56 protein-coding genes, 1 tRNA gene and 1 pseudogene (1 of these 58 cut by a window edge) are annotated in these 57,671 nt (G+C 44.8%); 26 read left to right on the top strand and 32 right to left on the bottom strand.

All coding sequences use genetic code 11. The features are described 5' to 3' along the window. From DESRU_RS12905 to DESRU_RS21320, 3 genes are all read right to left on the bottom strand, one after another. A protein-coding gene (locus DESRU_RS12905) for a glycosyltransferase family 2 protein (RefSeq protein ID WP_013842528.1) crosses the window boundary here: on the bottom strand, positions 1-445 show its 5' portion. 620 nt of this gene lie to the left of the window's left edge; only the first 445 of its 1,065 coding nucleotides appear in the window; it begins with the start codon at positions 443-445; its stop codon lies beyond the left edge, outside the window. A 78-nt stretch (positions 446-523) separates the two neighbouring features. After that, positions 524-1,234, bottom strand: coding sequence for an exosporium glycoprotein BclB-related protein (locus tag DESRU_RS12900; RefSeq protein WP_013842527.1), 711 nt, complete (start codon positions 1,232-1,234; stop codon positions 524-526). Between the two features lie 412 nt (positions 1,235-1,646). Further along, positions 1,647-2,222 (bottom strand): CBO0543 family protein, encoded by a 576-nt coding sequence (locus DESRU_RS21320; protein WP_049786799.1) that lies wholly within the window; start codon positions 2,220-2,222, stop codon positions 1,647-1,649. A gap of 217 nt (positions 2,223-2,439) precedes the next feature. Here DESRU_RS21320 and DESRU_RS12890 point away from each other — a divergent pair, with 217 nt between their 5' ends. Then, positions 2,440-3,603, top strand: a complete 1,164-nt coding sequence (locus DESRU_RS12890; protein ID WP_143758784.1) for an NAD(P)/FAD-dependent oxidoreductase — start codon at positions 2,440-2,442, stop codon at positions 3,601-3,603. A gap of 66 nt (positions 3,604-3,669) precedes the next feature. Here the strand turns inward: DESRU_RS12890 and DESRU_RS12885 are convergent, their stop codons facing one another. From DESRU_RS12885 to DESRU_RS12865, 5 genes are all read right to left on the bottom strand, one after another. Next, on the bottom strand, positions 3,670-4,524 hold the full coding sequence (locus tag DESRU_RS12885; RefSeq protein WP_013842524.1) for an alpha/beta fold hydrolase: 855 nt from the start codon (positions 4,522-4,524) through the stop codon (positions 3,670-3,672). A 238-nt stretch (positions 4,525-4,762) separates the two neighbouring features. After that, complete coding sequence (locus tag DESRU_RS21850; RefSeq protein ID WP_013842523.1) at positions 4,763-6,151, bottom strand: methyl-accepting chemotaxis protein; 1,389 nt, start codon at positions 6,149-6,151, stop codon at positions 4,763-4,765. 223 nt (positions 6,152-6,374) lie between these two features. After that, positions 6,375-7,217 (bottom strand): copper amine oxidase N-terminal domain-containing protein, encoded by an 843-nt coding sequence (locus DESRU_RS12875; RefSeq protein WP_013842522.1) that lies wholly within the window; start codon positions 7,215-7,217, stop codon positions 6,375-6,377. Between the two features lie 148 nt (positions 7,218-7,365). Further along, positions 7,366-7,779 carry a nucleoside diphosphate kinase regulator gene (gene rnk / locus DESRU_RS12870; RefSeq protein WP_013842521.1) on the bottom strand — a complete coding sequence of 138 codons (414 nt, stop codon included), beginning with the start codon at positions 7,777-7,779 and terminating at the stop codon, positions 7,366-7,368. A 388-nt stretch (positions 7,780-8,167) separates the two neighbouring features. Next, positions 8,168-9,139, bottom strand: coding sequence for a hypothetical protein (locus tag DESRU_RS12865; RefSeq protein ID WP_013842520.1), 972 nt, complete (start codon positions 9,137-9,139; stop codon positions 8,168-8,170). 352 nt (positions 9,140-9,491) lie between these two features. Between DESRU_RS12865 and DESRU_RS20895 the strand changes: the two genes are divergently transcribed. Together DESRU_RS20895 and DESRU_RS12855 are read left to right on the top strand one after the other, a co-directional pair. After that, the gene (locus tag DESRU_RS20895; protein WP_013842519.1) at positions 9,492-10,064 is read left to right on the top strand and encodes a collagen-like triple helix repeat-containing protein; all 573 of its coding nucleotides are present in this window, start codon (positions 9,492-9,494) and stop codon (positions 10,062-10,064) included. 198 nt (positions 10,065-10,262) lie between these two features. Beyond that, on the top strand, positions 10,263-11,366 hold the full coding sequence (locus DESRU_RS12855; RefSeq protein ID WP_013842518.1) for a mandelate racemase/muconate lactonizing enzyme family protein: 1,104 nt from the start codon (positions 10,263-10,265) through the stop codon (positions 11,364-11,366). A 229-nt stretch (positions 11,367-11,595) separates the two neighbouring features. Here DESRU_RS12855 and DESRU_RS12850 read toward each other — a convergent pair whose 3' ends face one another. The 4 genes from DESRU_RS12850 to DESRU_RS20305 all read right to left on the bottom strand — a co-directional run bounded on the left by DESRU_RS12850 (position 11,596) and on the right by DESRU_RS20305 (position 15,149). Further along, entirely contained in the window at positions 11,596-12,732 is a 1,137-nt protein-coding gene (locus DESRU_RS12850; RefSeq protein ID WP_013842517.1) for a 5-methyltetrahydropteroyltriglutamate--homocysteine S-methyltransferase, read from the bottom strand. Between the two features lie 119 nt (positions 12,733-12,851). Further along, complete coding sequence (locus DESRU_RS12845; RefSeq protein ID WP_013842516.1) at positions 12,852-13,754, bottom strand: LysR family transcriptional regulator; 903 nt, start codon at positions 13,752-13,754, stop codon at positions 12,852-12,854. Between the two features lie 395 nt (positions 13,755-14,149). Next, the gene (locus DESRU_RS12840) at positions 14,150-14,593 is read right to left on the bottom strand and encodes an Hsp20/alpha crystallin family protein (protein ID WP_013842515.1); all 444 of its coding nucleotides are present in this window, start codon (positions 14,591-14,593) and stop codon (positions 14,150-14,152) included. Positions 14,594-14,903: 310 nt separating this feature from the next. Then, positions 14,904-15,149 carry a L,D-transpeptidase gene (locus DESRU_RS20305; RefSeq protein ID WP_207635950.1) on the bottom strand — a complete coding sequence of 82 codons (246 nt, stop codon included), beginning with the start codon at positions 15,147-15,149 and terminating at the stop codon, positions 14,904-14,906. 386 nt (positions 15,150-15,535) lie between these two features. On the opposite strand from DESRU_RS20305, the gene DESRU_RS12835 reads away from it, so the two are divergent. After that, positions 15,536-15,997 (top strand): GNAT family N-acetyltransferase, encoded by a 462-nt coding sequence (locus DESRU_RS12835; RefSeq protein ID WP_013842513.1) that lies wholly within the window; start codon positions 15,536-15,538, stop codon positions 15,995-15,997. On the opposite strand, the gene DESRU_RS12830 is transcribed toward DESRU_RS12835, so the two are convergent. Continuing rightward, a complete protein-coding gene (locus DESRU_RS12830; protein ID WP_013842512.1) occupies positions 15,987-17,117 on the bottom strand; it encodes a zinc-dependent alcohol dehydrogenase in 1,131 nt (376 codons plus the stop codon). The genes DESRU_RS12835 and DESRU_RS12830 overlap by 11 nt on opposite strands. Before the next feature lie 361 nt (positions 17,118-17,478). Between DESRU_RS12830 and DESRU_RS12825 the strand changes: the two genes are divergently transcribed. The 7 genes from DESRU_RS12825 to DESRU_RS12795 all read left to right on the top strand — a co-directional run bounded on the left by DESRU_RS12825 (position 17,479) and on the right by DESRU_RS12795 (position 27,922). Continuing rightward, complete coding sequence (locus tag DESRU_RS12825; RefSeq protein ID WP_013842511.1) at positions 17,479-19,893, top strand: DNA topoisomerase 3; 2,415 nt, start codon at positions 17,479-17,481, stop codon at positions 19,891-19,893. A 445-nt stretch (positions 19,894-20,338) separates the two neighbouring features. Continuing rightward, positions 20,339-21,961: an ArnT family glycosyltransferase gene (locus tag DESRU_RS12820; RefSeq protein WP_013842510.1), complete on the top strand. Its 1,623-nt coding sequence runs from the start codon at positions 20,339-20,341 to the stop codon at positions 21,959-21,961. Next, positions 21,961-22,908, top strand: coding sequence for a glycosyltransferase family 2 protein (locus DESRU_RS12815; protein ID WP_013842509.1), 948 nt, complete (start codon positions 21,961-21,963; stop codon positions 22,906-22,908). The genes DESRU_RS12820 and DESRU_RS12815 overlap by 1 nt, the downstream gene beginning before the upstream one ends. Before the next feature lie 15 nt (positions 22,909-22,923). After that, complete coding sequence (locus DESRU_RS12810; protein ID WP_013842508.1) at positions 22,924-24,993, top strand: cyclic di-GMP-binding domain-containing protein, MshE-related; 2,070 nt, start codon at positions 22,924-22,926, stop codon at positions 24,991-24,993. Positions 24,994-25,067: 74 nt separating this feature from the next. Next, a complete protein-coding gene (locus DESRU_RS12805) occupies positions 25,068-26,444 on the top strand; it encodes a sugar phosphate nucleotidyltransferase (protein ID WP_013842507.1) in 1,377 nt (458 codons plus the stop codon). 310 nt (positions 26,445-26,754) lie between these two features. Next, positions 26,755-27,141, top strand: a complete 387-nt coding sequence (locus tag DESRU_RS12800; RefSeq protein WP_013842506.1) for a helix-turn-helix transcriptional regulator — start codon at positions 26,755-26,757, stop codon at positions 27,139-27,141. 391 nt (positions 27,142-27,532) lie between these two features. Further along, positions 27,533-27,922, top strand: a complete 390-nt coding sequence (locus DESRU_RS12795; protein ID WP_013842505.1) for a hypothetical protein — start codon at positions 27,533-27,535, stop codon at positions 27,920-27,922. Between the two features lie 657 nt (positions 27,923-28,579). Here the strand turns inward: DESRU_RS12795 and DESRU_RS21150 are convergent. The 3 genes from DESRU_RS21150 to DESRU_RS21500 all read right to left on the bottom strand — a co-directional run bounded on the left by DESRU_RS21150 (position 28,580) and on the right by DESRU_RS21500 (position 29,789). Continuing rightward, on the bottom strand, positions 28,580-29,245 hold the full coding sequence (locus DESRU_RS21150) for an IS110 family RNA-guided transposase (protein WP_207635949.1): 666 nt from the start codon (positions 29,243-29,245) through the stop codon (positions 28,580-28,582). 77 nt (positions 29,246-29,322) lie between these two features. Continuing rightward, a complete protein-coding gene (locus DESRU_RS21505) occupies positions 29,323-29,514 on the bottom strand; it encodes an IS110 family transposase (RefSeq protein ID WP_207635948.1) in 192 nt (63 codons plus the stop codon). Further along, positions 29,514-29,789, bottom strand: coding sequence for an IS110 family transposase (locus tag DESRU_RS21500; RefSeq protein ID WP_207635947.1), 276 nt, complete (start codon positions 29,787-29,789; stop codon positions 29,514-29,516). The genes DESRU_RS21505 and DESRU_RS21500 overlap by 1 nt, the downstream gene beginning before the upstream one ends. Before the next feature lie 353 nt (positions 29,790-30,142). Here DESRU_RS21500 and DESRU_RS12785 point away from each other — a divergent pair, with 353 nt between their 5' ends. Together DESRU_RS12785 and DESRU_RS12780 are read left to right on the top strand one after the other, a co-directional pair. Then, the gene (locus DESRU_RS12785) at positions 30,143-30,427 is read left to right on the top strand and encodes an HU family DNA-binding protein (protein WP_013842504.1); all 285 of its coding nucleotides are present in this window, start codon (positions 30,143-30,145) and stop codon (positions 30,425-30,427) included. A gap of 1,261 nt (positions 30,428-31,688) precedes the next feature. Continuing rightward, complete coding sequence (locus DESRU_RS12780; RefSeq protein ID WP_041275416.1) at positions 31,689-31,889, top strand: hypothetical protein; 201 nt, start codon at positions 31,689-31,691, stop codon at positions 31,887-31,889. Positions 31,890-32,073: 184 nt separating this feature from the next. Here DESRU_RS12780 and DESRU_RS12775 read toward each other — a convergent pair whose 3' ends face one another. Next, positions 32,074-32,886, bottom strand: coding sequence for a DUF2935 domain-containing protein (locus DESRU_RS12775; protein ID WP_013842503.1), 813 nt, complete (start codon positions 32,884-32,886; stop codon positions 32,074-32,076). A 77-nt stretch (positions 32,887-32,963) separates the two neighbouring features. Here DESRU_RS12775 and DESRU_RS21300 point away from each other — a divergent pair. Continuing rightward, a pseudogene (locus DESRU_RS21300) lies at positions 32,964-33,223 on the top strand (HU family DNA-binding protein). A 571-nt stretch (positions 33,224-33,794) separates the two neighbouring features. Here DESRU_RS21300 and DESRU_RS12770 read toward each other — a convergent pair. The 5 genes from DESRU_RS12770 to DESRU_RS12750 all read right to left on the bottom strand — a co-directional run bounded on the left by DESRU_RS12770 (position 33,795) and on the right by DESRU_RS12750 (position 36,135). Beyond that, positions 33,795-34,106 carry a spore coat protein gene (locus DESRU_RS12770; RefSeq protein WP_013842502.1) on the bottom strand — a complete coding sequence of 104 codons (312 nt, stop codon included), beginning with the start codon at positions 34,104-34,106 and terminating at the stop codon, positions 33,795-33,797. A gap of 1 nt (position 34,107) precedes the next feature. Next, positions 34,108-34,326 carry a hypothetical protein gene (locus tag DESRU_RS12765; RefSeq protein WP_013842501.1) on the bottom strand — a complete coding sequence of 73 codons (219 nt, stop codon included), beginning with the start codon at positions 34,324-34,326 and terminating at the stop codon, positions 34,108-34,110. A gap of 364 nt (positions 34,327-34,690) precedes the next feature. Next, on the bottom strand, positions 34,691-35,524 hold the full coding sequence (locus DESRU_RS12760; protein ID WP_013842500.1) for an MBL fold metallo-hydrolase: 834 nt from the start codon (positions 35,522-35,524) through the stop codon (positions 34,691-34,693). 172 nt (positions 35,525-35,696) lie between these two features. Beyond that, positions 35,697-35,969 carry a hypothetical protein gene (locus tag DESRU_RS12755; protein WP_041275415.1) on the bottom strand — a complete coding sequence of 91 codons (273 nt, stop codon included), beginning with the start codon at positions 35,967-35,969 and terminating at the stop codon, positions 35,697-35,699. Next, positions 35,956-36,135 carry a hypothetical protein gene (locus DESRU_RS12750; RefSeq protein WP_041275414.1) on the bottom strand — a complete coding sequence of 60 codons (180 nt, stop codon included), beginning with the start codon at positions 36,133-36,135 and terminating at the stop codon, positions 35,956-35,958. Before DESRU_RS12750 ends, DESRU_RS12755 begins: the two co-directional genes overlap by 14 nt. A 62-nt stretch (positions 36,136-36,197) precedes the next feature. Here DESRU_RS12750 and DESRU_RS21495 point away from each other — a divergent pair, with 62 nt between their 5' ends. After that, on the top strand, positions 36,198-36,326 hold the full coding sequence (locus DESRU_RS21495) for a hypothetical protein (protein WP_274376989.1): 129 nt from the start codon (positions 36,198-36,200) through the stop codon (positions 36,324-36,326). Here the strand turns inward: DESRU_RS21495 and DESRU_RS12745 are convergent. Beyond that, positions 36,305-36,389: transfer RNA gene (locus DESRU_RS12745), tRNA-Leu, on the bottom strand. The two genes, DESRU_RS21495 and DESRU_RS12745, sit on opposite strands and share 22 nt — an antisense overlap. A gap of 196 nt (positions 36,390-36,585) precedes the next feature. On the opposite strand from DESRU_RS12745, the gene DESRU_RS19915 reads away from it, so the two are divergent. Next, a complete protein-coding gene (locus DESRU_RS19915; protein WP_013842498.1) occupies positions 36,586-36,975 on the top strand; it encodes a hypothetical protein in 390 nt (129 codons plus the stop codon). 46 nt (positions 36,976-37,021) lie between these two features. On the opposite strand, the gene DESRU_RS12735 is transcribed toward DESRU_RS19915, so the two are convergent. Next, the gene (locus tag DESRU_RS12735) at positions 37,022-38,173 is read right to left on the bottom strand and encodes a SpoIIE family protein phosphatase (protein ID WP_013842497.1); all 1,152 of its coding nucleotides are present in this window, start codon (positions 38,171-38,173) and stop codon (positions 37,022-37,024) included. A gap of 23 nt (positions 38,174-38,196) precedes the next feature. After that, positions 38,197-39,909: a [Fe-Fe] hydrogenase large subunit C-terminal domain-containing protein gene (locus DESRU_RS12730; protein WP_013842496.1), complete on the bottom strand. Its 1,713-nt coding sequence runs from the start codon at positions 39,907-39,909 to the stop codon at positions 38,197-38,199. 215 nt (positions 39,910-40,124) lie between these two features. Between DESRU_RS12730 and DESRU_RS12725 the strand changes: the two genes are divergently transcribed. Genes DESRU_RS12725 through DESRU_RS12705 form a run of 5 tightly spaced genes read left to right on the top strand, consistent with a single transcriptional unit; the run spans position 40,125 to position 44,634 of the window. Then, positions 40,125-41,099, top strand: coding sequence for an HlyD family secretion protein (locus tag DESRU_RS12725; protein WP_013842495.1), 975 nt, complete (start codon positions 40,125-40,127; stop codon positions 41,097-41,099). Between the two features lie 11 nt (positions 41,100-41,110). Next, the gene (locus DESRU_RS12720) at positions 41,111-42,016 is read left to right on the top strand and encodes an ABC transporter ATP-binding protein (protein WP_013842494.1); all 906 of its coding nucleotides are present in this window, start codon (positions 41,111-41,113) and stop codon (positions 42,014-42,016) included. Next, positions 42,016-42,939: an ABC transporter ATP-binding protein gene (locus DESRU_RS12715; RefSeq protein WP_013842493.1), complete on the top strand. Its 924-nt coding sequence runs from the start codon at positions 42,016-42,018 to the stop codon at positions 42,937-42,939. Before DESRU_RS12720 ends, DESRU_RS12715 begins: the two co-directional genes overlap by 1 nt. Continuing rightward, positions 42,932-44,041 carry an ABC transporter permease gene (locus tag DESRU_RS12710; RefSeq protein ID WP_013842492.1) on the top strand — a complete coding sequence of 370 codons (1,110 nt, stop codon included), beginning with the start codon at positions 42,932-42,934 and terminating at the stop codon, positions 44,039-44,041. Before DESRU_RS12715 ends, DESRU_RS12710 begins: the two co-directional genes overlap by 8 nt. A 26-nt stretch (positions 44,042-44,067) precedes the next feature. Beyond that, entirely contained in the window at positions 44,068-44,634 is a 567-nt protein-coding gene (locus DESRU_RS12705; protein WP_013842491.1) for a TetR/AcrR family transcriptional regulator, read from the top strand. Between the two features lie 160 nt (positions 44,635-44,794). On the opposite strand, the gene DESRU_RS12700 is transcribed toward DESRU_RS12705, so the two are convergent. The 5 genes from DESRU_RS12700 to polA all read right to left on the bottom strand — a co-directional run bounded on the left by DESRU_RS12700 (position 44,795) and on the right by polA (position 50,304). Further along, positions 44,795-45,412, bottom strand: coding sequence for a lytic transglycosylase domain-containing protein (locus DESRU_RS12700; protein WP_013842490.1), 618 nt, complete (start codon positions 45,410-45,412; stop codon positions 44,795-44,797). 33 nt (positions 45,413-45,445) lie between these two features. Next, positions 45,446-46,072 carry a dephospho-CoA kinase gene (gene coaE, locus DESRU_RS12695; protein WP_013842489.1) on the bottom strand — a complete coding sequence of 209 codons (627 nt, stop codon included), beginning with the start codon at positions 46,070-46,072 and terminating at the stop codon, positions 45,446-45,448. 25 nt (positions 46,073-46,097) lie between these two features. After that, on the bottom strand, positions 46,098-46,736 hold the full coding sequence (gene ytaF, locus DESRU_RS12690) for a sporulation membrane protein YtaF (RefSeq protein ID WP_013842488.1): 639 nt from the start codon (positions 46,734-46,736) through the stop codon (positions 46,098-46,100). 69 nt (positions 46,737-46,805) lie between these two features. Next, positions 46,806-47,639, bottom strand: a complete 834-nt coding sequence (mutM, locus tag DESRU_RS12685) for a bifunctional DNA-formamidopyrimidine glycosylase/DNA-(apurinic or apyrimidinic site) lyase (protein ID WP_013842487.1) — start codon at positions 47,637-47,639, stop codon at positions 46,806-46,808. Positions 47,640-47,667: 28 nt separating this feature from the next. After that, a complete protein-coding gene (gene polA / locus DESRU_RS12680) occupies positions 47,668-50,304 on the bottom strand; it encodes a DNA polymerase I (RefSeq protein WP_013842486.1) in 2,637 nt (878 codons plus the stop codon). 176 nt (positions 50,305-50,480) lie between these two features. Between polA and DESRU_RS12675 the strand changes: the two genes are divergently transcribed. Together DESRU_RS12675 and DESRU_RS12670 are read left to right on the top strand one after the other, a co-directional pair. Next, entirely contained in the window at positions 50,481-51,902 is a 1,422-nt protein-coding gene (locus tag DESRU_RS12675; protein WP_238446439.1) for a S41 family peptidase, read from the top strand. Positions 51,903-52,052: 150 nt separating this feature from the next. Continuing rightward, positions 52,053-52,670, top strand: coding sequence for a DedA family protein (locus tag DESRU_RS12670; RefSeq protein ID WP_013842484.1), 618 nt, complete (start codon positions 52,053-52,055; stop codon positions 52,668-52,670). A 23-nt stretch (positions 52,671-52,693) separates the two neighbouring features. Here DESRU_RS12670 and DESRU_RS12665 read toward each other — a convergent pair whose 3' ends face one another. Further along, a complete protein-coding gene (locus DESRU_RS12665) occupies positions 52,694-53,392 on the bottom strand; it encodes a TVP38/TMEM64 family protein (protein WP_013842483.1) in 699 nt (232 codons plus the stop codon). Positions 53,393-53,663: 271 nt separating this feature from the next. On the opposite strand from DESRU_RS12665, the gene DESRU_RS12660 reads away from it, so the two are divergent. Further along, a complete protein-coding gene (locus tag DESRU_RS12660) occupies positions 53,664-54,896 on the top strand; it encodes an EAL domain-containing protein (protein ID WP_013842482.1) in 1,233 nt (410 codons plus the stop codon). A 74-nt stretch (positions 54,897-54,970) separates the two neighbouring features. Here the strand turns inward: DESRU_RS12660 and pdaB are convergent, their stop codons facing one another. Next, entirely contained in the window at positions 54,971-55,717 is a 747-nt protein-coding gene (gene pdaB / locus DESRU_RS12655; protein ID WP_013842481.1) for a polysaccharide deacetylase family sporulation protein PdaB, read from the bottom strand. Positions 55,718-55,861: 144 nt separating this feature from the next. On the opposite strand from pdaB, the gene DESRU_RS12650 reads away from it, so the two are divergent. Both DESRU_RS12650 and DESRU_RS12645 read left to right on the top strand, forming a co-directional pair. After that, positions 55,862-57,022 carry a D-alanyl-D-alanine carboxypeptidase family protein gene (locus tag DESRU_RS12650; RefSeq protein ID WP_013842480.1) on the top strand — a complete coding sequence of 387 codons (1,161 nt, stop codon included), beginning with the start codon at positions 55,862-55,864 and terminating at the stop codon, positions 57,020-57,022. Positions 57,023-57,453: 431 nt separating this feature from the next. Continuing rightward, entirely contained in the window at positions 57,454-57,666 is a 213-nt protein-coding gene (locus tag DESRU_RS12645) for a hypothetical protein (protein WP_013842479.1), read from the top strand. Positions 57,667-57,671: the final 5 nt, after the last annotated feature.

Genomic DNA, 57,671 nt, shown 5'->3' with positions numbered 1-57,671 from the left:
TGAATTCATGGACAGGATCCTGCCAGACGTAATTATTCTGCCGTTTGAGAATTCTTTCCCGGCAATAAGACAGGGTAACCCGCCCGCCTTCATCGAAGCCAACGTTGTATTTCATCATTACTACATCAGTGTCGGGAGAGAGAGTCCGCTTAAGCTCTTTCAGCTTTTCCAGCTCCGAAGGCAATAGAATATCGTCGGCATCCAGCCACATGATGTAATCCATGGTGGCCTTGGAGAAAGAATAATTTCTGGCCTTGGCAAAGTCGTCCACCCAGGGAAAGTCGTAGACTTTATCAGAAAACCCTTTGGCTATGGCCGCCGTTGAGTCGATGGAACCCGTATCCACAATGATAATCTCATCAAATAGATCTTCTACGGACTCAAGGCAGCGGGCTAAAACTTCCTGTTCATTTTTTACAATCATGCATAAGCTCAGGGAAATCAAGCTGTCACCTCCGAATTTAAGGAACGGGCAGACGAAGTACTCGTCTGCCCATGATGATTCGATGTCGATGTTATAATTTTAAGAGATTGCCACTCCGCCACTGGCATAACCTGCAGCGGTATTGATTAATGAAACACCTGCGGCGGTTGCCGAGAAGACCAAGAGCAGTCTGGTTCCGGCCGTAACCGGTATGGCTAAGCCGGTGGTCAGGCCGCTGCTGACATCTCCGATACTGATAATGCCGGTAAGGGGCGGAGCCAATGTTACAATGGCGCCCGGAACTGCTGTAAAGATATTGTCCGGCGTGGGGGAACTAAAAAGTTGTGCTGTAATGGTAATATCCGTTCCAACTAAAGTTAGTGCAGCGGTGGTGCTGAAGTATCCGGCGATGGCGGTGATGGTGCCGTCCCGGGGAACGGAAAAGGCAAAGTTCAGCAGTGTACCGGCCGCACCTGTAAGGTCAATGGTTGCTCCAAGAACCGTAAGCAGCGGGGCGGAGCTGCCAAATCCTATCAAAGCAGGAGTTCCGGCAAGCCCTCCGGCAATGGTCGTCAGTGCCACCGGCAGGCCCGAGGCAAAAGGTATAATCGCACTATCGCCTGCAGGTCCGGTAGGCCCGGTAGCGCCGGTAGGTCCGGTAGTCCCGGTGGGCCCGGTAGGTCCAGTAATGCTAGCCCCGGTGGCTCCGGTAGCCCCAGTAGCGCCGGTAGCGCCGGTGGGGCCGGTAGGCCCAGTGGGGCGGGGGCGGCAAAGGCGAGTATTTGCTACCAGCCTGTTTTTAATAGACAATCTAATCAGCCTCAATTAATTTGCTATAAACGGCTTTCTCTCTTAATTACATCCAGAAAGAAAGCCAATTTCATATCTTATATTTATGAAAAATTTTATTTAATGGTTACAAAGATGTGTTTAGAGTTTTTAGTAGTGGTTTTTATTGCACGGAAAAAATTCGGGAAAAGTGAAGATTCTACCATTATTAAAATCAGGATTGGCTGTAAAAAGATTTGAAGGGCGGGACGGCATAAAGAAAAGCACCGGAAATCACCGGTGCCTCAGCAGAAGGGATCTATATAAATACAAAGAAAGAGAGGATTAATTAAAGTATAGTTCTGTTATATTAAATTAACATTAAATTGGATTAAAATTTATTTAATGGGTTAGTATAATCGTTTTCAGGGTGAAAAACGCTTTATCAATGAACCTATTTCAAAACGAATCCTAAATAAACCCCGCCTAAAAAAATGGTTAAGATAACAATGAAATGAAATAAAATCCAGGCCCAATTCCCTAGTTTAAATGCATCAGCCGAAATGGGCTTTCTTAAATGCTCAGGAATGATTCGTCCCCCGATCCATTCAAAAAGCAAGAAAAAAATCCACCACCAAGTATAGGAATCCCAAAAATCCCATTTAAAATCATAGTTTATTAGTTTTGTTTGTGTAAGGACAAGGGTTTCCGCAAGCATTCCCATATGCACGATACACCAATAAAAAAAGATTTTGTAGTACCAGGATTTAGGACTGTATCGTACACTGATTAAAACAGCAAAAGGAAATACGGTTAGGACTACATCAAAGGGCATGGGTGAAAGGGAAGGAAATAGGCGGTAAGGAAAGGAATAGAAGCCCATGGTTACAAAGATATAGCATAGGATGTTTGCTAGGATACCGCTAATCAGAAAAAGTAAGCCATATCTTTTCCAATTCAGACGAATGATAAAGTAAGAGCCGATCAGACTGGATACGACAGCAAAAATTGTAATATAAGTTTCTATCATAGGGGGAGTGTTCATAGCAAGTCCCTTTGGTTCATAAGTTATATCATTTTTATTTTTTCAATTTTTGATATAAAATATTTATCCGTGAAGAATGAAATAATTTGTAAAAAATATACAGGTAAAGGATCCCTTAGATAATTTTTCTGTGTTCAAGAGGGCTAGAATATTTTAAACCTTTTTTAAACAAATTATAGATAAATCTTTTGGCTTACATTGAATGAAATATCATAGTGGAGATGATTTTTTGAAGGTTGCAATTATTGGAGCAGGTGTTTCCGGACTTGCTGCAGGGATAACGTTGGAAAAAAACGGAGTCAATCCGGATATTTACGAGCAAAACGCAATTATATCGGATCACTATTCACACGTTGGCGCAGCCTTGAGCATGGCTTACCGGAGTATCACCTCGGAGCCGCTGAAGTTTTTAAATCATTTACTGGGAATTGAGTTAGAGCCTTTGGAGTCTATAAAAAAATTAATCATTCACAGTAAAAATTCAAAGGCAGTGATTGATAATGAAAACATAGGATTTAGCTTTATCATGGGACAGGAATCAACCTCCGTTACCAATCAACTTTTAAAGCAGATTAAGAAATCCAATATATTGTATGAGAAGAGAGTCAGCATTGATTTATTAAAAGAAAAGTATGATTATATCATCGCAGCAAATGGAAGTCGGTCTGAGGATTATATTGCAGATAAGTATTTAAAAGGCTGGAGGCAGTATCTGGTTGCTTATACCAGAGTGGCCAAGCTGCATGGAAATTTTGAGACCAACACGGTTGTGGTATGGGGTAACAAAGAGGTTCTTAAAAACGGTTATGCCTTTTTAGCTCCCTTTAATTCCCGAACAGCGTCATTATATGTTACAATCCCCCATCTGAGTGATTGGGAGGAGTTAAATACTTGCTGGAAAGACTTTCTCCAGCAAACAAAAATATTAGATAAGACCACCCTTCTTGGAACTTATGATAGAACTCATGTAAGCGCCAATTCCATGAGTGTAAAGTGGGAAAATTGTTTTTTTGTGGGGGACCAGGGAGGTTTCTTAGATCCATTTTTAGGTTTGGGAGCTGCAACGGCAATTGCTTCCGGTGTTCTAGCAGCCAAAGCAATTACGGAGAATAAAGATTATGATCAATTAACGCGACAATACAAAAGGGTTATATCAACCATGAGTGAAGTTAGGAATTTCTATGACAGCATTGATGATGAAATGTTTGATACTATCGTTGCTGCTGAAGATAATCAATTGTTAAAAAAGCTGATTTATGGTACGAACATTGACTGGTTAAAATATGGAGCCATTGCCGTTAGCCCCTTTGTAAAATCCCAAAAATCCCCCAATTTTCATGAAACATCTTCTTCACCCACACATTAACAGTGCGATTTTTATAACATCGAAGTCAATGGATACTTACGGAGATATTATTCTAAAGAACAGCAATTAGCCATCTAAAAAATTTAAAACGACATGATTAAATTCCTTTGGTTTTTCTCTCTGTGACCAGTGAGCACATTCCGAGAGAATATGGATTTTAGCATGTTTTATCTGCTTCGTTGCGTTTTGAGCAGCGTCTGCAGTTACCAGATTATCTTCGGAACCGTTTATGATCAGGGTGGGTGCCGCGATCTTATGGATTTGATCGGTAAAATTGGTTTGTACGCCATTCCACTGAAATTCACTTCTTTGGAAAGAGGCAAAAGCTTTTCCGGCATCAGGATATTGCATCGCTTGGTACACCTCATCAATCAGTTCTTGAGATAGCCTTTGGGGATTGTGAAAGGCACCCGATAAGAGACTCTGTCGTACCCACTTGCGGCTGCGGCGTAAAAACCAGTAAGATAGTTCATTAATCGGGGTATGTACATAGAGATAAGACAGTTTATGATAAGGGTACTTCTCCATAATCCCATAGGGACTGACCAATACCAGTTTTTCTACCTTTTCGGGAAACCGCAGCGCAAAGCCAAGGGCAATCCCTCCGCCCAGGGATAGACCGATGATACGGACCTTTTCTAAATGCAGCACAGGAAGCAAATGGTGCAAAAAGTCTACATAGTAGTCCATGGTGTAGGCTACATCCGGTTTATCACTCTGTCCGTAACCGGGCAGATCCGGAGCAAAAACCTGATGAACTGCCGATAAAGGGCCGATACTTGCCCCCCAGGAAAGCTTAGCCGAATCAACCCCCCCACCATGCAGGAGAATAAGCGGCGGGCCGCTCCTGCCGGCGATCATACAGTGGATTCGCAGACCGGCTACAGTCAGACGAGTTTGTTTTAGGCTGTTGGGTAACATCGCAGACTCCCTTCGCGAACTGTAATTAAGATGATTTTATTATTTCATCTCTGCCCATCAACCATCAAAGTATTTTTTATTGAATGATATAAAGGGCAAAAAAAGACAGCACCGTCAACCGGTGCTGCTCAAGAAGGGGTTTCTATATAAATCGAAGCAAGAGAGGATTGATATAAATATATCAACCTTACCTTAAAAGAACATTAAATTTGGTAAAAATTTATTGGCTGGGGCTTGGTTAAATCTGGTTGACCAAATTTAATAAAGTTTCCGAAGTAGCGCCAATCTCTTCTGCAGAGGCATTCACTTCTTCTGTTGTAGCAGCTTGGGACTGGATTTTGGCACTCATATTATTAATATTCTCAAGAATGTTTTCAATGGATGTTTTAATGTTGTTCATACTGCTATCAATCTCATCCACTGCCTCGGAGCTATTAATCGCAAGCTTGCGAACTTCCTCCGCCACAACGGAAAACCCTCTTCCGTATTCACCGGCCCGGGCGGCCTCAATGGCGGCATTTAATCCTAATAAATTAATTTGATCCGCTATTTTTTTAATTAGTTCCGTTATTTGCGTGGTCTTTTCGGTGGTATTCTTGGTTTCTTGCGCAACTTTAATGGTTGTTTCATAGGTTTCCGCTAAATCCTGGGCATGTGCCGTTATATCGCTAATGCCACCCGTTATATAACGAATGGTTTCTGTAAACTGAGCCATAGTATCGGATAATTGTTCTTCCAGTTCTCTTTTTTCTTTGGCTTGGGTAATGTTTCTCAGGGTTCCGGCAACCCGCAGGGGGACGCCGTTTTCATCCCGCAAGGTTTCGCCACTGGCAAAAAACCAGGCGTATTCACCGCTTTTCATTTTTAGACGATATTCCACAGCATAGGGGGTTCTTCCCGTATGATCATTCAAATGATCTGCAAGGGCCTGGATTACTCTGTCATGATCATCTGGATGCAGCCTTTCGCTCCAACTGCTGAGAACATTGGGAAAATCAACTTCGTTATTATAGCCTAGCATTTTGCGGAATTGGGGAGACCACCAAAATTCGTTGTTGGAATTCACCGGGTCTCCTGCCACCACCGACATATCCCAGGGAGCATCGCTTTGGGATGAATTTGTGCTTAAAGCCTCGTTGATTAATTCAAATCTTGTCAAATGGGTCAGCAGTTTTTCCTGCTCTAATTTGCTGTCATGAATATCAAATAAAGCCCCAACCACCCGTAAGGGTACGCCCTTTTCATCCCGTAGTGTTGTGCCGGTTGCCTTAAACCACCGGTAATCCCCGTTTTTTAACTGTAACCGGTATTCAATATCATAGGGGGTTCGTCCTGAATAATCGGTTAAATGTTTGGCAAAAGCCTCTAAAGTCTGTTCCTTATCCTGGGGATGCAGTCTGGAGGACCAGCTTTCCAATAAATTGGGAAAGTCCTTTTCATCTTGAAAGCCCAGCATTTTTCTAAATTCATTTGACCACATAAAGGCGTTTTTAGGATTCACGGGATCCCCCGCAATGACCGTCATATCCCATAATCCAACATTGATTGATTTCTTTAATAGTTCAAATTGTACCTGCAGATTTTCTAATTCCTCTTGTAACACGCTACGTTTTCCAAATGTAAGCAAGAAACAGTCCCCCTATTATAAAAATTTAAAAGTAATTCCTAAACTCTAAAAATCGATTGTTGATCATTGCAGGCTTCAATTCACTATACTGTGCTTGAGGACTCCTGACAACCATTCTCACAGAGATTTGAGTATAATCTATAATGATGCAATCGTCAAAAAATTGGAAAAATCAGACCCTCTATTAAAAACACCCCTCATAAAAACGAGGGGTAGATAGAAGTTATAAGCTGTTTAAAGAGCGTAATGCGATCTCGCACTGTTTTTGAATATTGGCGTCTAATGAGGTCTCTGGGATGGCGCCGACAAAAGTAAAAATACCATTGTCCAATAACTTTATACAATGAAGTTGGATCAGTCCATCTTCAATAAATACAATACCGGCTATGACTCCTTCTATATCCTGGGATAACTTATTTTTGCCATCATAGTCCTTCAGCCATTCACCGGCGAAGAGGCTGAAGTTATCGGGTGTAATACCTTCACCTTTATCAGCAAAGGCAACCTGGCAATAACCTTCCCCCGGAACAATCACTCTAACTCCATCGGATACTTCCTCATCAATAATCCATTCAGGAGGGAGAATCATTTTAAAGTTCTGATCTTTATTTAAGTAGGTCATGATGGATATAAAAATTGTTTGTGTATTGGAGTTGAAATCAACCTTTGCACCGAGATTTTCACCGATAAATCTTAGAGGGACATAGGTACTTCCGGCAATTATTTGAGCCGGTACCTGGACCTCTGTTTCCACCCCGTTAATTACAGCATGATTTTTGCTGACGGGTACTTCAATTGCATGGTTCACCAGTTTCACAATAGCGGTTTGCGCGGTATTGTTCCATTGGACATCACAACCAAAGGCTTCACCTACAAACCTTAAAGGAACCAGTGTTCTTCCGTCAATAATTTGAGCCGGGGCTGCCATGGCAACGCTTTGTCCATTGATTTGTGCTTCATTATCGCCAATGATCAGGCTTACAGTCCCCTGGCTAGTTTCGGCGTAAGCAGAACCTGCCACGGATAAAATCAACAGGGTGGTTAGAAGCAGGATCATCCTTTTCATTCATAATACCCCTTTCAAATATTTTCCACCCTGGTTTATTCGACATGTTTATACAGTTTCCTCTTCATTAAAGAAAACTTAATATGTAGTTATCAGAGCAAAAGCGGCAAGGGCCTAACTCCCCCAAGAAGCAGTGGATTAATTTATACTACATTTCATAGTCGCCGGCAGCTTCCGGTTGATAAATAATTTTTTCTACTTTTAATCTTACAACCCCGTTGGGAACTTTCCAATCAAGGATAGCTCCAACCCAATATCCTAGAATTGCTGTACCTACAGGGGCTAAAACAGAAATTTTATCCTCTAGAAGATCGGCATCCGCCGGAAAGACCAGCGTATAAATCATCTCTTCACCCGTATCTAAATCCTTCAACAGAACTTTTGAATTCATGGTAATTACATCACCGGGAACCTCTTTGGGATCCACCACATGAGCCCGATTTAATTCATGTTCAAGGGTTTTTAAATAATCTTTATTGCCTTGATGAAATTCCTTTTCTTCATCAATTAATTTCAGCAGCCTTTTCTTATCAAATTCTGTAATATAAATGGATCTCGACATATTCACCAATCCTTTCTTAGTTTATTTATAGAAAATTTTAGTTTGTAGTTACTTGTAAAAATAATACTTGGCGACTATCCTGCCGCTCAGGATAGTCGCCGAAAAGAGAAGTAGCCCTTGGTATGCTGTTTAGCTCAAATATAACTGAAAAGGACCCGGATTGTATTAAGTAGCTAAAAACCCCTAAACTGTTCCCGCAGTCTAAGGGTTTATGAACGTCTCAATGGTGGAGCTATTAAATTGTTTTGAGTATTTGCATGCACAACTTTATTATCCGCTTTCCTGATCATGAAGTCAAGCTAAAAACCAAATACTTTTTATAATCGACAGAATGAAAGCTTTTTCCAATTTCTTTTGTTAACCAAAACCTTGCTTTATGACACCTTTATTAACTCTCTATATCGGTCAAGTTTTTTATAACGGGTTTGACATTAGTTTTATTTAATTCAGGCGGATTGGTAATAATCCTGGCAATTTGATTGACCGGAATAAAAATGGGAGTATTGCCATCCGCATCAGAAAGCACGATAACACCGTATTCATTTCTATAAATCTCACCGGAAGCCTGGGTAAGTGGTCCCACATAAATGATAACCTCTGTTGGTACGGGCAAATAATCGTGAATGGCTGTCATTAAGTTTGTATCACATCCCGGAGGAAGAGGAGCGGGTGCCGGAAGATAGGTTATCGACGGATTGTATACTGTGTCCGCACCGATATAAATGGCGGTTATAGCCATGAGGGGAATGGTTTCATATTGTCCAAGGCTGTTGATCAATATAAAGAGTCCCCCATCATTGGCTTCCGGCGAAGTATATACCTGATAAGGGGTGCCCGTTATGGTACCGGTATTGGTTGTGAAAACCGACATTACGCTGGTTGGGTAAAGTGCCAGCAGTTGTTTAATAATGTGGGTATACTGTGCAGTGATAAAACAGAGGGAGGTGTCTGCTAAACCCCCGTCAAGGGATACGAAAAGCATGGCTTTGCTTGGCGGCGCCGATGAATAAAGGATCGTTCCCGTGCTTGCATTTATTAAAGATAGAGAGACGGGAGCTACATTTACCTTAATCATGCCAAAGCCGGTAATCTGCCCGATTTTTGACGCTGAGCTTCCCTCAATAAAGTCTAATTGTGAAGATGAAAGGGCAAAGGCTGCTCCGCTCAGGGTCATAGCCCCTTGGGTTGCTACCCACCAATTGACGATGTATCTGCCGGATTCATTGAAAGTAATGATGCCGGTTAAGGGATCGTAACTTATATTACCGTCGGAAGAGATAATGGTGTCAAAAATAACAGCTTCTCCTGCTTCGACGTTACCGGAGGCCGACCGTTCTATTTGTAAGGAGATATTTCCCATCAGTATTCCCTCCTATATTTAGAGGATCTGCCAATAAGCAGCAGTTATTGCATACTATGTGCGGAGTTACCAAGGGGTGCTTAGATACCCTGTTAATGTTGCAATATTCTGATATAAAGTCATGCCTAGTTCAACTGAAAATTTTGTTTTGAAATCACGCAAACATAAAATAGGAGCAAGAAAGCGTAGGTAAGGTCCAGCCTATAACACACTTTAGTATTTTTTACGTATATTGTAGAAGTGCAAGTATATGTTTTGTAAGGATTTTTGCGCAGGTCTAAGATAGTGTTAGCAAAGAAACGTGCTTCTGGATTTCGGAAATATATATCAGATTTATTGAGAGGAGATAGCCATGACTTCTAACAGCGAGGATAGAGCCTTTTTAGGCCCGACCGGCCTCACTAGAACTACCGGGGCTACCGGCCCCACTGGCCCGACGGGTCCCACCGGTCCTGCCGGAGCCACCGGCCCCGCTGGAGCCACTGGGCCTACTGGACCCACCGGCCCTGCCGGAGTGCTTTCAGGACTTCAAGCGCAGTATATTACCGGTACATTTCAAACCATGGCCGATGGGGATGCGATTCCTTTTAATACGGTCATCAATAGTCCCAGTGCGGATCTGTCACTAAATGTGGTAAACGGAGAAATTACAATTGCCGCGCCAGGAAACTACTATGTTAGTTGGTGGATTGCGGTAGATGGTTCAACTGTTGCTCCAACCATTACTTTTTCCCTTGTACTTGACGGAAATCCCTTATCTTCCGCTTCGACACCGATTCTTAGCGACCAAATGTCAGGATCTGATTTAATCACTGTGGCTGCCGCCCCGGGCGTACTGACACTGATCAATGCCACTGGCAATGACGTATTTATAGGACCCACAACCGTACAGGCGAATATGGTAATCTTACAATTAGCCACCTAGCAATTGGTATATTGAATAAAATCCGTCCTCTGTCTAGATCTAGCGCACCCTGTCGGAAGTGTGTATCCGGCGGGGTGCCTTGTTTTTCTTTTTTAAAGACCGCAGAATGTATCTCTACCGTACAAAAGCAATTCCTAGTACGCTCAATCTTCGATATAATTAAGAATGTACAGTGAATAAAAGGAGGCTGCTAGAGTAATGAAGATCGGTACTTATCAGATATTTCCATTGAGCGTACCTTTGGATAAACCTATTGAAACATCCTTTGGCACCATGAAATATCGGAACGGTTGTCTTTTACGTTTAGAAACCGCTGAAGGAATGATTGGCTGGGGTGAATCCTGGATCAACTATCCCGGTTGGGGGCTTCAAGAGCGAATGGCCACCTTAACTGCGGTTTGTGAGGTGCTGCTGGAACTGGGGTCAACCGAACCCCGCAGGGTCTATCAACAACTGGTGCAGCGCTTTGCCCTTGTGGCCCGGCAGTGGGGAGCCATTGGTCCCATAGCCCAGTCCATCAGCGCGGTGGATCTGGCCCTATGGGATATTACGGCTAAAGCGGCGGGTCGGCCGGTCTATGGTCTTTTTAAGAAAAATCCCAAACCAATCTCCGTTTATGCCAGCGGTATTGGTCCCTATGATGTGGCCGGTTTTTTGAGCCGTGCGAAAGCTGCCGGTTTTACTGCCGCTAAAATTAAAGTGGGCTTTGGAGAAGAGATCGACCTAAATAATTTGCTTGATGCCAGACGGGTATGGGGAGAACAGACCTTAATGCTGGATGCCAACCAGGGTTGGAGTTTGGGGCAAGCCCTGGGTATGGTACAAAAATTAGAGTCCTTTCAACCCTATTGGCTGGAGGAACCTCTACCGGCCGATGACTTAACCGGTGTCATGAAATTGGCCCATAGCACCACCATTCCCTTAGCCTTAGGCGAAAATTTGTACGGCCAAGGATTTGTAGACTTTATTTCCACCGGTGCCATTCACTTTATTCAACCGGATCTGGCCAAGGCAGGTGGTTTGAGTGCGGCCCTGGAAGTAACAGATAAAGCCGTAGAACATAATGTAACGGCGTTGCCCCACATTTTTGGCACAGCCCTTTCCAATGTGGTAGGGGCCCACTATGCAGCCATTGTGGATGCGCCCTGGCTGGAGTTTGACGCCAATCCCAATCCCCTCAGGGAACATTTGCTGGAAGAACCGCTGGTTATACGCAATGGTAAGTTCCTTGTGCCGGAGTCTACAGGATGGGGGGTAACCATTAATCAACAGTTTCTGAAGGAATATGCTTTTAATGGCTAATCAAACAGTAAATTAAATCTAGAGTCTGTCCTTTATGGCTCAAAAATAAAAAGAGAATAGAACGCGGATGTTACGGATTTCCACGGATTTTTTAATTGTCAATTAAAATCCGCATCATCCGTTCAATCCGTGTTCTATTTCTTATTAGCCTGGTTGTTCGCTGAGTTATCTGCTGTTCTTCAGGCATTTGGCGACAGGCCCTTTAAATTTATCCCGTTCTGTACATAAATTATTTCCAAATTTCATTGGCAATTTCCCGGATGAAGGCAAGCTTACTCCACTGCTGCTCTTCTGTCAGCTTGTTTCCCTCTTCCGTGGAGGCGAATCCGCATTGAGGACTGAGACAAAGTTGGTTGATATTCACAATCTGGGCGGCTTCCTTAATACGGTTGATAACATCCTGCTTATTCTCTAATGTACCGATTTTGGAGGAAACCAGTCCCAGTACAACCTGTTGGTCTTTCAAAAATCTCAGTGGAGTAAAGTCCCCGGCGCGATGGGTATCAAATTCCAGGTAATACCCGCTAATATTTTCAATGCCAAAAAGAAATTGTGCAATAGGCTCATAGCCGCCCGAGGATGCCCAGGTGGATTGATAATTGCCCCGGCAGACATGGAGGGTAATGATCAGGTCGGAAGGGAGGCCGGTGATGGCTTCTTGGTTGACACGGGCGTATAGCTTGGCAATATCAGAAACTTTGATCCCTTCCTGTTGCCGTGCTTCCCAGTAATTCTTGTCGCAAAGCATCCCCCAGGTGCAGTCATCCAGTTGCAGACTGCGGCAGCCCGCTTCATAAAAGGCGCGGATGGCAGCTTGGTAGGCGCCTGCGATGTCGGCTACCAGTTCATCGCTGCTGCTGTAAAAAGCATCGGTGCGGGCTTTGTTCTCTGCACGCTGAAGCTCTGCTAGAAATTGGGCGGGAGCAGGTATGGTCTGACGGGCAATGGCCGCCTCGCCGGCAGCCTGCTTCAGGAATTTGAAGTGTTCGATGAAAGGGTGACTGGAAAAACCAATTTTTCCGGACAACCGCGCCGTTTCCGCTCGGGTTTCCACACCTTGAAATTGGTAACCCTTTTCCAGAAATACCTTTTCCACGCCATCAAGGCCCCACATAAAATCAAGATGCCACCAGGACCGTCTGAATTCCCCATCTGTAACCGCCTTAAGCCCTACAGATAGTTGTTTCTCCACCAGCCTGATAATCTCCTGATCCTCAATGGATTTCAATTGGTCGGCGGAAATCTCTTTGTTTTGGAATTTGCTTCTGGCTTCTTTGAGTCTTTGGGGACGCAGGAAACTGCCGACTATGTCATAACGAAAAGGGGATAAGGTTCTTTGGGTTGCACCTGCAAAGGAATTACTCATTCGGTTCTCTCCTTTAGCCTAGTAATTATATTGCTACCAGAAAGATACCACAAATGTTTGGTTATAGAGTAACTCCAATTTTCTATAGCTAGCTATAGCCTAATGCTATAACCATCCATCTATTCCGCAATTGCCTGCCGGAGTGCTTCAATATAAGCCGAGGCAAGCTTGGAAAGCGCAATATTTTTATGGCAAATCCACCCCACATTGATGGTTTCATCACAGGCTAAGGGAACCGGGATGATTTCATTGCCATTTAAATCGGCGCTAAGTACCCCTGTAGAAATGGTATATCCGTTTAAACCGATTAATAAATTGAAAAGTGTTGCCCGGTCATTGACCCGAATGCTTTTCTTATGCGATAAGGTGCTGAGAATTTCTTCGGAAAAATGAAAGGAATTATATTCCCCCTGTTCAAAGGAAAGGTAGGGATAGTGTTGAAGCTGGTCGATGGTAACGATGGATTGCCGGGCCAGCGGATTCTTAATGCTAATGAAAATGTGGGGTTTGGCCTTAAATAAGCTGTTGAATTGCAGATTTGCAGCTTTCAGCAGCTTGTTAATGACTTTGGCATTAAATTCATTAAGATACAATATCCCAATCTCGCTGCGCAGACTCTTTACATCCTCAATAATTTCATGGGTTTTGGTTTCTCGTAAAGCGAATTCATATTCATCCAGACCATATTCACGAACCAGATGGACAAAGGCATTGACCGCAAAGGCGTAATGCTGGGTGGAAACTGAAAAGTGCTGAGGAGAGGGTTTGGCGTCCAGATACCGGCTTTCCAGTAGTTCCGCCTGCTCCATGACCTGGCGTGCATAGCCGAGAAATTCTGCGCCTTCGGTGGTAAGGGAAATGCCTTTATTGGTGCGCTCAAAAATCGTAATCTGGAGTTCTTCCTCCAGGTCTCTGATGGCGTTTGAGAGGCTGGGCTGAGATATAAACAACCGTTTCGCCGCTTCATTCATTGAGCCGCGACTGGCTACCTCAATGACATACTTCAATTGCTGGAGCGTCAATGAATGATCCTCCTTCTTGATTTTAAATTCCTGTCAATTGCATTGGTCCGGCATAATTATTTATTCTCCAATTTTGCTCTAAACCTTCTTTATTTAATAAGGGCAGCCACTATTTCCGGCGATCTTTCAGAATGGCCAGTTTGGTCATTTCCCCATCATGAGCTATTTCTAAAAAATAATAGAACACGGGTTTTACAGATTTCCACTGATTTTTACGGATTTTTAAATCTTTAAAAAATCCGCGCCAATCCATACCATCCGTTAAATCCGTGTTCTATTCTAAATAGCCGGTTATTCGTTGTGTTATCTGCCTGTCTTTGGCACGCTATTAAAAAGTAGTTTTGCCATACGCCTTTTAATCTGGTATTGATTAAATCCACGCAAGGGCCATCTGCTTAATTAAAATCAACGTCAATTCTTTTTCTTGTATCCGATTGCAGCTTAGGCATCCGAATTTCCAGAACACCATTTTTGTAGGTTGCTTTTACATTTTCTGCCGAAACACGAGAGGGCAAGCTGATCGAGCGTTGAAAATGTCCGGAAAAACGCTCCTGCCGGTGCAGATGATGTTCCTTCATTTCGTTAACCCTGTTTACAGAACCGCTAATGGTTAGAAGATTATTATCAATATGGATATTGACATCATCCTTCTTTTCCAAACCCGGAAGATCGCAAGTTACTAAAACATCGTTTTCAGTCTCGTAAATATCAATATTGGGGTTACCAAAGTTTTGGGCCAAGCTCGTTCTGATCGCGGGGATTTCCGAAGTTAAAAAACGATCAAACTCCCGTCTAATATTATCTAAATGACGGAATGGTTCATGAGGAATTAAAGACATTATAGCTATGACCTCCTAAATGCTTGTTAGTTTTGTCTATTTATATTCTACAAATACATTCATATTTATTCAGTACAGCGTACTGCTGTAAAATCAAGCAAATAAGCTGCTGCCGATGAGTCTATCCATCATCACCATATTCCCGAGAAGATCTTCGGTAAAAGGGTTATTTGGTGTATAAAATATATAAAGGCCTGAAATCAGGCCTGCAGGATATTTTAGAGGATGGCTATTCGGAAATAATGAAAACTTGCGTACCGGTCTCAACCATCTGGAAAAGTTCCTCTATATCCTGATTATACATTCGGATTCAGCCGCCGGAGACGAGGTTACCGATTGAAACCGGATCGTCTGTTCCATGGATACATGTTTTGGTATTGGAGAGTCGTAAAAGTCGGGTTCCAAGTTCGGCCGAGAGGGGATTCATTGCTTTTTCACTTATAGCATAGGTGCCTGTTGGTGTTGGAGTGGAGGTCTTGCCGATCCCCACAGGGTACTCGTTTAAATGGCCATCCCCTTTATGGTAGGCAAGGCGGCGGGTGGAAAGATTAATCAATATATGTGGACAATTGGAATTCATAAGATTCACCTACTTTCTTTAGCTATTAATAATATCCTATGGCATCGCTTTGTTTTGGTTCATTGCAAACCAATTATATTTATGTAGTACCAAGTCAGGGGATAGAGTCCGACTGCTTGCAGCCCATTAAAGCGGCATGCCCTAGGATAGTGAGCATGCCTCTGTTAGAATGGTTTGTGGAGACAAAATACTGATGCAGGTTTTTATTTTAATCATTTTTAAAACTGGAGGATTCATTATGAAAGCAGGAAAAAATTATGGACCATCTCCTAATGCCAGATTTCTTAAAGAATAAAAGGCCATAATGCTATCAAGGTTATTTTCGCTTAAAACGACCTTATTATTCAAATGGAGATGAGAGAGTGATTATAAGACGTGCCTTGCAAAAGGAATCACTACAGCTTAGTGCCCTAGCATTACGATCTAAAAAATTTTGGGGTTATAACAATGACTTTATAGAACGATGTTGTCAGGAATTGGTTCTATCTCCTGAATATATAGCTACCTCCCAGGTATATGTCCTGAAAAATGAGCAAATTTGGGGTTTCTATGGTATGAGTGGAAAGGATTCTGAAGCATCTCTTGATTATCTATTTATAGAGCCATCTAAAATTAACCATGGATATGGCAGAAGTTTGTGGTTGCATGCAGTTAAAAAAGCAACAGAGCTTGGCTTTAATAGCATATTAATTGATTCTGATCCAAATGCAAAAGGATTTTATTTAGCTATGGGAGCCAAACAAATAGGAGAAGTTTCCTCAGGATCAATACCAGGGCGTCTTTTGCCTTTGTTTTGTTATACTATAGATAGATTTACGGTTTAAGCACAACTTTTATACAATTATCCTCTTTGCGATCAAAAACCTCATAAGCCCGTTCTCCCTGGTCCAGCCTCAATTTATGAGTAATGATATCCGTAGAGTCAATTTTCCCCTCTTTAATCCATTCCAACAAGTGTTCCACGTAGGCGGTAGCCGGACATTGCCCCATTTTTAATGTGATACCCCGACTCCAAAAGTCACCTAGAGGAAAGGCATTGTAGCGCATACCGTAGACTCCCACCAGCGCAACAGTACCACCTTTGCGAACGGCCTGTGCTGCCATATTAATGGCAGACATGGCCCCTCCCTGGAGCAATAAAGCTGTTTCTACCATTTCGGCCAAGGTCATTTTACCATCCATGCCCACACAGTCAATGACAACATCGGTTCCGCCTTTGGTTAACTCTTTGATATAAGATCCAGTGTTGTCATAATCCTCAAAATTTATTGTTTCTACCTTATTAAATTTTTTAGCATGTTCCAGGCGATAGCCGATGTAATCTACGGCAATAACCCGTTTAGCTCCTAAAAGCCATGCAAATTTCTGTGCCATCAAACCAATGGGACCGCAACCAAATACTGTAACAGTAGACCCTTTCTTTACCCCACCAATGAGATTACCCCAGTAAGATGTCGGCAGAACATCCGTTAAAAACAATACCTGTTCGTCTGTCAACTCATCGGGTACCTTCAAAGGACCTACGTTGGCATAGGGGACTCGCAAGTATTCTGCCTGTCCTCCGGCATAACCACCGTAGGTTTCGCTATATCCCAGAATCCCGCCCACTTCTCCGTGCGGATTGGAATTATCACATAGGCTGTATTGGTCATGCTCACAGTACCAGCAATGTCCACAGGCCACCGGAAAGGGCACAATGACCCGGTCCCCCTTCTTGATCTTGGTTACTTCTGGTCCCACTTCTTCCACGATTCCCATGGTTTCATGACCCAGAATAAAGTCTTTGGGCATGTTCGGAACCAAGCCATGAATCAGATGTAAATCCGATCCACAAATTGCCGTGGAAGTTACTTTAATAATGGCATCATCACGCTTTTCAATCTTGGGATCATGCACATTGCTTATCTTAATATCTTTTACACCCTGGTATGTAATGGCCTTCATATTAATTTCCTCCTTTTAAAATCCCTTTGCAGTTGACATTTATCAGCCGGTGTTTATTTTTATATATCCAATGCAGATAATCTAACATTAAACTACCCCAGGAAATTTAAAGTATTCATTCGGGCCTAGTGGTCTAAGAGAGGCATTTGGTTTTTACAAGAGATCAAATACTTGAATCTGTTATCGTTAAGATAGGCAGAGTTCTTTGATAAACCACGGAAAATTTTTGATTCCTGAAGGAGATATAAACAAATTGGAAGAATACAGGGTGTTCTGGACAAGTTGTTTTCAAGCCATACTTAATGTGCAGTTGGTTCATATAAAAAATGAAATGGTTTAGACATTGGAAGGGGAATTCCTAATGAAGACACTGATCGTCACTGAAAAACCATCGGTGGCTAAAGATATTGCAGCGGTACTGGGCCGCTTTGAACGAAAGGACGGCTATTTGGAAAATCGGGAGCACATCATCTCCTGGGCCTTTGGTCATCTGGTGGAACTGGCGGATCCGTCGGTTTATAATCCGGCCTTCAAAAAATGGCAGCTAGCCACCTTGCCCATCCTTCCGGATTCTTTTCAACTGGTTGAAATTGCCGGATCGGTCAAACAGCTCAGAATCCTGAAAAGACTCCTCCATTTGCCGGAGGTAAGCCAGGTGGTCAATGGCTGCGACGCCGGCCGGGAAGGAGAGTCCATTTTTCGTCGGATCTACCGGTACAGTGAATGCCGAAAGCCGATTAAAAGACTGTGGTTGTCGGAAACCACCCCGGCGGCGGTGAAAGCCGCCTTCAATCAACTGCGGGACGGTCGGGACTATGACAACCTGGCCGCAGCGGCTGAGGCCAGGGGACAAGCGGACTGGCTGGTAGGCATCAACGGCACCCGGGCTTTCACCCTCCGCCAGGGCACCGTTCTCTCCGTGGGCCGGGTGCAGACACCCACCCTCAATCTGATGGTGGTCCGGGAACGGGAAATTAAGAATTTCAAACCAAGCCCTTATTGGGAAATTTGGGCCATCTTTCAGGCGGATCAGGGAAGCTACAGAGGCAAATGGTTCCGGGGAAAAGAAGACCGGCTGGAGAATTCGGAGGTCGCCCAAGCCCTGATCCGCCAACTCACCGGCGAAGGGCTTCCGGTCCAAGGCCGGGTGACCTCCCTGGAACAAAAAGAAGTCAAAGAGCGGCCCCCCTTTTTATTCAACCTGAACGATCTGCAGAAAGAGGGCAACCGTAAGTATGGCTTCACCGCCCAGCAAATCCTGGACCTGGCCCAAGCTTTGTATGAAAAACACAAACTGCTGACCTATCCCCGGACCGACAGCCGTCATTTATCCAAGGCCATGTTGGGCACCTTACCGGAACGCCTAGCAGCACTGAAAAAGGCGCCCTCGTACGCGCCTTTTGTACCGGAGCCCCTGCCGGAACTCAGCAAGCGCTACGTGGATGACGGCAAGATTACCGATCACCACGCCATCATCCCCACGGCGGCAGACCCCACAAAGGCCTCCCTAAGGGAAGCGGAACAAAAAATTTACGATCTGGTGGCCCGGCGGTTCCTGAGCATCTTCTATCCTGAGGCCCGATATGCCGTCACCGAAGTGGTAACCGAGGCCGGAAGGGAAAAATTTAAAGCCCGGGGCCGGATGGAATTGGCTGCCGGATGGAAAATTCTGTGGCGGGATAATCGGAACCCGGAGAAAAATCATGACCCCAAAGGAGAAGAAAACGAAGACCAAAGCCTGCCTCCCTTGACCCGGGAAGAAGTCGTGGAAATGACCCATATAGAAAGCCAGGAGAAACAAACCAAACCACCCAAACGCTATACCGAAGCCACCCTTCTGACCGCCATGGAGAGTGCCGGTAAGCTGGTTGACAATAAAGATATGGCCGAAGTACTGAAACAGGCCGGAGGCATTGGCACTCCAGCCACCCGTGCGGCCATCATTGAGCGTTTGATCCAAGTGGGGTACATCCGCCGGGAGAAAAAGAACCTGCTGCCAACGGATAAAGGAGAAACCCTCATTGATCTGGCCCCGGAACAACTTAAATCCGTGGAACTCACGGCCGATTGGGAAGAAGGGCTGCGCCGGATGGAAGAAGGCCGGCAGGAACCGGAGGAGTGGATCAAAGGCATCAAAGAATATACCCGGCAACTGGTTCAATTTGCCCGGAACCAGGAAGACGCCGGCGTGGCTGAAGGAAAGAAATCCCTGGGTATCTGCCCGGTCTGTCGGCGGGACGTGACGGAAACACCAAGAAGTTATGGTTGCACCGGGTACAAAGAGGGCTGCAAATTTGCCATCTGGAAAGAAATCGCCGGGAAGAAAATCACCCTCAAACAAGCGGAGGACCTGCTGACAAAAGGAAAAACCGGCGTCCTCAAAGGATTTAAAGGGAAATCGGGAAAGCCCTTTGAAGCCGCCCTGGTGATTGGCGAAGGAGGGAGGGTGGAATTTGCTTTTCCTGATCGTGCCCAAAACAGATCGGGAACGAACCCTTCTATGGGTCCTGCCATTTTAGGCCCATGCCCGGTTTGCGGTAAAGGGGTTGTGGAAAGCAGCAAAGGTTTCGGCTGTACCGGGTACAAAGAGGGCTGCAAATTTGTAATCTGGAAAGAGATTGCCCAAAAGAAAATCGGGCTCACTCTGGCTAAAGAACTTCTGACCCAAGGCCGTACCGGGATGCTGGAAGGGTTTAAAAGCAAGTCCGGAAAAAATTTTGAGGCGGTATTGGTATTAAATCAAGGTAAAGTAGAATTTGAATTTACAAAAAGGTAAGAGACTGACGATTTTAACCTTTATCATAGACCTGAGTTTGTTTTAGCCGACTCCAAATAAACAAAAATATTTATTCAAATTACAGGGTAACTTACCACTGAGATGACTTCATATCATGTAAAAATTGTAATAAATTATTTTACTGATCGCTTTATGTAGGTCCTAAAGATATCTTTTTCTTATGAGAACGCAAGCAAATTCCAAACGTTTCTTCGGGATTTGTTTGCGTTTAGATTTTTGTGGTAAAAAAGGTTAAGAATTGTTCAGAAATTGTTCAGCATCATATTGTAAACTAGAAAGGATATTAAGTAAAAACCAAAGGTTTATTTTGTTTTTATTACCAAAATGTTAGTAAGATTATTCTTTTAGGTATGCGTTATAATGATCTATGTAACTATTTAAATTATTTAATAATGTATTTTAAACATTCGGAAAGGCTGGATGCATGACCAATCCTGAAGAAATTTTACAAAACCGCCGGCACCGAAAGCTTGTGTGGTTGGTAGGAATTCTGATATTTATTTTGGAATGCGCGGCCGGTTATTACTACAATGTCTATGTGGGCTATTATCATACTGACGGAATTAGCCGGGTTGCCAACGCTTTTTATGTTCTCTACAGCCGCGATCCCCATTTAGGGGCCATCGGCTTTGTCTGGAACCCTCTTCCCAGTATGGTGGATCTGCTCTTTTTGCTCCTTTATCCCTGGATTCCGGCAATGGCAACCAAAGGAATTGCCGGACTTCTCATGTGCGCCATCTTTGCCTCCTTAACGGCCGCTTTCGTGACCAAGGCTTTTCTACGCCGTGGTCTCCCGGGGTGGGTGGCCGTGGTTTTCCCACTGTTGTTTTCCCTGAATCCCATGATATTTATCTTCGGATTCAATGGCATGAGTGATGCGCCCTTTATGTTTTTTTTGATTGTCAGCATCGTTACTTTTTTAAACTGGCTGGATGGAAAACGGCTGGGAGATTTAGCCCTTTCAAGTTTTGCTTTGGCCCTCTCCTTTTGGTGCCGCTACGAGGCGGTTCCGCTGGGCGGGGGTTTGATCCTGGCTGGGCTGATCGGGGTGATGCTGGTGCAAAGGACCCATCATCCGCCCCATGAATCCCGTCTGAAATACCTATGGTCCAAAGCGGAAGGCGTTCTCTCCATCCTGGCGACCCCTTTGTTTTATTCCATTTTTCTTTGGCTCTTGCTGAATGCCATTATCATGGGCAACCCGTTTAATTTTTTAAATGGTAATTACACAAATTTAGCACAAATTGAAGGCCATTTGGAGGATGGCAGTATTTACGGGAGTTTGGTTGGCAATCCACTCCTTGCGCTCCTCTATGCTTTTAAAAAAGTGGCGGTGTTTTCCGTTCCTTTTATGTCCATTTTAATTTTAAAAGTATTAAACCATCGCTTATTTCAATGGGATACGCTAATTTTGATTCTTTTGTTCATTTCCATCCCCATGCTCCAGGTTGTCATGCTCTTGAAAGGTTCGACACTGGCCTGGCTGCGCTATTTCATTTATGTTCTGCCGGTTACCTTGGCCTGGTTGCCCTATGAGCTAAGTAAAATCAAGCGTCAATGGCATATTGCTATTCCTTTCCTTGCACTGGTTTTAAATTTTGGCATCCTTTCCTATGCGGTCACGCAGCCGTCCATTGCCCCCGATGAAAATACTTTTTTGCAAAATAGCTTCGGCCGTCACAGCGCGGTTTATGAGGAGTGGCGCAACAAGGAAGAGATTGCCCGCTATCTAGATAAATACTATTCTCAAAACGTGATTTTAACGGATTCCTTCTCCGCTTATTATATTATCTTGCAAAGCAAGTATCCTAAGCGCTTTTTCATTACCAGCGATTATGATTTTGCAAAGGCCATTTCCCATCCCACGGACTATGGTGTTGAATATTTCCTGATTCCAAAGCCCGGATCTCCTTCTATTCTCAGCGCCATCAACGACGCTTACCCGAACCTGTATGAACATGGCGCGGAGTGGGCGGAACTGGTGAAAGATTTCGGGTTGGACTGGCGCCTTTATAAAATTACGAACAGCACACGAGGAGGTTTCTGATGAACACTCCATTGATTGAAATTTCCGTAGTGATTCCCATGAAAAACGAGGCCCGGCATTTACATCATACGATAAAGACCATTGCCGGATTTATCGCACAGTCCACACCCTCCTACGAGCTGATTGTGATTGATGACGGATCCGAGGACGAAACCTGGAAGGAACTTTTAACCCTCCGTTTCGCAATTCCTCAGTTGGAAGGAATTCGCTTAAGCCGCAATTTTGGCAAAGAACGGGCCATTTGCTCGGGATTGGAGCATGCCCGGGGTCAAGCGGTGATTATTATGGATGGGGACCTTCAGCATCCGCCCGAACTGATTTCGCAAATGATTGATGCCTGGCGTTCCCGTTCCGTTAAAATTGTGGAATGCGTGAAACGGACCCGCACCAAGGAACCTTTCAGTTACAAACTAGGCACCCGGCTTTTTTATGGCATCCTGCATAAATTCACACGCTACGATCTGCACGGAGCCAGCGATTTTAAGCTTCTGGATCGTCAGGTGGTAGAGGCTTGGCTCACACTGCCGGAGCGCATCACTTTCTTTCGGGGTATGACCGCCTGGCTGGGTTTTTCCCGGCTTCAAATTGAGTTTGATGTGCCGCCGCGTATCGAAGGCAGGACGCAATGGCAGTCAGCTATGCTATTTAAACTGGCCTTAAGCGCCGTGGTTTCTTTTACCTCCTGGCCGCTGCGTTTTGTGACCTTCGTGGGGGTTTTCTCTTTCGTTGGGGCCATTATCCTGGGAATCCAGACTCTCTACATGAAATTGGCCGGAGTTGCTTCCACCGGTTTTACCACGGTAATTTTACTGCTACTGGGAATGAACAGCATTATTATGCTGAGTCTGGGCATTATCGGCGAATATATTGCCGCCATTTACGATGAGGTAAAATCCCGCCCGCGGTATTTAATCAGCGAAAACACCATGGTCGATCATAACAAATAATATAGGTGAAAAGGAATGAATGAAAAAAAACCACTCCGTTTAGGTGAACTGTTAATTGAAAAGGGTTGGCTTACAGAAAAAGATTTGCAGAAAGCCTTGGCTTACCAAAAAAACCAGGGCGGATTGCTGGGCAATATTTTGGTAGATTTGGGAATGGTTGAGGAAGCTAAAGTCATTGAAGCCACCAACTTAATCCCGCACCGGGGCAAAATTGGAGAGCTGCTGATAGAACTTGGGGTTCTGACGGAAGAGCAATTGCAAACGGCGCTGGAATTTCAAAAAAAGAGCGGCGGCGCTCTGGGCGAAATATTGTTGTCTTTGGACATGGTCAGTGAGCAGACCTTATACCGGGCCATTGCTTCTCAGCAAGGAATGGGCCGGCTTGGGGAACAGTTAGAGATCGATTCTTCCATAAAAATTCCGGAAAAGATGGCCATTCAGATGCAGGCCATTGTCGTGGGCAAAAGCCGGCGGCGAGTTGTTGTGGCTGTACTCAAAACCCTTTCTCCGGATCAAATCCACAGTTTGGAAAAAATTCTTCTGGCGGGCCGGGAGCAAAGTATCATTGAACAAATCCTGGTTACTCCGGCGGAAATGGAAACTCTTTGGAGCCTGGCTTATTCTCACGAACTAATGGAGATCAGCACGGAGCAGTTGGCTCAGGAGCGGCCGGACCAATCGGCCAGCATTATCTTTACCAAATCGCAAATGGCCGTGCTTTTTCTCGTTTTGGCCGTGATCGTGGTCGGGATGATTACGGCAACATTGGAAACAGTACTGATCATTAACATTGTGATTCAAGTGCTTTATTTTTTAGTGGCCTTGTTTAAATTTTTGATGATTTTTAAAGGGATCCGTGAAGGTGCACAGATCAGGATATCTGAAGAAGAAATTGCGGCCATTAATGAACGGGATCTTCCTATTTATACCATCTTAGTTCCCATGTATAAAGAAAGTTGCGTGATTCCTCAGCTTATGAGAAATTTGGAGCAGTTGGATTACCCCAAACATAAGCTGGATATTCGCTTACTGATTGAAGAAGACGATGTGGAAGCCCAGGAACTTCTTCGTACTATGAACTTAAAGCCTTATTACACCATGTTGGTGGTGCCGCATTCCATCCCCAAAACCAAACCCAAAGCCTGCAATTATGGTCTGATCAACGCCAGGGGAGAATATGTGGTAATTTACGATGCGGAGGATCGTCCAGATCCGGATCAGTTAAAAAAAGTTTATCTGGCTTTTCAAAAAAGTTCGGATTCCTGTTGTTGCATTCAGGCCAAACTCAATTATTACAACAGCGAACAAAACATTTTAACTAGGTGGTTTACCCAGGAATACAGCATGTGGTTTGATTTGCTGCTGCCTGGACTGATGCAATTTGATATTCCCATCCCTCTGGGCGGTACGTCCAATCATTTTAAAATAAAAATATTAAAAAGTTTAAATGCGTGGGATCCTTATAATGTGACGGAAGATGCGGATCTGGGCATCCGCTTGTATGCCCTGGGCTATACAACGGGCATTGTCAACTCCAGAACCTGGGAAGAGGCCAATAGTCAGGTGCCTAACTGGATCCGGCAAAGATCGCGCTGGATCAAAGGCTATATGCAAACCTGGCTGGTGCACATGCGGCACCCGGTGCGATTGTGGCGTCAAATCGGAACCAAGGGCATGCTGGGTCTGCAGGTGATTGTGTTGTCCACTCCGTTGCTGCCGCTGGTCAATCCGTTTTTATGGCTGTTGATGTTGCTGTGGTTTACCACTTACAAGGCCTGGATTCCCATGTTATTTCCCGGACCCATTTACTACATGGCAGCCATTGAGCTCGTTATCGGCAATTTTCTTTTTGTGTTCAGCAATGTGGTGGGCGCCTTCTGGGTTATTAGCGAGCTGCATGAGAAAGAAGATTATATGCTGTCGTTCCGTTTGGTAAAATACGCGCTGCTGACGCCCATTTACTGGGCGCTGATGAGTTTGGCTGCTTACAAAGCGGCCTGGCAATTGGCTACTAGGCCCTTTTACTGGGAGAAAACCAATCACGGTCTGACTAAAACCCCGCATCATATGGACGCCGGTGCTTGATCTTCCGGCCAAAATCCTTGAAGGCTGGAAATGGCCAACAGTCCCTAATTTCCGATATAGGATGGGATATAAGAATGAAAATTATTTTACTGTCAGGGGGATCGGGGCAAAGGTTATGGCCTTTGTCCAATGAAGCAAGGGCCAAACAGTTCCTGAAAGTATTGACCGATGCCCAGGGACAACCGGAGTCCATGATACAGCGGGTATGGAGACAACTGAAAACGGCCGGGCTTGCGGACGATACCGTGGTTGCCGTTGGCTGCCCGCAAGTGGCCATGATCCATAAACAGTTGGACGGAAACCCTAAAACCGTCGTCGAACCGGAACAGCGGGATACTTTTGCGGCCATCGTTCTGTCAGCCGCCTATCTCTATACGATGGAAAAGGTTCCTGTAGACGAAATCATTGCCGTATTGCCCATTGATGCTTTAACCCAAGGTGAATTCTTTACCCTGATCCGGGAAAAAGCGGAACCGGTACTCAGGAGCACCGGGGCCAATCTGCTTTTGATTGGCGCCGAACCGGATTCCCCGTCCGAAAAGTACGGCTATATTGTCCCTGAGGAAAATTCGGAGCCTAAAGACTATCGTTATGTAGCGCGGTTTAAGGAGAAACCGCAGCGGGCAGAGGCCTTGGCCCTGATAGAAAAGGGCGCCCTTTGGAACTGTGGTGTCTTTTGTTTTCAATTGAAGTTTCTGCTGTCAAAACTTAAAGAATTGGGGCTTCCTGCCGATTACTCCGCTTTATTGGCCGGCTACACGGCCTTGCCCAAACAAAGTTTTGATTATGCCGTCGTGGAAAAAACGGAACATCGGGTGGTGCTGCCTTATGCCGGAAAATGGAAAGACCTGGGGACCTGGAATACTTTGACCGAAGAAATGACGCAAGCGGTCTGGGGAAACGGCATGATGTCCGGGGACTGCCGCAATACCCACCTGATTAATGAGCTGGACACCCCGGTTCTTGTGCAAGGCATCAATAATGCGGTGGTTGCGGTCAGCCCTGACGGTGTACTAGTTACAGATAAACAAGCCAGTACTCAAATCAAAGGTCTAGTGGCCCGGGTCCAACAGCGGCCCATGTACGAAGAACGCTTCTGGGGCTGGTATAAAGTACTGGAGCACGCCCGCTATTCTGAACCGCAACCGTACGAAATACTGGTTAAACGGTTAAAAATTGAGGCGGGTAAAAATTTAAGCTACCAAAAACACCACCTGCGGGATGAGACGTGGATTATCATACGGGGAGAAGGAGAGTTCGCATTGGAGGGGAGGATTTCCAAAATTCAAACCGGAGATGTTCTCAAAGTACCCAGGGGAGTAGCCCACTCCATCCGGGCCATTACCGATCTGGAAATTGTGGAAAGCCAAAGCGGGTCTTTATTGGTCGAAGAAGATATTGAAAGGCTATTTTTGGATTGGTCGGATATCCAGGCGTTTTGCCGGGGGTAAGTCGGCTGAGTGCGGTGATTTCCCTTTATAAACCCATGCAGACTACTCTCCTAACAGAGAAAGCGCCGTAATCGAAGAGTCGAAGTAAATAGCCAGAATGGTATATACAGACCCATTCTGGCTATTTCTTTTCGCCATCTTTCTTATCGCTGGATTTTGAAAGAGACTCTGCAGCCTTTTTAACATCGTAATTTGAAGGCGAATAATCACCGTATGATCCGTGTGAAAGCATGTTTACATACACCTCCCATGGAATAGCATTTCTAAATTGGTGTGGTCATATACATCACACAAGGGAGGGATTTTTAAAATGGAAAAAGTGCTTGATCTGCCGTTAGAATTGATTCAACTCCTGAATGAAATCTATAAAAAATCAAAAGAACTGAATCCCAAGCTAACGGAGAAACAGTTTTTTATAAACCTCTTTAACGAGGGATTAGAACCGTATTTATCAATTAAACCAAGCCCGTACTTAAAAGATGAGGTAAAACTCTGTAATGATATTAAATTGGCGGTACGGTATAGTGGGAAAACCCAAACCCAGGTGGCTAAAGAAATTGGCATAGACCGGACTTACCTTCAGAAAATCATCTCGGGTAAAAATGAGCCTTCGGTAACCTTAGCGTTATTAATCGTTCGGGCCTGTGGATATCCAAAATTTGAAGACATTTTTTATCTGGAACCTATAAGGGATTGAATTTCCTTATAGGTTTTTTCAATTGTCAGGAATATGGACAATCAGTCAAATAGTATCAATAGAATAAGCGGATTTTATCTAAATGAAGTAATATATGACACACTGGGGGAGGTGGCGGAAAAGATAAGTCAAAAAAGTTCTGAAAGACGAATTGTCTCTAACTTCGCAGGAGTATGAAATTGATTTCATAAAAATAGATCGAAGCATTGTTGATATCCAAAAGAATGGATATGCTGGTTAGTGGTGGTTGGATCAAATAGATAGAATTTCAGGATCCTGGTGGTTACAATTAACATAAGACGTAAAGAAAAAATATGTATAGATTGCAAAGGAAAACGTGAATGCGTGAAATCTAAGGTCATAATTTTAAGTTAATAAAGGAGGGTTCGCTGTGATTATAACTGGTTTTTACGTGAAGGCCCATGAATCCAGGAAGATAAATAAGAGTAAGATTAAAGAACTAATTAGGTTTTTCGGGACTGTGCTAATAGCCATTCATATAGCAGCTACCGGTAGTCCGACTCAGGTTATGGCCAGTACAGGCAGCGACGTGATTGGCCGGATTGCTGTTATTACCTTTAGCCCTGGGAGGCCCGGAGCGCTAATTATCAGCTTGCTGCTGACAGCATTGGTTGGCTGGTTGTCCGGATATATCGCCCAGGCTTGCGGAAAAGGTCAAGTTGCCGGTATGATTCATATAACAACTCTTTTCTCATGTATTGCTTTGGTGGCAGAATCAGCATTAAGGGCATTTGAATTATTGGCAAAGTTTTTAGGATAGCCCTTCGGGGCTTTTCTTTTTATTTATAAGTTAGTAAACATTTTTTTAAAAGGTGTATATAGATGCTGTATTAAATCACATATAATATTTCTTATCTATAAGCTAGGAGGTACCACAGTTTGGGATGTAGATTACGCGAGGGAACAGGCAACCTATGGGCTATCGCTCTTTGGGAAACCGTCTGACACATCTTCTACCAGGGAGCATTACCGGGATTAAGAGAGATTGGCCAATACTTATGTGGAATCTCTTCTTTGAAATCGTCATTTAAAAATATGACCGGAGACCACCCTTTTCTTTGCTGGCCCGTCGTATTTTGAAATAACCGAGTATGTCACCACCTTCGAGGAAAGGAAATATTTGTTGTTGAATAGGCTAAAAGGAATCAAGGAGAAGTTTCATTGGACCATTAATAAATCATCCAAGGACAAGGGAGGGTTCATATGAAGCGGGTTGAAATAGGATACTCGGTTTCCCCCTAGAAGGCCAAGAAGAAATACCGAGAGCTGATCAATGCAAATTATTAGACCCGCGGTAAAATAGCAAGACCCTAAATTGAAAAAAATTTTAAGCGTTATGTAAAAAAGACAATAAAAATCCCTACCAGCAATCGTAAATGACTCCCAATTATGTAAGTTAAAGTAAAATGTAAAATATTTATGAATTCACCCTCCTTTGCCGGTAGATTTGGCCTTCACTCAGCAGCGTAAAGACCATGCGAACGAACTTGCGGGCCGTAAGGATTAAAGCACGTTTGTGATGATGATGTCTGGCCTCGGCATACTTTCTGCGGTAGAACGCAGCATACTCCGGCTCCTGCATCCGGACGGAGTTGGCTGCTTCGACAAAGTAATACCGCAGGTAGTAGTTGCCGGACCGGGTTAAGGGAATATCCTGGGCGTTAAACTTGCTAGATTGGTTCTGCCGCCAGGTTAAGCCCGCAAATTTGGCAAGGCGATTATGGTTGTGAAACCTTGAAATGTCGCCGATTTCGGCGACAATGCCGGCTGAGTAAACCGGACCGATACCCGGAATAGACTCCAATGTGTGTGGTATGGCTTTAATCTCTTTGGCGATGGCCTGATCGATTCTCTTTTGCTGATGCTCAAAAAACCGGAGGGTCTCAAGGGACATGGCCAGAGTAATATCCACCGTTTCTTGCATTTTGGGGTTTAAACGATAGGAATTACGGGCGGCCCGTTTTAGCGCCTTAGCCATCTCGGGAACATCCTTAAGGCGATGATTTCCGTGCTGCAGCATCCGGTCAACCAATTCTTCCACCGGCAGATTGGCTATTTCATCCGGAATTAGATTCCCTATCACTGCAGTGGAAGCTTGACCAAACAGATTTGAGAAGGGACACTCCTTCCGGTAAGTGGAGAACTTAAGGAAAATCAGATTCAAGGCCGGTTCTTTTCCCGGGTTAGGTTCGCGACCAGGTGATAGCGAGGTGCATACCTCATATCGGGAGGTGGTGTTGGACGGACCAGTCCAAACCGCAAGCAATCGGCAATCACCCGGGCGTCTAAGGCGTCCGTCTTGGCCATATCGGTGTAGATCTTTTTAAAGCCGTCCACGACCTTAGGGTTCATTACAAAGGTTTGGCCCCCATAGCGGAGAGTTGAGGATCGTCATGGAGAGCCAAGGACAGATGCCACCAGTAAAGGTTGGTGGCTTCCATGCCAATTTTAATACTATCGGCGGGGATAGTATTGGCGACATCAACCACTTTATCCACCAGTTTTTCGGCTCCGGGGAGGTCGTTGGAAACAGAGAAGCCACAGACATCATCCCCGGTATCATCAATGATTTTCACCACATTGGTGTCGGATCCGATGTCAATGCCGACAAACAGATTACGACCCATGTTATCAACACCTCCTTTCAGGTGAACTGAAAGAAACCAAAATGTTGGGGTATCCCTGGGAACCTGGCGTAACAGCAACCTTGCCGATGAGCACTCACCCAAAGAGATAGATGCGATGCTCCTTGCTGAAGGGAGAACCTCAATGGTCGTGCAGCCCGCGCGTAAGCGGTTGCCGCCAGGTCCGGGGAGCAGTCTAACAAAGCGCTTGAAAGTGCAGGAGGTGATGAACTGCCCCGTCATCGGTTCTACCGTGATTGTCCCAGGGGATAACCCAAAGGTCAATTACTTTTAATAAATTAAATTGACCAACTGGAATTTACCTGTTGGTCAATATCATACAAGGAGGTTATTCAATGAACAAGAAGGAATTGGTGAGCATGGTTGCTGAGAAAGCGAACTTAACCCAAAAGGATGCAGATAGAGCCGTATCGGCGGTGTTGAGTAGTGTTGAGAAAGCGCTGGCCAAGGGAGACAAGATTCAGTTGGTTGGTTTTGGAAGTTTTGAATCCAAAACCCGTAAGGCTCGAGAGGGCCGGAATCCCCAAACTGGGGAGACGATTTTCATTCCAGCCAACCGAGTTCCGGTCTTTAAGGCCGGGAAAACATTAAAAGAGGCTGTAGGACGGTTTTCTATATAAAATAGAATAAGAAGCTTATTGAGTCCTGCTTTTTAGTGGGACTTTTTATTTGTATAGATTTATGTGGAAGGGGATGGAGTAGTCTCTTTACTTATCCAGATCCCTGGAAACATTAAATTGCCAGGTATATCTAAGGGAAAGAGAAAGTAAAGGGGAGGAAGAAAAATATCAAATAACACCGAATTTGGAATTAAAAAAGTCACTGGGAAACGAATTTATCAACCCTCAGCCTATATAAAATTAGATTTATTGAACCGGAACATGGCTAAAAAGACGGATATTGCTATATAGGAACGTAGAGATCCCGCCAGAGGGATATTCCGGGAGAAATGATAGGGTTGTGTTACGAGAAAAATAGATACCGGTGGAGCTGAACTATGATCTTAAAACTATCCGTGCTATAGGTTTAAGTAATATTCACCATATCGTTCAAAAATAAATATATTACAGTATCTGTGGCAAGATTTATTTACTTTTAAAAATGAAAACACAAATATTAATTAAAATATTAAGATAGGGGTGAAAAGATGAAAAAACTTAGATTGATGAGATGCCATAATTACCATAGGGTGTAATAGATTGCAAAGGAATACATGAATGCATGAAATCTAAGGTCATTCTTAAATGAAAATAAAGGAGGGTTCGCTGTGATTATAAATGGTTTTTATGTGAAGGCCCATGGATAGATGAAGATGAAATTGTTGAGATAACAGACATTCCAAAGGATCTGGTTAATTTACTATTGCCCAGGAAACACTGTCTTTTTAGGTGGGTGTATAATGAGCAATAAAGAGAAAGAAAAGGAAAAAAGATTCCTGAAACCTATATAAAAACTTTGGAGCTTGCACCGGATCAATACCCGTCCGAGCAGCCAGAAGAAAGAATAGAACCGCCTGAGTACCGGATGTTAACATGTCAAGAACTCCTGTTGAGAAAGGAAATCAGCAGGCGTTCTTGACATGCTAACATTAACAAAATATGTATTTAGATTCATGATATACACATTTGCCGAACTATGCCACACCAGTTTTTGATGGGATAACAACATACTGTGAGGGCAGCTCAAGAAAAGGCAGTATTTATGCAGGTTTGAGGTGTTCTGGCAGCGATGCAGATGAAAGAAAGGCAAATATTAAGGGGACGGGGGTTTTCAACTGGAAATTTCCAGTGGCTCTAAACTCCCGTTATCTTAAGATTTCAGGTTCGTGGAGAACTTGGCAAGGAGGAGGCGGAAAATGGCATTTGTATCTTTGTGTAATCTGTGCGCTATGGCGGTACCGCAGCTTTGCCCTTGGATTGCCGGGGGGACCGGTCCGGACTGGAGTTTCATAAGAAGAACTCGGCCCAGTTCGAGATCATTGTGGTGACCGGTTGCCCCCGGTTCCGGCAGGGGCAGCTCCCGTCCCCGGGCGATTGTGGGGCAGGGACGGATGAAAGACGAGAGGATGGGATGATGAGGTGAAAAAGCATTCAAATGATCAGGATCCGTGAGGCATGGAGTAATTCAAGGCAAAGTTTGGGGAAAGCTGCTCCGGGTTGTATGCCCGGGGAGAAACTGTCGGAAATATTTCAGGCGCAGGGTCCCGGTATCCTCGGACTTCTGCGCCAATTGTCCGGTTTGATGTTGACAATCCAAAAGTAATTCTTTAATTTTGAATGCGTGGTTTAGTAGGATCACAATTAGGACTACTAATTTCAGAAACTAACGCAAGTTTTGTAAGATAGTAACATTCTTCTCTTAGCATGTGATCTGTGACGAGAGGAACCAATGTTGATAATGCCTGATTCGTAAGAATTAAATGTTGTAATTCTTGAAGGAAATTAGAAAATAAATTGATTTCGCACTCTGCTTCCAAATTTAAGCGCGATAAGGCTGGGAACTGGTCTAATCCCGTACGGAGATAACCGGCTATCTCAACAGACTTTTCGTAAAGTTTTTCAAATACTTTACTGAAGCCGGTGCTTCTTTTTATAAGTATTTGTTCCACTTCATCTAAACTGCTGGACAGGTAGAATGCGTGCCCCTTTGCATCCAGTAGCCAGAGAAGATGTAAATGAACCGGACTAAACGCAGGAGGTTGCTTATTTTCCATTATACATTCTAATATTTGTAGATAATTGTCTAGTTCGTTTACCATATGATTTATAAATGTTGGAGTAAGATGAATCTGAATTTCCTCCACGAGATGACGCCGAATAAGGCTGAGTTTGAAGTTTCTTAGTTCTTTAGTTTGATTATAAGCCTGTTGGTTTAAAGCATTTAACTGTGCGCCAGTAAGTGGTTGGCGCGCCTGGGCTAAAAGCTGATCAAAAATATTAATAAAATTTTGAGCTATGCGGATTGTTTGGACTTCACTGGGAGAAAGGGCATTAAAAATAAACCTTGAATGATCACCCATAATCTGTAACCAAAACCGTTGTTCAAATATTATTTGACTTTCCAAAGCATTATTATTCATTAAATTTCCTCCTATGGAAAATTATTCTTATAAAATATTCTTTTGTTTGTTTTGTTGTTACTGATTAGGGTTTTTTTATTAACTACTTAACCCGGAAGGATGCGGATAAATCTGTATCAGCGGTGTTGATCAGCGTTGAGGAAGCACGGGCCAAGGGAGACAAGATTTAATTGAGGCCCGGGAGGGCCGGAATCCCCAAACCGGCGAGACAATTCTCATTCTCGCCAGCCGGGTTCGGGTTTTTAAGGTCGGTAAAACATTAAAGGAGGCTGTAGCCAACTCTCTATATAGAAAATCTTTTTTTTCCGTCCATAAAAAGGCAGGACTTTTTTATTGATAGTGAGGGAAGAAGCGGAGGAATGCAAGTAGTATTACTGCTGTAATGCTGAGATTACATCCTGGGTGTTAATAACCCTAATCTGGTGAGAGATGAAAAATAAATAGTGAAGGGGTGTATTTTGTATATGTATTTTATGTCATCAGGAAACAGGTGATTATTTCCAAATGTGTCGTGGTTGTGCAGAGGAGATAGACTGACGGTATTAAATCTGGATGTTGAGTATAACTTAACCCACAAGGAGGACTTTTGTCTGCTTCTTTACCGTTAACTAGATCAAGACATTGAATATGGAGATAAAGCATGAAAAGAAGAATGGTATTATCCCATGGACCGCACCTAAGAATGTTTATTTGAAGGTCAGGTTTAAAGAATAATTCAGCATTATTTTCAGGAAAGGAAAATAAATGAAAATTAAATGTACTGAGTGCTGTTCAGATCTTAAGCTAAATATAGGATATACAGGAACTGATTGAGAAACCATGGCCGATGATAAAGCTGGTTACATTATAGTGAAATGTGCACTAGTATATAAGTTAAGACCCAACGGATAAACCGTTAGGTCATGTATTTAAGCATGATTTTCCGTGAAATTTTGAGAGAATTGAAAAGTTTCCTTAAGCTGCTCTTCTTCTGGTTTATATGGGCTGTACCAGTTCTTCCTTAGAGCTAACTCACTTACAGTTTGTTGTCCTTGTAACACTTGGGTAACATTACTGCTAAATAGGTTTTTTAACTCAGGGGTAGAAGATTCAAGGGCTGCATTGAGATACCCTTGGGCTGCTGCTTTGGCTCCAGCAAGCATATCATTTGCAATAATCTCATTAGATATGGATGGTCCGTCGCCGCTACCGCCCATAATTCCACTAAATAATGAAGGCATATTATTGTACCCCCTCTGTACGAAGAATGTTATTTTCAGCAATAAATTGCTGAAGACCTTTTACTCTTGCATCCATAGCTTCAATACTGCTTTCAGCAGTTCTTCTTAAGTCATTGTCAGTAATCAAAGGGAGAGTAGCTTTACCTTTTGCCATTGCGTTACTTTCCATCTGGAGCATTTCTCTTAGTGATAAGATTTCTGATGGTGTAAGTTGTCTCAATTTTTTACCTCCTAAAATTAGTATCAAGGCTATTCTTCCATAAACCAAAGTATTTATGATAATATTCGAGAACTTTTTATGGTAAAAGCAGAACTAAGTGAACATTCCAGTCAAAAAGTGAAGGAGGAAGTTGGATGGCAAATATAGATGGTAGTAATTTCAATAAATTTACAGTTATTAAGATACAGACAATAAACAATTCTTTTCTTGAATGATAACGGGAAAACACAAAATAACACCTATCTAGTTATAAATACAGATGAGCCTTACGCAGACCAAGTAATCGAGATATTAAAGTGTAACGGGCACTGGGGTTAGTGAAACAGCAAAAAGGACACAGATAGGTTCATTACATGGCATGTAATTACTGTCTATCAAGAAACCGGCCTTGCTCTGGAACGGCAATTTCATCAAAGTTGCGTACCAGTATATGTAAATGGCGTTTCAGGTCCTCACCTTTCATTGGTTGCCCGTGGCTTGGGATAACCAATGAGGGTTGCAAATCCATGAGACGTTTGACGGAAGATTCCGCTTTCTTCCAATCGGTAGTGAGGTATGAAGGAGGACCACTTATCTGCTCATTTTGAGTCAGCACAGACATTAGCGATTCCTGTTTTACTGTAGTGAAGGCATCAGCTGGAAGAAGAACACGATCCTTTTCACGGAACAGTGACACGTGTCCTTCAGTGTGACCGGGCGTATGTATCCATTTCCACCCAGGCATACCCGGTATAGTCCCGTCCGTCGGTAATGCAACTGCACGAAAACCCAAGTTGATGCTTGTGTGCGGAAAAGTCGGTGACATTTTTGCTACTAGTCCGTTACTTACTGTGGGGTCGGCCAGGGGATAATCCTTGTTGCCAGTTATATATGGTATTTCCAATTCATGGGCGTAGACCGAAACGTCCCACTCACTGGAAAGTTTCAACACTGACCCGACGTGATCGAAGTGTCCGTGCGTAAGAACGATTGCTTTGGGACGGCTGCCTTGACCGAAGCGTTTTTCTGCAGATTTTAAAATAAAATCAGCGGAATTTTCCAGTCCCGTGTCTACAAGAACCCAATCATTAACAGAATGACCAGGCGTTCCAATTAAAAAAGCGTTAACTATGGTAAATTGCAATACCTGTATATCCGGAGTAACTTCCTTCAAAGAGGTAGTTATTGCCGATAATCCTTCAATTATCTTATTACCCAAAACGAACCCTCCAATTATAGACTATCTAGTGAATATGATTATTATGTGCATATTAAATCCGTTTATTCAGACAAAGAAGATCCTACACGGTTTAGTATGGCATTTATTATATTACTATTATGGGCTTACAAATTTTTACCTGATTTACATTGAGGAAAAGTTTTAGAGCGAATTACAGCAAGCAGATTGCCTCCCGGATGGGCTTTGACCGTTTGGAACGGGCCTCCCACAGCGCGGGGAGATTTGGCGAGAGAATGAAGGAAACCGGATCAAGTTTAAAAGCTATGGGAATGACATCCGTCCGGATATGCAAAATGGTGCGGGGTTTATTGTTCCATTGTTCAATGGCGTAAAGCACCAGATGATTGCGGATGGTTCGGTAGGTGATGGCGGCTAAGTCCAGGGGGATCTGTTGTTCACCCATAGCCTTTTTAAAGGCGTGCATATTTTCCCGGTGCCAGGCAATGGTACGGCTTGCTCCGGTTCTTGGCCTTTTCGTTGGCATAAAAAAGTTTTTCCGCCTCCTCAAAAGTGGGAATGGATTCCTGCACCATTTGGGTTACGTTGTTGGCGGTCAAGGGCTCCAAATAATTGCTTCTTCGGTTCGACATTGGGGACACCTCCAAAAATCGTGATGTGCGCGGATGACCCCCCCTACGCGTCACGTCGCAAAATGTACGCGCGCGTACGACTGGACCAAAATACGACCAAAACAGGTCCCGAAGACAGCAAAAAGGACCTGCGGGTAAAAAGCCGCAAGCCCTTGATTTATAAGCATTTTGGTGTCGAAGGAGGGACTTGAACCCTCACGGTGTTACCCACACGCCCCTCAAACGTGCGCGTCTGCCGATTCCGCCACTTCGACATGTCATAATCGCAAGTGTTATTATAGCATGTCGAATGTTAAAAAGGCAAGGAATTTTCAATAAGATGCGTGGAACTTCTTAATAAAATTAGTATTCACTGTGATCATTATCACTGGAGCCTGGTGATGGGCAGCATACCTAATTCAGGTAAATTTTTGTATGCTTTATCTATAGAAAAGAGGGGAGGCGGATTGTATGTCTGTAAAGGATAACTGGATGAAATGGCGCAGGGAATTGATGGACAGTTGCGGACAGTGTGTGGGATTTAGGGCGAAAGGCTTGGAACTTCCGGCAGCGGGGGAAGGGCATGTATGCACCCCCAATGAAGCTTGCCCTAAGCATTGCCCCGGCTTTCAAATGAATTTTGATGAAATTGCGGAAGAATTGGCGGCTGTGGGAAAAAGGGAACCGGCTAGTGTTGTTAAGGAAGAAGTCCCGGCAAAAGAGGTTCAGGAAGATTTAATTGCCGCTTGCTGCTCCCACTGTGGACGGTCGGAAAACGATGGTTTTTTGATTCGTTGCAAGCATAAGGGCGAAACCCGGTGGGTCTGTACCAAATGCCTGCCCAGTCTTATTCACGGGTGAGAAACCCGGAGCGATTCCTGCTGCACCAGGTTTTGCCTTGGATAATTTAAAGCTGTTCTTCGGTAACTTCCTTCCCCATGGTGCGCAGGAGGTTGATCAAATCCCGGATGATGTGATGTTTATAAGCGTAAATGGCTGGAACCTCGTCACAATCCATAGCTGCGTTGGAAGCGGTTCCGATCATTATATGAAAGGTATCCGCTTTTTTTAAAAGAAAAGCCAGGCGGCTGGCACCATCCTTTTGGGTCCGGAGGTTTTTCAGGGGAGTATTGCTTTTTAGATGTTCCAGGGTTTGAACCAAAGTCACGGCGCCTTCCGTCACCAGGTCAATGCCAGGCAGCATCCCCACGGGAGGAACTTCATCGGAGATGGAAGAAAGGTCAATAAATACTTTTCGTCCCAGTACCCGGCCTACAATTTCACCGGTGGTTCCTCCGCAAACGACTTTGAGTCCTGGGGAGTCCATCAGTTTTCTAACAGCGAAGCGGTCCTTTTCTTTGCTGCCGGGGGGACCAATCATTAGCGTCATATGCACAGGACGGCGGACCTTAACCACCACAACGGTGACATCATCCCCGGGCTTTTCCCCGTAAAGGCCATTACATAACCCGGTAATTTCTTCCGCCCAATCCGAGGCGGATTTATTCACTTCAAAGGAATTCTCGATAAAGCTGCCGATTCTTTTCCAATCCCATTGGGTGTTCATATGTCCGCCGGTTCCGGCATTTAAAACCCCATCGGAAGTTAAAACCAGCCAATCCTGGTCATCCACTTCAAATTCATATTCCTTGACTTTTTTATTCTCCACTACCTTTTCCAGCCGCCGGGGGGAGAAAAGGGTACTCCGGTTGCCGATAAAAACCCCCGGGTTATCATATTCCACCAGATAAACTTTGCCGTCCAAACTCACTTTTAAGATGGAAAAGGTACTGTAGGCCGCATTAATTTGCTTATCCATGGGCAGGGTTTTGGCTACCGTATCAATAACCTCATGGATATGACCACCCAGCCTCAACATGGTTGCAGCCGTTTTGGTGGTAAGGCGGGAAAGGATATTGGCTTTTACGCCGCTTCCCAGACCGTCGGAGACCACCACCAAATGACAGTCGTCCAGGCGGACCACTTCCACACTGTCACCGCAAAGTTCTTCGCCATGCTTTTTAAGTTGAGCCACTCCAATATCCAGACAGATTTTCATAAGCGGAACTCCTTTATGCGGGGTTAAGAGGTTTCCTGACGCATCAGCTTAATCAGCTTGCTGAGTTGAACCTTTGTTTCTGCCGTGGCTTCACCCAGTAGACCGGCAATTTCCTGGGCCACCATCATTTGTTTTTCTATCACTTCCTGGGCTTGTTGGATGGTCTGGCTTTTAATTAAATCATACTGCTCCTGCTGTCGTTTATCTACCGTGACATCAATAAAAATTCCTACCACCACATCGGTTTTTTTAACAGGAAAAATAATTTCTTTGGTAACAATGCCCAGTTCCGGATAACTGCCGGTGAGGTTCAGCATTTCACCGCTTTGAATCACTTTTAAAAAATTGCTGGCCGGCAGGACGGCTAAAATTCTTTGGCCTACCACCGAAGAAGCGGAACAGTTAAACAGTTTTTCCGCTGCCGGGTTGATCTCTATAATATCAAGGTTTTTGTTGATAACAATAATTCCGTTGGGCATGGCCGCCATAACCAGATTGGAAACTGATTCCGCCCGCTTACGCATATAAGGGATGCACATTTCTAACTCCGCCTTCCCCTGGAATACGGCCACAGCCTTATCCCGGCAGGAGTTGTAGCCGCAGTTGCCGCAGTTGAACTCCTGGGCCGGAGTCACTTTGCCTGTTTTGGCTAAGATGGCTTTAATTTCTTCTTCCGTGGGAAGAGGAAGGTTAATTTTCCGGTTTTTAAAACTACGGCTTAAATTCAGGTTGAGGGGCTTTGGCTCATTGCACTCAGCGCCATAAGCACTATAGTATTCAAGCAGCCTGCGCTGGCGCATAAAAAGGCTTTCCTCGCGGCAAAGGGAGAGCGGGCCGTTGACACAGCCGCCTTTACAGGCCCATAGCTCCATTAATTTTGGCGGATTGGTAATTTCATTTTTAGAAAGATGTTGGATAAATTCAAGGCAAGAGTCCAAACCGGACATGGTAATAAAGCTTTCTCCCGCTTCCCGGAGTTCTTGGGCCACAGTCCAAACCATTCCTCCCTCTACCGGATAAATCCTGCCTTGGCAGGGGGAGAAGTCATCAAAATCCGAAGTAGACAACCGGTCAACCGCGATTTTCTTCTCTTCAACCATTTCCCAGAGTTCATTAAAACCAAGGAAGTAATCCACCACGTTCTGCTGGTCAAGGAGCCGGGCTTCGTCCCTTTTGGCTGCACAGGGACCGATATAGACCACCGTAGCCTCCGGATCATGGGATTTTATCACCAGACCGTGGGCAATCATAGGGGAGACAATGGGCGCCAGCAAGGGTATTAATTCCGGATAGTGGAGTTCAATTAAATTGACAATCACAGGGCAATAACTGACTAGCATGGGTTTACGAAACCCCAAGGCAAGGTATTTCTCGGTCACCAGGCCGGCTCCGGTGGAGGTTTCCTGCACCTTGGCGAACCCGAGTTCTTTTAACAAAGCGGGTAAGATACGGGGGTCCTTTAAGGGAAGGGCGCTCACAAAGGAAGCGGCGACCATGGCTGTAACCGGTTTTCCTTCCGCAAGCAATTTTTTTACCTGCTTGAGATCGGATACCGGTTTTTTTGCCTCCTGAGGACAGGCTAAAATGCACTGCCCGCAATGGACGCAGAGTTCATCCATGACTTGAGCGTGAAGCTTCCCTTTATCACTGGAATTGATGCGAATGGCCTTAAGATTGCAAATCCTAACGCAGCGGTAGCAGTCCCGGCATTTGGCCCCGGTATAAATTAAACCCATGGTTTAACCCCATTTCCACCGTAATTATTTATAAATAGAATTTATTTTTTCAATTTTGAAAATTAATTTTCTTTTTATTTACCTTTTTTAATTATAACAAATATCTGTTGCCAGTGAATCTTCAAAATGATAAGATCAAGATACAAGGTAAACGATATTGTTATATTTAGTTTACCTCATAAAAATGTACTGATTTAATTACTGGGGGAGTGTTTATGAACAGGAGGATAATCGGCATTTTGTTGATTGGCCTGTTGGCCGGCGCTTCTTACTGGGGCTATACAAGGTATAGGGATCCCGGGGAAGACAAGCTGACGGCTACGGGAACCATTGAAGCCACCAAAGTGGAGCTGAGCGCCAAGGTTTCCGGCACACTGGAGAATTTGACCATCACTTCGGGGGATGCAGTAAAAAAGGGACAACTGGTGGGTTTGATTGTACGGAATGATCTGGTGGCTCAAAAAGAACGGGACGCCCTTGGGGTTTTAAAGGCTCAGGCCCAGCTTGAGGACCTTTCCTCCGGTGCCAGAGCCCAGGAAATAAAAGAAGCTGCTGCTAATGTGAACATTGCCCAGGCCAATTATGAAAAGGCGGTTTCTGATTTTGAGAGATACCGGGAACTTTTTCAAGAAGGGGCTTTACCCGAGGCTGAGTATGAAAAAATGGCCACTGATCTGGAGGTAAAACAGAACCAGTTGGATTCCGCCCAGGCCAAGTTAAGCCTGCTGGAGGAGGGAAATCGTCCTCAGGCTGTCAAAGCCGCGGAAGCGGAACTTGAGCGCTCCGGGGCAGTGTTGAAAGCTTCGGAAGCCATGCTGGAAGATACCAAAATTTTTTCTCCCATTAACGGAACGGTTTTAAGCAAGAACCGTGAGCCGGGGGAATTTCTGCAGATGGGTGCCTCGGTGGCCACAGTGACGGACTTAAGCGATATGTGGATTAAAGTCTATATTGCCACCGACGACCTGCCGAAGATCAAGCTGGGCCAAAAGGTTTCTTTTACCGTTAGCGGAAGCGAGATAAAACACCAAGGCCTTATTGATGAAATTGCTTCCCAAGGGGAATTTACGCCAAAATCCATTCAGACCAAACAGGAACGGGCCAATATCGTATACCGGGTTAAGATTCGCATCGATAATGCCGGTGGAACGCTCAAACCGGGTATGCCTGCCGATGTGGTCTTTGATTAAGGTGAATAAAAATGATTAAAATAGAAAATGTATCCAAAAGTTTTGCAAACCAAAAGGCGGTTGACAACATCTTCCTGGAAATTAAACAAGGAGAAATATTTGGCCTGGTTGGACCCGATGGTGCAGGGAAAACGACTCTGCTAAGGATGGTCTGCGGTCTGATTAAACCGGATAGTGGAACGATACAATTTTCCGGCGGTTCTCCGGGGCGGCAGGAAAAAGGGGAAACCTTTGGCTACATGCCGCAAAAATTTAGTTTGTATGGAGATCTGACGGTGATGGAAAACATCCAGTTTTTTGGGGCCATGTATCAATTGGACCGTGCAACCATCCGACAGAGAGCGGATGAAATTCTGACCATTGCCAACCTGATCCGTTTTAAGGACCGGTTTGCCGATCATCTTTCCGGGGGAATGAAGCAGAAACTGGCCTTAACCTGCGCTTTGATTTCCCGTCCTGAAATTTTGGTGCTGGATGAACCCACTTTCGGGGTAGATCCCGAGTCCCGCAAAGAGTTCTGGCTGATCCTTTACCGGCTCAATAAAGAAGGAATGACCATCCTGGTTTCCACGCCTTATATGGATGAGGCTGAACTCTGTACAAAGATTGGTTTTATCGACCGGGGCAAGGTGGTAGCCCTTGACACGCCGGGAAACCTGAAGCGGGGTTTTGCCTATCACATACTGGAAGTCAAGGTGGCTGCCAGGGATCCTCACCTATTTGACGGACTGGACGAAGTCTTGGACGCCAGCTTTTTCGGGGATAAATATCATGTGGTGGTGAAGAATGGGACCGCCGCTCCGGAGGTTCTTAGCCGATTTTTGCTGCAAAAGGAAATTAACATCCTTTCCCTAAAAAGCGTTTCCGCCTCAATGGAGGATGTTTTTGTATCCCTGGCTGAAAAAGAGGTGGTTTAATGGAATACGTAGTAACAACCCGCGACTTAACCAAGACCTTCGGCAAGTTTACCGCGGTGGACAAACTGACTATGCAGATTAAAGCCGGGGAGATTTACGGCTTCCTGGGACCCAATGGTGCCGGTAAATCCACCACCATTCGCATGCTGTGCGGCATTTTAGAACCCACTTCCGGTTTCGGTCAGGTTATGGGCTACGATCTGGCCAAAGAGGCTGAAAAAATTAAAACCCGGATTGGGTACATGTCCCAAAAATTCAGTTTATATGATGACTTAACGGTGTATGAGAATCTGTATTTTTACGCCGGCCTTTACAGCCTGCCGGTCGATGACCGCAGGAAAAGAATCGACGAGATGATTGAAATGGCTCGTCTGAAGGGACGGGAAAAAGAACTGGCGGCCCATCTGAGCGGGGGATGGAAGCAGCGTTTGGCCTTAGGCTGCGCCATCCTATCCAAACCGGACATTTTGTTTTTGGATGAACCTACCAGCGGCATCAGTCCTACCAGCCGGAAAATGTTTTTTAACATCATCCAGGAATTGGCCAACCACGGAACCACCATTATGGTCACTACGCATTTTATGGATGAGGCCGAACGGTGCAGTAATATTGCCTTCATATCCGATGGACGTTTGATTGCCAACGATACACCGGATCATTTAAAAAGGAATGTGATCCAAGGAGCTCTGGTGGAACTTGAATTGAGTAACCCCATGGAGCGGCTGCCGGCCATTGAAGCCATTCCTTATGTCAAGGAATGCTCTATCCATGGTTCGCTGCTTCATGTTTTACTGGAAGAAGACCGGAATGTAGCGGAAATTGAAAGCTTTGTAGGGAGCAGGGCCAATCCTATTACCCCATCTCTGGAGGATGTGTTTATTACCTTGGCCCGGCAAAGGAGGAAAGAGATCTCCCATGAGTAGAATTTTATCCATTTTATACAAGGAATTTTTGCAGATGAAAAGAGACCGGTTGACCATTGGCCTTATTTTTATGCTGCCGCTGGTTCAACTGCTTTTATTTGGCTTTGCCATTCAAACCGAGGTAAAACATGTATCCACCGTTGTTTTCGACCAGTCCCTTTCCCCGGAAAGCAGGGATTTGTTGGACGCCTTTGTGGCTTCCGGTTACTTTGATATAACCGCTGCGGCCGGAAGCTATAACGAGGTGACACGGATGATTGACAGCGGCAAAGCCAAGGTGGGAATCATTTTCCCCCCGGACTTTTCCCGTAATCTGGCCAGGGGGGATACCGCCACGGTGCAGGTTCTGGCGGACGCCACCGACAGCATGGTTTCCTCCACGGCGGTGGCCACCGCCAATTCCATCGGTTTATTGAAATCCCAAAATATCATTGCCCAAAGGGCCGGTGGCATGAACATCCCTTATGATATTCGGGTGCGGCCCTGGTACAATCCCGACGGCATCACCGCCTATTACATGGTGCCTGCCATTCTGGGCATTATTGTCACCATGACCATGGTCATGATGACTTCCATGGGCATTGTACGGGAGCGGGAGAAGGGAACTCTGGAGCAGTTGATGGTAACGCCTATCCGCTCCTATGAACTGATGATCGGCAAAATCATTCCTTATATTGCCCTGGGGTATCTGCAAATTACCGTAGCCCTGCTGGTGGGACGCATCATCTTTCAGGTGCCCATCCGGGGCAGCCTGCTGCAGCTGTATATCCTGACCCTGTTTTTTATCACGGCTTCCCTGGGTCTGGGCATACTGATTTCCAACATCGCCAAAACCCAGATGCAGGCCTTTCAAATGTCCTTTTTTGTCCTGCTGCCCAGCATTTTACTTTCCGGTTTTATGTTTCCCAGGGAAGCTATGCCGGAGATCATTCAATATCTTGGCAATTTAATTCCCCTGACCTTTTATCTGACCATTATCCGGGGCATTGTATTAAAAGGCATCGGCATTCAATATTTAATCCCCCAGGTAATGGCTTTATTAACCTTCTCGGTTGTTTTGATTACTATTAGTATCCTTAAATTTAAAAAGAAAATTGCTTAAAAAACACCATAAAGAGGGTGATTTCATTGAAGACCCGCAATCGCATATTATTCGCTTTTAAAGAATTGGTGGAAGAAAAAGGTTTTTATAACGCTACGGTGGATGAACTGGCCGGGCGATATGGCATCAGCAAGCGAACCATTTACCGTCATTTCAGCAGCAAAGAGGAAATGATTGAGACCGTGCTGCAGGAATTTATCCGGGAGACCGAAAGACAGGTGGATCTGGCACTGGCCAGTTCCGAGGACCCGGCAGAAAAGATCACACATTTCATTAAAGCCCTGTCTGCCAGATTAAGAATGTTTAACCCCCGGCTTTTCAGCGATATACAAAGGTATTACCCGCATCTTTGGGAAGAGGTGGAAAAGCTTCGGGCTAACAAGATCCAACATATTATCAAAATAATCATGGAGGGCAGATGCCAGGGCTATTTTAAAGAGATCAATCCCGTTGTGGCAACAGCGGCTTTGCTGGCAATGGTCCAGGCCATTGTGACTCCCAATTTTGTTCTGGAGCATAATCTTACCGCCGAAGAGGCCTTTACCACAGTCATCAATACCTTTTTATACGGTATTGTTGCCAACCAGCCATAAAAAATCATAGAACACGGATTTTACGGCTTTCCACGGATTCACACGGATTTAATAATCTTTATTAAAAGCCGTGTGAATCCCGCATGATCCGTTCAATCCGTGTTCTATTCCTGCAGCCGGTTGTTTGTTGTTTATCTGTCTATTCCTTAGCACGGTTTTACTAAAGTAGTTTTGCGATATTCTTTGGGCCTTCCAGGCTAAGCTTTGCTTCGCCTTCACCGTATAAATAATGGTAGACTTTGTGGTTCCATAAAACCCGCCGTATGTACTGCCGGGTTTCCAGAAAGGGGATTTGATCAATGGTATGCCGTTCACCGGTCCAATGCTGGGCCTTGAGCCAGTTTTGAACGTTCCCCCGGCCTGCATTGTAAGCGGCAATGGACAGAATGGTATCTCCCTGGTACTCCTTTAAAAGATCCGAAAGATACCAAGTGCCCAGGCTGACATTTTTTTCAGCATTAAAGAGTTGCTCCGGCGGTAAAGGTTCTCCGGTCATTTGACGGGAAATCCAGTCTCCCGTTTCAGGCATGATTTGCATTAACCCCCTGGCCCCCTTGGGTGAAGTGGCCTGGGGATCAAAGTTGCTTTCCGTTTTAATCATGGCCACTACCAGCAGCGGATCCAGTTGATGGGTTCCCGCGTAATGATAAATTATTTCCTGATGTGGAAAGGGATAGAACCAGCGGCCAATCTCTTTGTGGCCAAGCCAGATCAGAAATATAAGAAGAAGCAGCAATAGTCTACGTTTAATACCTTTATGCTTAGGGCGCAGGGCCAAAGGGATCACTCCAACCAAAATTTAACTAGTTTATTATATACCAGAAAATGGTTTATCATGATTTAATTGTTTTTTTGCATTGGCCCAGGCTTCTTTCACCTGAGCATAGGCAATCTCCGGAATACCGCTGTTGTGAATGATCACTTGAGCGTACTTTGCCTTGTCAACCTGAGGCATTTGGCTGGCCACACGCCGGCGGCTCTGTTCAGGAGTCAGCTTGTCCCTTTCTGCAAGGCGTTTCAACTGTATTTCCTCATCCGCCATAACCAGCCAGATTTGATCCACCTTCCGATGCCAACCGGATTCGATCAGCAAGGGAACTTCCAGGACCAGTATACCCCGGGGATTTTTAGAAAAGAAAGCCTCTATTTGCCGGTTTACTTCTTCCTCAATGCGGGGATGGGTAATCTTTTCCAATCTCTCCCGGGCTATCGGGTCTGCAAAAACAATGGAGGCCAGCTTTTGGCGGTCCAGTGTCCCTTCCGCAGTCAAAATACCCGGTCCAAAGGAGTCCACGATCTCCTTTAGAGCCGGGGTATTGGGCATAACCACCTGCCGGGCCACCCGGTCCGCATCAATCACCCGGGCTCCCAGTTCCTTTAAATATTTTGCCACCATACTTTTACCACTGGCAATGCTTCCCGTTAAACCAATAATCAAGATGGACACGTCCCTGCAGCAATTGCTAACGAATTTTAAAAATACCAAGGGCAATCAGGATACAACCGGGCAATAGGGCCAACTGCCTGCCCAGAGAGCTGTAAGAAAAATACTTTCCCATCAACAGGCCGGCATAGGTAAGTACGATATGTCCAATACCCACTATTCCGGCGGTTAAATAGGGGCTGAAACCAAACATGGAGACGGCAAAACCTGCGCCAAAGGCATCCATGGACAGAGCCACTCCCAACAAAATAGCCTCCCGGGAGGAAATAACTCCGGACCGGTCCAGATCTGCCCGGCAGGGTTCCCGTAATATTTGGATAGCCAGCCCTAGGGCCTGAATTCGGATCTGCAGAAGGGTACCATTGGAGTCCCCAGGATGATCTTCAGCCTTGTTTTCCCGGATGGATTGCACCAGTATCCAAATTCCTACCAAAAGCAAAATAATACCGCCCAGCCTGTGGGCAAAGGCCGGCGAAAACAGTTGAGAAACCAAATGGCCGGACAGCATTGAAAAGAGGATGGTGATCACGGACATTCCGCTGATAATCAGCAGAGATGAAAAAGGAATCCGTATTTTTCGAATGCCATAAGCCACGCCCGTGCCCAGAGCATCCATGTTCAGAGCCAGGGCAAAGGCAACCAAAGTAAGAAACTCCATGTCTTTCCCTCCAGTCGACTTTTCTTACCATCCCAGTCTATGAGGGGAAAGAGAGAGGAGTGCTTGGAATCATTTTAGTTTTTGGCAGGAGGGGCAGTAGTAGGAACTTCGTCCGGCAATCTTAATGCGGGAAATGGGCTGACCGCAACGGGGGCAAGGGAACCCCTCGCGATTGTATACTTTTAGATGATGTTGAAAGTCGCCCGAGCGGCCTTCGCTGTCCACATAATCCCGAAAGGTGGTGCCCCGGTGTTCAATGGCTCCGGAAATAATCTCCACAATGGCCCGGTGGAGTCCTGAGACTTCCCGGGTGGATAAATCCAAGGCCAGCCGTTCCGGATGGACCTTGGCCTGGAAGAGCACCTCATCGGCGTAGATATTTCCCAGCCCCGCAATAAAATACTGATCCAGCAGCAGGGGTTTGATCCGGGTTCTCTTGCGCCGCAGTTCTTTTTTTAGAAATTCCCGGGTAAAAGAAGGGTCCAGAGGCTCCAAACCCAGATTTTTTAAACCGGTGATTTCTGAAAGCTGATCGGTGGGAACCAGAAGCATCCGACCGAATTGACGAATATCCGTAAATTTCAGCATGGTATCATTGTTCAGGTGAAACACCACATGAGTGTGTTTTTCCAGGGGTGTCCCGGCTTCGCAGTATACCAGCCGTCCGGTCATACGCAGATGAACTACCAGCGTTACATGATGGCTTAAATGGATTAACAAATACTTACCCCGACGGCCCAATTTTTTTAAGATCTGCTTCCCCACAATTTGTTCCGTGAAGATTTCCGGTTTTGGAGAACGAATAATTTTGGGCATGAAGATATCCACACCGGTAATGGTAAGACCGGCCAAATTTTTTTCCAGAGAACGGACCACGGTTTCGACTTCGGGTAATTCAGGCAAGTTGAACACCTCCAAGAGAAGGTTGATGTTAAAGAGGTCTCTTATCGTACCAGTTGGGTCCTATTTTAATATCCACCACCAGGGGAACATCCATTTGCAAAGCACTTTCCATATATTGCCGAACCAAAGCCGCAAGCTTTTCCACTTCCTGCTCCGGGACATCAAAAATCAATTCATCATGAACCTGCAAAACCATTTTAGCCTTTAAATCCTGTTCCCGCAATTCCTGGTGCACTCTCACCATGGCCATTTTAATAATGTCCGCGGCAGTCCCCTGGATGGGCGTGTTCATGGCGGCGCGCTCCCCAAAACTCCGGATATTGTAGTTGGAGCTAAACAATTCCGGCAGGTAACGGCGGCGGTTTAACAGGGTGGTTACATAACCCTGTTCTTTGGCCTCCTGAATAACCCGGTGGATGTAGTTTTGTATACCGGGACAGCGGGCGAAATAACTGTCAATGTAACTCTTGGCTTCCTTCCGGCTCACTCTCAAGTCCCTGGCTAAGCCGAAATCACTGATGCCATAAACAATGCCGAAATTTACCGCCTTGGCCCGGCCGCGCAACTGTGGCGTAACCTCATCCATGGACACGCCGAAAACTTCGGACGCCGTCCGGGTGTGTATATCCTGGCCCTGCCGGAAGGCGTCCAGGAAACTGGCGTCCTGGGAAACGTGAGCTAAAATTCTTAATTCAATTTGAGAGTAGTCCGCCGTCAGAATTAAATTGCCCCTTTGGCGGGGAACAAAAACCTTCCGAATGCGCCTGCCGGACTCCAAACGGATGGGGATGTTTTGCAAGTTAGGTTCCGCACTGGAGAGTCTGCCGGTGGCCGTTACAGTCTGGTGGAAGGTCGAGTGCAGCCTTTTGGTTTGCGGATCAACCAATGCCGCCAGACCGTCGGCATAGGTGGATTTTAGTTTTGTTAACTGGCGGTACTCCAGCAGAACGGAAACAATCTCATGCTCTTCAGCCAGTTTTTCAAGGACCTCCGCATCCGTTGAATAGCCTGTTTTGGTTTTTTTATAAACAGGCAGTTTTAATTTATCAAATAAAATCTGTCCCAACTGCCGGGTGGAGTTAATGTTGAATTCCTCGCCGGCCAGGTGGTGAATCAGTGTTGCCAGTGCTTCGATGGCTTCCTGCAGTTCGGCAGAAATTTCCTTTAATTGCTGCTGATCCACGGTGATGCCTGCTATTTCCATATTGGCCAGAACGGAAATCAAAGGGAGTTCCACCTCTTCATAAAGGCGGTCCTCTTCCCGGGCCTGGAGCTTTTGGTGCAGAGCCGGGGCCAGGCGAAGGATGGCGTCGGCTGCGGCCGCCCAGGCCATGGTCCCCTCCACGGGCAACACAATGCCCAGGTGTTCCAGGGCAATATCCGTCAGGTCATAATTGGCAGCGGTGGGATTCAGCAGATAAGCCGCCACCATGGTGTCGCCGGCCAAATTTCTAAGGGTTATGCCCTGCCGGTGCAATAACCAGATGGCATTTTTGGCGTTATGAAAATATTTTTTAATCTGGGGGTCTTCACACAGGGATTGCAGCAGTTCCAGCCCCAAAGCATCCATGGCTTCCGATGGCAGCAACAGCACCTCGGAATCGTCAAAGGCCAGGGCCATTCCAGTGACGCCCTGGTTGCGGGAACCTTCAAGAGATAAAGCCACCTGACCGGCTTTGTTAATCTTGGTTAAGATGTCCGGTAGCTCCCGGGGGTCGGTAATGGTTTGGTAGCCTACCCGGTAAGTTTTTACAGGGGGCAGATCGCTTTTGGCTTCTTTGGATTTTTTTGATTTTCTTGAACCCTCAATAATCTGCTTAATGAGAGTTTTAAACTCCAAATCATTGAAAACATCCAAAAGCTTCGGATAGTCCGGACCACGCCAGGAGCATTGGGATAAATCAATTTCCATGGGCACATCTTTTACGATGGTGGCCAGGCTTTTGGAAAGCAGGGCTTGGTCCTCATGGCCCCGGAGCAATTTTTGATGCCTGGGAGACAGGTGATCCAGATTGCGAATAACCTCCTCCACTTGACCATATTCCTTGATCAGAACAGCGGCAGTTTTCTCACCGATGCCCGGAACACCGGGAATATTGTCCGAAGTATCTCCCTGCAGGGCTTTTAAATCAATGATCTGATGGGGATGAATGCCGAACCGGTCCCAGACCTTTCCCTCATCAAACAGTTCGATTTCAGTAATTCCCTTGCGTGTCAGCATAACTTTGGTTTTCGGTGACACCAGTTGCAAGGCGTCCCGGTCACCGGTCAAAATCCGTATATTGAGACCCATGGATTCTCCCTGGGTGGTAATGGTGCCGATTAAATCGTCGGCCTCATAACCTTCCAACTCAAAATAAGGAATACGCATGGCCTTCAGAATATCCTTGACCAGCAAAAATTGGGGTCTAAGCTCATCGGGCGTAGCTTTACGGGTTCCTTTGTAATCAGCATACTGTTCATTACGAAAGGTTTTCTTTCCTTTATCAAAGGCCACGGTAACCAGACCCGGCTGCTCTTCATTTAGTACTTTCATCAGCATGGTGGTAAACCCGTAAGCGGCATTGGTAAAAACGCCTTTGCTGTTGCTTAACAGGGGGAGGGCATGAAAAGCCCGGTGTATCAAACTATTTCCGTCTATAACCAAGAGGATATCCAGGGACAAAATTAGCACCTACCTTATTCAACATGTTTAGTATTTTCACCGGCCTATGGCAAAATACCTTCATGCAACAGTAATTTTCAAGTATGGAATATTTCGGCAGGAGTTTGCGGGTCTATCGCGAAGTTTTATTTTTGTAGGGTAATCATGAATGAGGTGATGTGTTGTTTAGAAGGTTTGTGTTGATTCTGACGTTTGTTTCTTTGTTTTGGTCCGCGCCGGCTTACGCAGAGGATGGGGGCCTTACCGAGGCATCTACCCTTGGAGAGGTGTTTGGTTATATTAAAAATTACCATTTAATGGAACATGATGCGGATGCCTTACTGCAGGCAAGCATTAAAGGGATGCTGGATGTGGTGGACGACCCCTATACGGTCTATTTTACACCCGGTGAACTGGAACAGTTTAGTGATGAATTAAACGGAGATTTCGAGGGAATCGGCATAGAACTGGAAATTAAAGATCAATTACCCCGTGTGGTTAAGGTTTTCAGCGGGACGCCCGCCCAGAAAGCGGGGCTGCAAAGCGGGGACGTCATTGTAGCCATTGAAGGCCAAGAGGCAAAGGGCCTATCCATATATGAGGTCGTTGGAGCTCTGCAGGGCAAAAAAGGCACCCAGGTCCATATCACGGTAGAAAGAGAAGGGCAGCCGGATTTTCAATTGGCCTTAACCCGGGATACGGTGGACCTGCCAACGGCCCAGGGAAAATTATTGGATCATAACATTGGCTATCTGGCCATTGAGAGCTTTGGCATGGAGACCGGCCAGGAAATTCAAGCCTCCTTATTGGAACTGAAAGAGCAGGGCATGCAGTCCCTCATCATTGACTTAAGAAACAATGGCGGGGGTTATGTGGACGCCGCCCTGGAAGCCGCTTCTTATTTATTGGGTAAGGGAAAAACCGTGTTTATAACGGAATACAGGGAAGGGGACCAGGAAGTTTTTGCCACCGAACTGGATAACCTGATTGAAAAACTGCCCATGGTGGTCCTGATCAATGAAAATTCAGCCAGTGCTTCAGAAATTCTTGCTGGAGCGCTGCAAGACTACGGCATGGCCACGCTGATGGGAACCCAAACCTACGGCAAGGGAACGGTGCAGGATGTTGTTCCTCTGGAAAACGGGGGAGCCTTAAAATTAACCACCGCCTATTATTTAACTCCCAAAGAACGTCGGATTGACGGCCAGGGTTTGCATCCGGAACGGGTTGTAAGCTCCCCGGAATTACAACTATATGCCGCCAAGCAATTATTGGCGCCTACATCAACCACAGAAATAAAATTTGCGGCCGGAGCTCCCAGGGTAACCATTAACCAGGAAGAATATCTGCTCCCTGGGGCCATGTTTGAGGAGAAAGGTCAATTTTACATTCCCCTGCGGTTTACCCTGGAAGCACTGGGTTTTGAGGTGAAATGGCAGACAGAAAGCAACAGCATCCAGGTTTCCGGTCAGGGCAAAACATGGCTGCTTCCTTTAAACAATACAATCGCTTCTTCACCATTGATAAGGGGAGAGGTCACCTACTTACCGGTTAAGGAACTAACCCTTTGGGGCGCTCAGGTCCAGGTTGAGGAGAATACAATTCTGATCAAAAGGTAGAAAGACCGGAGCTTAGGCTCCGGTCATATTTTATGCTTTGCGGGTATAAGATTTAAATGAGACGGCAATGGCTTCCTGCGTCAATTCTGGCCCGGGAAGCCAAATTTACTTTTACTATAAGTGGAGCGGCAGGAAGGGAGGAATCCGTTGATGTTGGATTTTTTGGAACCCTTTTTACACCGGGTAACGGTGATCATCTCTATGCTCGGTTACTGGGGGGTTGGTCTTGGCATGGCCATTGAAAGCGCCAATATTCCGTTGCCCAGCGAGGTGATCCTGCCCTTCGGAGGCTATTTGGTACATACCGGACGCTTGGACTTCTGGGGCACGGTTATGGCGGGAACAGTGGGTGGTACGGCCGGTTCTGTCGCTTCCTATTTCTTGGGATTAAGAGGTGGAAGACCGTTCCTTTTACGATATGGCCGTTATATTGGTATGAATGAGCGGAAGCTGCGTCTGGCTGAGGATTGGTTTGTCCGGTACGGGGAAGCAACGGTATTTTTTACCCGGTTAATGCCCATTGTTCGCACTTTTATTTCACTGCCGGCGGGCATTGCCCGAATGAATTTTGGACGATTTGTACTCTATACCTTTTTAGGTTCCCTACCCTGGAGTATTTTACTAGTCTATGCCGGCTTTGCTCTGGGACAAAACTGGCAGGCGATAAAGCCCTGGTTTCACAGAATGGATATAGTGGTAGTCTTTCTTTTAGTTGCTCTACTAGCTTATTATGTCTGGGGCCGGATACGGTCCCGGAGAAGAATATAAATGGGGGAATGCTGTACGGAAGATTATTTTTTTGTAGGGATGTCACAGTCCCCATGACTGCCTTTTAGTTTTTTGGTAATGATAGGCCAGAAAAGAATTGTAAGTAAGATAAGAAGGATGGTCACTTTGGTGGCCATGCCCTCCGCTTGACTAAAACTGTGACCCAGCAGGGTGTAAATGATAATTTCGGGCAGCTTTCCTACGGCGGTGGCAATAAAAAATCCTCGAAAAGTCATCTTGCTTAACCCTGCCACATAGCTGATGACACTGGAGGGAATCACCGGAATTAAACGGGCCATAAACACCATCCAAGGTCCTTCATGACGGCTCATTTTATCCACTTTGGCCATATAGGCTTCTTTAAGGTAACGGTAGACCAGCCCTCTGCCAAAGCCCCTGGCTAAATAAAAAGCAATGCTGGCCCCGATAATAGAGCCAGATAGAGTAATTAATATGCCGTAGCCAAGCCCAAAAATAAAGCCGTTTGCTCCCGCCAGCAGAAAAAGAGGAAGGGGGGTAAAAAGGGTCTGCAGAATCATCAACAGAATGCTGATAATCACGGTTTTAGGGCCAAAGGAACGGAGGTATTCCGCCAGATTTTCCGGATCGGTAAAACTCCAGGTTTGAGCATAGGTTGCAAATTTAATATCAAAGAGATAAAAAAGCAGGAATCCGATAACAATCAAGGCGGCAACATATAAAATTGTTCGTTTTTTAACCATTTTAAGAACTCCCGGACATTGAAATGTGGCACCAGAACTAATATATCAAAACCCGATGGCTTTGAAAAGAAGAGAAGTTGTAAATTTATGGTTTTCAAATAAAGTAAAGGTAGAATGCAATAAAAACAAATAAGTTATTTAACTTTTGAGCAATGGTTGCAACTGGAAATTAATTCATGGTAATATTTTATGAAATATCACTTTAAAATGACCATAAAGTATTTTCCTTTGCATTAGATTGAATGAACTATAATATAAAGGTGATTTAATAATGCTTCTACCGGAGAATGATACCATAGATATAAAGGATATTATAGAAAAATTTAATATTATTACCTATTTTCAACCCATCGTATCGGTGGGTAAAAGAACGGTGATTGGAATTGAGGCTTTAACCCGGGGAATTCAAGATCATCGGATCATTCCACCGGATATATTATTTCAGCGGGCCAAGGAACAAAATTTAATCAATCAGTTTGATCGAATATGCCGTAAAAAGGCTTTACAAACCCACTCCAACCTCTATTGCAATCCCTGGGAGTCAGATCTTCTTTTATTCTTAAATGTTGAGTTTTCTAAAATTGAAGACGTAGTGGGTTCGGGTTATTTGCTTCAACAAGTTATGGAGTTGGGTTTAAATCCCGGAAGCGTGGTTATAGAAATTATTGAATCCAAGGTAACGGATGCCGGTTCCTTACAAAAATTTATTGAAACCTACAGGGAACATGGTTTTTTAATTGCCTTGGATGATATTGGTTCCGGCCGTTCTAATTTAGACCGTGTTTTTCTGACCAAGCCGGATATTTTAAAAATTGATAAGGGATTAATTCGTGATATTGATAAAGATTTTTATAAACAAGAGGTTTTAAAATCACTGGTAAACCTGTCCAAAAAAATTGGCGCCTTAGTGGTGGCCGAAGGAGTGGAAACAGAAGAAGAGGCCATTGCCTCTCTGGATATCGGTGTGGATATGCTGCAGGGCTATTATTTCTCCAGACCGGAGCCGGAAAATTATAATCCCTATGTGCTACAGAATAAAATTGACTATATTGCTTCAGAGTATAAATCCTACCTGTCAGATAAAATTAAAAACGAGAAAATTCGCAGGGAGAAAAGCGAGAAGTTCATTCTTATGATTAAAGATGAACTATCGGGTATACCCATGCTTGGATTTGATGATGCATTAAAAGAAATTGTAAGCAACCATTCCATGATGGAATGCATTTACATTTTGGACAGGCATGGTCTTCAGGTTAGTGAAACGGTATTTAATAAAAATGAAGGACCGAAACAAAATCGTTTAATTTTCAGACCCACCAGCAAAGGAGCCAACCATTCCCTGAAAGAATTTTATTATATGCTGATTAATCTGGGAATTCCCCATTATAAAACAGACCCTTACATTTCCCAGGCCTCCGGGAACTTAACCGTAACCCTGTCGACCTGGTTTAAGGATGTACATAACAAAAGCTTTATCCTATGCATTGATTTTAAAATCCCCTGATTCGGTCAGGGGATTCATTATGTTCCTTTGTCATTGTTAGTTATTCCAAATAAAGAAAGAGGAATGGCAGCAGGCTAATCAATGGTACCGGGACCCATGGTTAAGAGTTCCGACACAGTGACCAGTTGGTAGCCCTGTTTTTTCAGTCCCTCCAGAACGCCGGGCAGGGCATCGGGCGTTTGGATACAGGTGTCACTGGCATGCATGAGGATAATGGCACCCGATTGAACCTTTTTTAGAACCCGGCTGGTAATGGCTTCTACCCCGGGTTTTTTCCAATCCAGAGAATCGGCGCTCCACTGGATTACCCGGTAATTCAGTTCTTCCGCCGTGGTGAGGACCAGGTCATTCCAATCCCCATTGGGCGTCCGTATCAACCGGGGTTCCACACCGGTTACTTCCTTGATTTTTTGATGTGCGGTTGAAATATTCTTTTTTATCTCTTCCTTGGAATACTCACTTAAATTTACATGTTCCTCACCGTGGCTGGCCACCTCGTGTCCTTCAGCAACAATCCGTTTGGGAAACTCCGGATGTTTTACCGCCCAGGGACCGGAGATAAAAAAGGTGGCCTTAATATTATTCTTCTTTAAAATATCCAATACCGGTCCGGGGACCTCCGTACCCCAACTAATATCGAACGTTAAAGCCGCCACCTTTTTGTCGGTTTTTACTTTATAGATGGCGTATTTTTTGGCTGTAGTAGCCATGTCCTGTTGCTGGTACACCAGAACGGTAAAGAAAATAACACAGGCCAGCATTAAGCCGATGAGGAAAATTTGTTTTTTAATTTTCCGGTAATTAATAATATAAAATTTCATGGGCTCACCTCCGAATTTCATTAATTATTATTTTTCTTGATTGGAGATTATGTTTAATTCATCAAAAATAATCCATAGATTCAAATTGTTTCCTGTTATTGATTTTGTACTAGGAGAGAAAATATTTTCGGAGGGAGGCACAAAATGAAATATAAACGGTTTATCCTATTTTTTTTATTTTGCTTAACCCTTAGCTACGCCTGTCCCGCAGCCGGGGAACCGGAGAAAGGCGTACCAAAGGTCAAGGCTTCGGCTGTTTGCCTGATGGATGTAACAACGGGACAAATTTATTTTGAAAAAGAAGGCAATAAAAGAAGAGAGCCGGCCAGTTTAACCAAAATCATGACCGCGATCCTGGCCATTGAAAACGGCAACCTTAAGGATATCGTAACAGTGGGAAAACGGGCTGCCTCTGTTTCCATGGGGCAGGATATCGGGCTGCGCACGGGAGACCGCTTATACCTGGAAGATTTACTAAAGGCGGCATTACTGTATTCCGCCAATGATTCCACGGTGGCCATTGGAGAGCATATTGGCGGCAGCCATGAAGTGTTTATTAAGATGATGAACGATAAAGCCAAGGCGCTGGGCATGAAAAATACCAGCTTTGCCAATACCAATGGCTATCATCACCCGAATCACTATACAACGGCCAATGATTTAGCCATCCTAACCTGCTATGCTTTAAAGAATCCAACCTTTGCAGAATTGGTGAGGACCAAAGAAGTAACCATCACCTGGCTGCCTCCTGAAGACAACGGCACAACCGATGAAAAACCTGAAGAGAAGGTTGTCCGGGAAAAAATTCTTCACAGCACCAACCGTTTATTGGAGTCCGATTTTGAAGGCATTAATGGAGTAAAAACCGGTACAACCCCCCGGGCGGGGAACTGCCTGATCGCTTCAGCGACCCGGGAGGGCCGGCAACTGGTGGCCGTTATTCTAAACAGCCAGAATCGCTGGGATGATGCAACCGGATTGCTGGATTATGGTTTTAACGACATTAAGCCGGTAGCGCTGGTGGAAAAGAGTGAATATGTGGATAAAGTGCCGGTGGAGGAAGGAGTAGAGAAAGAAGTTCGTCTGGTGGCTGCCAACAAGGTGGAAGTTTATTTACCGCCAGGGGAACTGGAGCTGGTGCAAAAGAAAATTCATAAGACGGTCGCGCCAAAGGCTCCCATTACCAAGGGAACAAAATTAGGAACGGTTACGTATCTGCTTAAAGATAAAGAAATTGCTTCTGTTGATTTAGTTGCCAATCAGGATATTGAACGTCTCCCGTGGTACCGGCGCATTTTTGAGTAAAGCAGATTAATAAAAATATATAGTAAAAGCCGAAGGCATTGAATGAAAACGCCTTCGGCTTTTATTCTTCCTGTTTTTCTTCGCCGGGCAGGATTTTTTCCAGACCCACTTCTTCCAGAATTTCATCGATTAAATTCTGACTGATGGTGCTCACCCCTTTCCAATGGTCTTTATAAGAAAATACCATAAATTAAGAATCTTTGCGTTAAGCAACCTTTAATTTAACATTAAATTCTACTTAAAAATGAAAGTGCGTCCCTGATAAGGGAATGATCAAAACTAAAAAAATTAAATAAATTTCAAAAAGGGATTGTAAATAAATGTATTTGGTGTTAAAAATATATTATCAAATTGTTAATTTTTCTTAATATAATCTAAGTGAGCTATGAATTTGGCACTAGATAGCAATCTTTTAACAAAGGAGGATATCCATGGCAGATTCATTTTACCGGCTAGCAGACGGAAGAACCATTAGCCTTCCCAAGGTAGGTTTATCCGTCGATATAATGCGTTTATTGCTGGAGAATTATGGTTTTACACCGGAAATTCTAGCGGACTTAAGAGGAAGTATTCATGGATTTGTAAACTCTGTAGAAGGCGTTTTAAAAGAAAGGGAATCTTCTGGAGAGAAAATCCCTGTTTAAAGCAA

It is taken from the genome of Desulforamulus ruminis DSM 2154, assembly GCF_000215085.1.
GTDB classification, from domain to species: Bacteria; Bacillota; Desulfotomaculia; order Desulfotomaculales; family Desulfotomaculaceae; genus Desulfotomaculum; species Desulfotomaculum ruminis.
The sequence above is the reverse complement of the archived record's forward strand: the minus strand, read 5'-3'. Positions and strand labels throughout refer to the sequence as shown.

What these genes read in the sequence shown, in the direction of transcription:
- DESRU_RS21320 (WP_049786799.1), bottom strand. Translation starts at nt 2,222, where the DNA reads ATGATAGAAACTTATATTACAATTTTTGCTGTCGTATCCAGTCTGATC.
- DESRU_RS12890 (WP_143758784.1), top strand. Translation starts at nt 2,440, where the DNA reads ATGAAATATCATAGTGGAGATGATTTTTTGAAGGTTGCAATTATTGGA.
- DESRU_RS12885 (WP_013842524.1), bottom strand. Translation starts at nt 4,524, where the DNA reads ATGTTACCCAACAGCCTAAAACAAACTCGTCTGACTGTAGCCGGTCTG.
- DESRU_RS12875 (WP_013842522.1), bottom strand. Translation starts at nt 7,217, where the DNA reads ATGAAAAGGATGATCCTGCTTCTAACCACCCTGTTGATTTTATCCGTG.
- rnk (WP_013842521.1), bottom strand. Translation starts at nt 7,779, where the DNA reads ATGTCGAGATCCATTTATATTACAGAATTTGATAAGAAAAGGCTGCTG.
- DESRU_RS12865 (WP_013842520.1), bottom strand. Translation starts at nt 9,139, where the DNA reads ATGGGAAATATCTCCTTACAAATAGAACGGTCGGCCTCCGGTAACGTC.
- DESRU_RS20895 (WP_013842519.1), top strand. Translation starts at nt 9,492, where the DNA reads ATGACTTCTAACAGCGAGGATAGAGCCTTTTTAGGCCCGACCGGCCTC.
- DESRU_RS12855 (WP_013842518.1), top strand. Translation starts at nt 10,263, where the DNA reads ATGAAGATCGGTACTTATCAGATATTTCCATTGAGCGTACCTTTGGAT.
- DESRU_RS12850 (WP_013842517.1), bottom strand. Translation starts at nt 12,732, where the DNA reads ATGAGTAATTCCTTTGCAGGTGCAACCCAAAGAACCTTATCCCCTTTT.
- DESRU_RS12840 (WP_013842515.1), bottom strand. Translation starts at nt 14,593, where the DNA reads ATGTCTTTAATTCCTCATGAACCATTCCGTCATTTAGATAATATTAGA.
- DESRU_RS12830 (WP_013842512.1), bottom strand. Translation starts at nt 17,117, where the DNA reads ATGAAGGCCATTACATACCAGGGTGTAAAAGATATTAAGATAAGCAAT.
- DESRU_RS12825 (WP_013842511.1), top strand. Translation starts at nt 17,479, where the DNA reads ATGAAGACACTGATCGTCACTGAAAAACCATCGGTGGCTAAAGATATT.
- DESRU_RS12820 (WP_013842510.1), top strand. Translation starts at nt 20,339, where the DNA reads ATGACCAATCCTGAAGAAATTTTACAAAACCGCCGGCACCGAAAGCTT.
- DESRU_RS12815 (WP_013842509.1), top strand. Translation starts at nt 21,961, where the DNA reads ATGAACACTCCATTGATTGAAATTTCCGTAGTGATTCCCATGAAAAAC.
- DESRU_RS12810 (WP_013842508.1), top strand. Translation starts at nt 22,924, where the DNA reads ATGAATGAAAAAAAACCACTCCGTTTAGGTGAACTGTTAATTGAAAAG.
- DESRU_RS12805 (WP_013842507.1), top strand. Translation starts at nt 25,068, where the DNA reads ATGAAAATTATTTTACTGTCAGGGGGATCGGGGCAAAGGTTATGGCCT.
- DESRU_RS12800 (WP_013842506.1), top strand. Translation starts at nt 26,755, where the DNA reads ATGGAAAAAGTGCTTGATCTGCCGTTAGAATTGATTCAACTCCTGAAT.
- DESRU_RS21505 (WP_207635948.1), bottom strand. Translation starts at nt 29,514, where the DNA reads ATGAACCCTAAGGTCGTGGACGGCTTTAAAAAGATCTACACCGATATG.
- DESRU_RS21500 (WP_207635947.1), bottom strand. Translation starts at nt 29,789, where the DNA reads ATGGGTCGTAATCTGTTTGTCGGCATTGACATCGGATCCGACACCAAT.
- DESRU_RS12785 (WP_013842504.1), top strand. Translation starts at nt 30,143, where the DNA reads ATGAACAAGAAGGAATTGGTGAGCATGGTTGCTGAGAAAGCGAACTTA.
- DESRU_RS12775 (WP_013842503.1), bottom strand. Translation starts at nt 32,886, where the DNA reads ATGAATAATAATGCTTTGGAAAGTCAAATAATATTTGAACAACGGTTT.
- DESRU_RS12770 (WP_013842502.1), bottom strand. Translation starts at nt 34,106, where the DNA reads ATGCCTTCATTATTTAGTGGAATTATGGGCGGTAGCGGCGACGGACCA.
- DESRU_RS12755 (WP_041275415.1), bottom strand. Translation starts at nt 35,969, where the DNA reads ATGCACGCCTTTAAAAAGGCTATGGGTGAACAACAGATCCCCCTGGAC.
- DESRU_RS12750 (WP_041275414.1), bottom strand. Translation starts at nt 36,135, where the DNA reads ATGTCGAACCGAAGAAGCAATTATTTGGAGCCCTTGACCGCCAACAAC.
- DESRU_RS21495 (WP_274376989.1), top strand. Translation starts at nt 36,198, where the DNA reads ATGTACGCGCGCGTACGACTGGACCAAAATACGACCAAAACAGGTCCC.
- DESRU_RS19915 (WP_013842498.1), top strand. Translation starts at nt 36,586, where the DNA reads ATGTCTGTAAAGGATAACTGGATGAAATGGCGCAGGGAATTGATGGAC.
- DESRU_RS12735 (WP_013842497.1), bottom strand. Translation starts at nt 38,173, where the DNA reads ATGAAAATCTGTCTGGATATTGGAGTGGCTCAACTTAAAAAGCATGGC.
- DESRU_RS12730 (WP_013842496.1), bottom strand. Translation starts at nt 39,909, where the DNA reads ATGGGTTTAATTTATACCGGGGCCAAATGCCGGGACTGCTACCGCTGC.
- DESRU_RS12725 (WP_013842495.1), top strand. Translation starts at nt 40,125, where the DNA reads ATGAACAGGAGGATAATCGGCATTTTGTTGATTGGCCTGTTGGCCGGC.
- DESRU_RS12720 (WP_013842494.1), top strand. Translation starts at nt 41,111, where the DNA reads ATGATTAAAATAGAAAATGTATCCAAAAGTTTTGCAAACCAAAAGGCG.
- DESRU_RS12715 (WP_013842493.1), top strand. Translation starts at nt 42,016, where the DNA reads ATGGAATACGTAGTAACAACCCGCGACTTAACCAAGACCTTCGGCAAG.
- DESRU_RS12710 (WP_013842492.1), top strand. Translation starts at nt 42,932, where the DNA reads ATGAGTAGAATTTTATCCATTTTATACAAGGAATTTTTGCAGATGAAA.
- ytaF (WP_013842488.1), bottom strand. Translation starts at nt 46,736, where the DNA reads ATGGAGTTTCTTACTTTGGTTGCCTTTGCCCTGGCTCTGAACATGGAT.
- DESRU_RS12670 (WP_013842484.1), top strand. Translation starts at nt 52,053, where the DNA reads ATGTTGGATTTTTTGGAACCCTTTTTACACCGGGTAACGGTGATCATC.
- DESRU_RS12665 (WP_013842483.1), bottom strand. Translation starts at nt 53,392, where the DNA reads ATGGTTAAAAAACGAACAATTTTATATGTTGCCGCCTTGATTGTTATC.
- DESRU_RS12660 (WP_013842482.1), top strand. Translation starts at nt 53,664, where the DNA reads ATGCTTCTACCGGAGAATGATACCATAGATATAAAGGATATTATAGAA.
- pdaB (WP_013842481.1), bottom strand. Translation starts at nt 55,717, where the DNA reads ATGAAATTTTATATTATTAATTACCGGAAAATTAAAAAACAAATTTTC.
- DESRU_RS12650 (WP_013842480.1), top strand. Translation starts at nt 55,862, where the DNA reads ATGAAATATAAACGGTTTATCCTATTTTTTTTATTTTGCTTAACCCTT.
- DESRU_RS12645 (WP_013842479.1), top strand. Translation starts at nt 57,454, where the DNA reads ATGGCAGATTCATTTTACCGGCTAGCAGACGGAAGAACCATTAGCCTT.